Origin of the sequence: Paenibacillus sp. FSL H8-0259 (assembly GCF_037963255.1) — a bacterium.
GTDB classification, from domain to species: Bacteria; Bacillota; Bacilli; order Paenibacillales; family Paenibacillaceae; genus Paenibacillus_AQ; species Paenibacillus_AQ phytohabitans.
The window spans coordinates 3,344,209-3,401,879 of record NZ_CP150147.1 but is presented as its reverse complement, the minus strand read 5'-3'; the positions used below and the strand labels follow the sequence as shown (position 1 = coordinate 3,401,879).

At 50.6% G+C, this 57,671-nt stretch carries 60 protein-coding genes (1 of these 60 running past the window's edge); 13 read left to right on the top strand and 47 right to left on the bottom strand.

Going from position 1 to position 57,671, the window contains the following annotated elements:
• Positions 1–61: 61 nt before the first annotated feature.
• The 10 genes from NSU01_RS14210 to NSU01_RS14165 form a co-directional block, all read right to left on the bottom strand.
• Positions 62–328, bottom strand: coding sequence for a hypothetical protein (locus NSU01_RS14210; RefSeq protein ID WP_076245349.1), 267 nt, complete (start codon positions 326–328; stop codon positions 62–64).
• Between the two features lie 214 nt (positions 329–542).
• Complete coding sequence (locus tag NSU01_RS14205; protein ID WP_042136288.1) at positions 543–950, bottom strand: hypothetical protein; 408 nt, start codon at positions 948–950, stop codon at positions 543–545.
• 214 nt (positions 951–1,164) lie between these two features.
• A complete protein-coding gene (locus NSU01_RS14200) occupies positions 1,165–1,587 on the bottom strand; it encodes a VOC family protein (protein WP_256703935.1) in 423 nt (140 codons plus the stop codon).
• Positions 1,588–1,995: 408 nt separating this feature from the next.
• Positions 1,996–2,910 carry a glycoside hydrolase family 43 protein gene (locus NSU01_RS14195; protein ID WP_076245344.1) on the bottom strand — a complete coding sequence of 305 codons (915 nt, stop codon included), beginning with the start codon at positions 2,908–2,910 and terminating at the stop codon, positions 1,996–1,998.
• 133 nt (positions 2,911–3,043) lie between these two features.
• The gene (locus NSU01_RS14190) at positions 3,044–4,693 is read right to left on the bottom strand and encodes a hypothetical protein (RefSeq protein ID WP_076245341.1); all 1,650 of its coding nucleotides are present in this window, start codon (positions 4,691–4,693) and stop codon (positions 3,044–3,046) included.
• A 79-nt stretch (positions 4,694–4,772) separates the two neighbouring features.
• Entirely contained in the window at positions 4,773–6,089 is a 1,317-nt protein-coding gene (locus NSU01_RS14185; RefSeq protein WP_076245339.1) for an extracellular solute-binding protein, read from the bottom strand.
• A gap of 130 nt (positions 6,090–6,219) precedes the next feature.
• Positions 6,220–7,059, bottom strand: coding sequence for a carbohydrate ABC transporter permease (locus NSU01_RS14180; RefSeq protein ID WP_076245337.1), 840 nt, complete (start codon positions 7,057–7,059; stop codon positions 6,220–6,222).
• A 3-nt stretch (positions 7,060–7,062) separates the two neighbouring features.
• Positions 7,063–7,977, bottom strand: coding sequence for a sugar ABC transporter permease (locus NSU01_RS14175; protein WP_076245335.1), 915 nt, complete (start codon positions 7,975–7,977; stop codon positions 7,063–7,065).
• Positions 7,978–8,041: 64 nt separating this feature from the next.
• Complete coding sequence (locus NSU01_RS14170; RefSeq protein ID WP_076245333.1) at positions 8,042–9,649, bottom strand: response regulator; 1,608 nt, start codon at positions 9,647–9,649, stop codon at positions 8,042–8,044.
• Positions 9,624–11,402, bottom strand: a complete 1,779-nt coding sequence (locus tag NSU01_RS14165) for a sensor histidine kinase (RefSeq protein ID WP_305954215.1) — start codon at positions 11,400–11,402, stop codon at positions 9,624–9,626. Before NSU01_RS14165 ends, NSU01_RS14170 begins: the two co-directional genes overlap by 26 nt.
• A gap of 354 nt (positions 11,403–11,756) precedes the next feature.
• Between NSU01_RS14165 and NSU01_RS14160 the strand changes: the two genes are divergently transcribed.
• Together NSU01_RS14160 and NSU01_RS14155 are read left to right on the top strand one after the other, a co-directional pair.
• Positions 11,757–12,812 carry a LacI family DNA-binding transcriptional regulator gene (locus NSU01_RS14160; protein WP_042136273.1) on the top strand — a complete coding sequence of 352 codons (1,056 nt, stop codon included), beginning with the start codon at positions 11,757–11,759 and terminating at the stop codon, positions 12,810–12,812.
• Positions 12,813–12,901: 89 nt separating this feature from the next.
• Positions 12,902–15,337, top strand: a complete 2,436-nt coding sequence (locus NSU01_RS14155; RefSeq protein ID WP_042136271.1) for a glycosyl transferase — start codon at positions 12,902–12,904, stop codon at positions 15,335–15,337.
• A gap of 110 nt (positions 15,338–15,447) precedes the next feature.
• Here the strand turns inward: NSU01_RS14155 and NSU01_RS14150 are convergent, their stop codons facing one another.
• Both NSU01_RS14150 and NSU01_RS14145 read right to left on the bottom strand, forming a co-directional pair.
• Entirely contained in the window at positions 15,448–15,954 is a 507-nt protein-coding gene (locus NSU01_RS14150) for a hypothetical protein (protein ID WP_042136270.1), read from the bottom strand.
• A 74-nt stretch (positions 15,955–16,028) separates the two neighbouring features.
• Positions 16,029–17,993, bottom strand: coding sequence for a beta-L-arabinofuranosidase domain-containing protein (locus tag NSU01_RS14145; protein WP_083705602.1), 1,965 nt, complete (start codon positions 17,991–17,993; stop codon positions 16,029–16,031).
• A 167-nt stretch (positions 17,994–18,160) separates the two neighbouring features.
• Between NSU01_RS14145 and NSU01_RS14140 the strand changes: the two genes are divergently transcribed.
• Positions 18,161–19,033: an AraC family transcriptional regulator gene (locus NSU01_RS14140; RefSeq protein WP_076245329.1), complete on the top strand. Its 873-nt coding sequence runs from the start codon at positions 18,161–18,163 to the stop codon at positions 19,031–19,033.
• Between the two features lie 39 nt (positions 19,034–19,072).
• Here the strand turns inward: NSU01_RS14140 and NSU01_RS14135 are convergent, their stop codons facing one another.
• Positions 19,073–19,291, bottom strand: a complete 219-nt coding sequence (locus tag NSU01_RS14135) for a hypothetical protein (protein ID WP_042136267.1) — start codon at positions 19,289–19,291, stop codon at positions 19,073–19,075.
• 110 nt (positions 19,292–19,401) lie between these two features.
• Between NSU01_RS14135 and NSU01_RS14130 the strand changes: the two genes are divergently transcribed.
• The 4 genes from NSU01_RS14130 to NSU01_RS14115 all read left to right on the top strand — a co-directional run bounded on the left by NSU01_RS14130 (position 19,402) and on the right by NSU01_RS14115 (position 22,028).
• Entirely contained in the window at positions 19,402–19,920 is a 519-nt protein-coding gene (locus NSU01_RS14130; protein WP_076245327.1) for a DUF3231 family protein, read from the top strand.
• 108 nt (positions 19,921–20,028) lie between these two features.
• Positions 20,029–20,610 carry a YitT family protein gene (locus NSU01_RS14125; RefSeq protein ID WP_039297036.1) on the top strand — a complete coding sequence of 194 codons (582 nt, stop codon included), beginning with the start codon at positions 20,029–20,031 and terminating at the stop codon, positions 20,608–20,610.
• Positions 20,611–20,805: 195 nt separating this feature from the next.
• Positions 20,806–21,573, top strand: a complete 768-nt coding sequence (locus NSU01_RS14120) for a threonine/serine exporter family protein (RefSeq protein ID WP_042136262.1) — start codon at positions 20,806–20,808, stop codon at positions 21,571–21,573.
• A gap of 26 nt (positions 21,574–21,599) precedes the next feature.
• Entirely contained in the window at positions 21,600–22,028 is a 429-nt protein-coding gene (locus NSU01_RS14115) for a threonine/serine exporter family protein (protein WP_042136260.1), read from the top strand.
• A 516-nt stretch (positions 22,029–22,544) separates the two neighbouring features.
• Here NSU01_RS14115 and NSU01_RS14110 read toward each other — a convergent pair.
• From NSU01_RS14110 to NSU01_RS14020, 19 genes are all read right to left on the bottom strand, one after another.
• Positions 22,545–23,057, bottom strand: a complete 513-nt coding sequence (locus NSU01_RS14110; RefSeq protein WP_076245325.1) for a GNAT family N-acetyltransferase — start codon at positions 23,055–23,057, stop codon at positions 22,545–22,547.
• 6 nt (positions 23,058–23,063) lie between these two features.
• Entirely contained in the window at positions 23,064–25,088 is a 2,025-nt protein-coding gene (locus NSU01_RS14105) for a Na+/H+ antiporter (protein WP_042136256.1), read from the bottom strand.
• 171 nt (positions 25,089–25,259) lie between these two features.
• Positions 25,260–25,895 carry an NAD(P)-dependent oxidoreductase gene (locus tag NSU01_RS14100; protein ID WP_042136253.1) on the bottom strand — a complete coding sequence of 212 codons (636 nt, stop codon included), beginning with the start codon at positions 25,893–25,895 and terminating at the stop codon, positions 25,260–25,262.
• Between the two features lie 29 nt (positions 25,896–25,924).
• On the bottom strand, positions 25,925–26,800 hold the full coding sequence (locus NSU01_RS14095; RefSeq protein WP_052421824.1) for a beta-1,6-N-acetylglucosaminyltransferase: 876 nt from the start codon (positions 26,798–26,800) through the stop codon (positions 25,925–25,927).
• A 75-nt stretch (positions 26,801–26,875) separates the two neighbouring features.
• Positions 26,876–27,742, bottom strand: coding sequence for a VOC family protein (locus NSU01_RS14090; RefSeq protein WP_042136250.1), 867 nt, complete (start codon positions 27,740–27,742; stop codon positions 26,876–26,878).
• Positions 27,743–28,581: 839 nt separating this feature from the next.
• Complete coding sequence (locus tag NSU01_RS14085; RefSeq protein WP_076245323.1) at positions 28,582–29,256, bottom strand: DUF4085 family protein; 675 nt, start codon at positions 29,254–29,256, stop codon at positions 28,582–28,584.
• Positions 29,257–29,280: 24 nt separating this feature from the next.
• The gene (locus NSU01_RS14080) at positions 29,281–29,709 is read right to left on the bottom strand and encodes a helix-turn-helix domain-containing protein (RefSeq protein WP_076245320.1); all 429 of its coding nucleotides are present in this window, start codon (positions 29,707–29,709) and stop codon (positions 29,281–29,283) included.
• 58 nt (positions 29,710–29,767) lie between these two features.
• Complete coding sequence (locus tag NSU01_RS14075; RefSeq protein ID WP_042136244.1) at positions 29,768–29,947, bottom strand: hypothetical protein; 180 nt, start codon at positions 29,945–29,947, stop codon at positions 29,768–29,770.
• Positions 29,948–30,408: 461 nt separating this feature from the next.
• On the bottom strand, positions 30,409–30,693 hold the full coding sequence (locus NSU01_RS14070) for a hypothetical protein (protein ID WP_076245318.1): 285 nt from the start codon (positions 30,691–30,693) through the stop codon (positions 30,409–30,411).
• 31 nt (positions 30,694–30,724) lie between these two features.
• Positions 30,725–31,147 carry an Rrf2 family transcriptional regulator gene (locus tag NSU01_RS14065; RefSeq protein WP_039297077.1) on the bottom strand — a complete coding sequence of 141 codons (423 nt, stop codon included), beginning with the start codon at positions 31,145–31,147 and terminating at the stop codon, positions 30,725–30,727.
• A gap of 63 nt (positions 31,148–31,210) precedes the next feature.
• Positions 31,211–32,026: a hypothetical protein gene (locus NSU01_RS14060; RefSeq protein WP_197074356.1), complete on the bottom strand. Its 816-nt coding sequence runs from the start codon at positions 32,024–32,026 to the stop codon at positions 31,211–31,213.
• 16 nt (positions 32,027–32,042) lie between these two features.
• Positions 32,043–32,642: a DJ-1/PfpI family protein gene (locus NSU01_RS14055; RefSeq protein ID WP_076245316.1), complete on the bottom strand. Its 600-nt coding sequence runs from the start codon at positions 32,640–32,642 to the stop codon at positions 32,043–32,045.
• A 36-nt stretch (positions 32,643–32,678) separates the two neighbouring features.
• On the bottom strand, positions 32,679–32,999 hold the full coding sequence (locus NSU01_RS14050) for a carboxymuconolactone decarboxylase family protein (RefSeq protein WP_042136236.1): 321 nt from the start codon (positions 32,997–32,999) through the stop codon (positions 32,679–32,681).
• Positions 33,000–33,089: 90 nt separating this feature from the next.
• Positions 33,090–33,836: a type I methionyl aminopeptidase gene (gene map / locus NSU01_RS14045; RefSeq protein WP_042136234.1), complete on the bottom strand. Its 747-nt coding sequence runs from the start codon at positions 33,834–33,836 to the stop codon at positions 33,090–33,092.
• Between the two features lie 5 nt (positions 33,837–33,841).
• Entirely contained in the window at positions 33,842–34,882 is a 1,041-nt protein-coding gene (locus tag NSU01_RS14040; protein ID WP_076245314.1) for a hypothetical protein, read from the bottom strand.
• Between the two features lie 189 nt (positions 34,883–35,071).
• Positions 35,072–35,701, bottom strand: a complete 630-nt coding sequence (locus tag NSU01_RS14035) for an SGNH/GDSL hydrolase family protein (protein ID WP_042136230.1) — start codon at positions 35,699–35,701, stop codon at positions 35,072–35,074.
• A gap of 227 nt (positions 35,702–35,928) precedes the next feature.
• The gene (locus NSU01_RS14030) at positions 35,929–36,714 is read right to left on the bottom strand and encodes an alpha/beta hydrolase (protein ID WP_339303271.1); all 786 of its coding nucleotides are present in this window, start codon (positions 36,712–36,714) and stop codon (positions 35,929–35,931) included.
• A 214-nt stretch (positions 36,715–36,928) separates the two neighbouring features.
• Entirely contained in the window at positions 36,929–38,107 is a 1,179-nt protein-coding gene (locus NSU01_RS14025) for an NAD(P)/FAD-dependent oxidoreductase (RefSeq protein ID WP_042136228.1), read from the bottom strand.
• A gap of 40 nt (positions 38,108–38,147) precedes the next feature.
• On the bottom strand, positions 38,148–38,585 hold the full coding sequence (locus NSU01_RS14020; protein WP_042136226.1) for a DUF1641 domain-containing protein: 438 nt from the start codon (positions 38,583–38,585) through the stop codon (positions 38,148–38,150).
• 325 nt (positions 38,586–38,910) lie between these two features.
• Between NSU01_RS14020 and NSU01_RS14015 the strand changes: the two genes are divergently transcribed.
• Positions 38,911–39,528, top strand: a complete 618-nt coding sequence (locus NSU01_RS14015) for a nitroreductase family protein (RefSeq protein ID WP_076245312.1) — start codon at positions 38,911–38,913, stop codon at positions 39,526–39,528.
• 118 nt (positions 39,529–39,646) lie between these two features.
• Here NSU01_RS14015 and NSU01_RS14010 read toward each other — a convergent pair whose 3' ends face one another.
• The 4 genes from NSU01_RS14010 to NSU01_RS13995 form a co-directional block, all read right to left on the bottom strand.
• Positions 39,647–40,270 carry a hypothetical protein gene (locus NSU01_RS14010; protein WP_076245310.1) on the bottom strand — a complete coding sequence of 208 codons (624 nt, stop codon included), beginning with the start codon at positions 40,268–40,270 and terminating at the stop codon, positions 39,647–39,649.
• Positions 40,271–41,443: 1,173 nt separating this feature from the next.
• Positions 41,444–42,421 (bottom strand): hypothetical protein, encoded by a 978-nt coding sequence (locus NSU01_RS14005; RefSeq protein WP_076245308.1) that lies wholly within the window; start codon positions 42,419–42,421, stop codon positions 41,444–41,446.
• Positions 42,400–42,993, bottom strand: a complete 594-nt coding sequence (locus tag NSU01_RS14000; RefSeq protein WP_076245306.1) for a sigma-70 family RNA polymerase sigma factor — start codon at positions 42,991–42,993, stop codon at positions 42,400–42,402. The genes NSU01_RS14005 and NSU01_RS14000 overlap by 22 nt, the downstream gene beginning before the upstream one ends.
• A 183-nt stretch (positions 42,994–43,176) precedes the next feature.
• Positions 43,177–44,073 (bottom strand): LysR family transcriptional regulator, encoded by an 897-nt coding sequence (locus tag NSU01_RS13995; RefSeq protein ID WP_076245304.1) that lies wholly within the window; start codon positions 44,071–44,073, stop codon positions 43,177–43,179.
• A gap of 399 nt (positions 44,074–44,472) precedes the next feature.
• On the opposite strand from NSU01_RS13995, the gene NSU01_RS13990 reads away from it, so the two are divergent.
• Positions 44,473–45,213, top strand: coding sequence for an SDR family NAD(P)-dependent oxidoreductase (locus tag NSU01_RS13990; protein ID WP_076245302.1), 741 nt, complete (start codon positions 44,473–44,475; stop codon positions 45,211–45,213).
• 127 nt (positions 45,214–45,340) lie between these two features.
• Here the strand turns inward: NSU01_RS13990 and NSU01_RS13985 are convergent, their stop codons facing one another.
• Together NSU01_RS13985 and NSU01_RS13980 are read right to left on the bottom strand one after the other, a co-directional pair.
• Positions 45,341–48,958, bottom strand: a complete 3,618-nt coding sequence (locus NSU01_RS13985; protein ID WP_256703934.1) for a X2-like carbohydrate binding domain-containing protein — start codon at positions 48,956–48,958, stop codon at positions 45,341–45,343.
• 241 nt (positions 48,959–49,199) lie between these two features.
• Entirely contained in the window at positions 49,200–50,456 is a 1,257-nt protein-coding gene (locus tag NSU01_RS13980) for a metallophosphoesterase family protein (RefSeq protein WP_076245298.1), read from the bottom strand.
• A 270-nt stretch (positions 50,457–50,726) separates the two neighbouring features.
• On the opposite strand from NSU01_RS13980, the gene NSU01_RS13975 reads away from it, so the two are divergent.
• The 4 genes from NSU01_RS13975 to NSU01_RS13960 all read left to right on the top strand — a co-directional run bounded on the left by NSU01_RS13975 (position 50,727) and on the right by NSU01_RS13960 (position 52,605).
• Positions 50,727–51,440 carry a polyphosphate polymerase domain-containing protein gene (locus tag NSU01_RS13975; protein ID WP_076245296.1) on the top strand — a complete coding sequence of 238 codons (714 nt, stop codon included), beginning with the start codon at positions 50,727–50,729 and terminating at the stop codon, positions 51,438–51,440.
• Position 51,441: 1 nt separating this feature from the next.
• Complete coding sequence (locus NSU01_RS13970) at positions 51,442–51,594, top strand: hypothetical protein (protein WP_179093548.1); 153 nt, start codon at positions 51,442–51,444, stop codon at positions 51,592–51,594.
• Positions 51,595–51,634: 40 nt separating this feature from the next.
• The gene (locus tag NSU01_RS13965) at positions 51,635–51,934 is read left to right on the top strand and encodes a CotH kinase family protein (protein ID WP_339303266.1); all 300 of its coding nucleotides are present in this window, start codon (positions 51,635–51,637) and stop codon (positions 51,932–51,934) included.
• A 380-nt stretch (positions 51,935–52,314) separates the two neighbouring features.
• A complete protein-coding gene (locus tag NSU01_RS13960; RefSeq protein ID WP_179093545.1) occupies positions 52,315–52,605 on the top strand; it encodes a hypothetical protein in 291 nt (96 codons plus the stop codon).
• A 167-nt stretch (positions 52,606–52,772) separates the two neighbouring features.
• Here the strand turns inward: NSU01_RS13960 and tnpA are convergent, their stop codons facing one another.
• From tnpA to NSU01_RS13915, 9 genes are all read right to left on the bottom strand, one after another.
• A complete protein-coding gene (gene tnpA / locus NSU01_RS13955; RefSeq protein ID WP_054940740.1) occupies positions 52,773–53,246 on the bottom strand; it encodes an IS200/IS605 family transposase in 474 nt (157 codons plus the stop codon).
• A gap of 305 nt (positions 53,247–53,551) precedes the next feature.
• The gene (locus NSU01_RS13950; RefSeq protein ID WP_076245288.1) at positions 53,552–54,046 is read right to left on the bottom strand and encodes a hypothetical protein; all 495 of its coding nucleotides are present in this window, start codon (positions 54,044–54,046) and stop codon (positions 53,552–53,554) included.
• Positions 54,047–54,149: 103 nt separating this feature from the next.
• The gene (locus NSU01_RS13945) at positions 54,150–54,347 is read right to left on the bottom strand and encodes a hypothetical protein (RefSeq protein ID WP_339303262.1); all 198 of its coding nucleotides are present in this window, start codon (positions 54,345–54,347) and stop codon (positions 54,150–54,152) included.
• A 292-nt stretch (positions 54,348–54,639) separates the two neighbouring features.
• Complete coding sequence (locus NSU01_RS13940; protein ID WP_076245284.1) at positions 54,640–55,143, bottom strand: hypothetical protein; 504 nt, start codon at positions 55,141–55,143, stop codon at positions 54,640–54,642.
• A gap of 93 nt (positions 55,144–55,236) precedes the next feature.
• The gene (locus NSU01_RS13935; protein ID WP_076245282.1) at positions 55,237–55,569 is read right to left on the bottom strand and encodes a hypothetical protein; all 333 of its coding nucleotides are present in this window, start codon (positions 55,567–55,569) and stop codon (positions 55,237–55,239) included.
• Between the two features lie 184 nt (positions 55,570–55,753).
• Positions 55,754–55,957, bottom strand: a complete 204-nt coding sequence (locus NSU01_RS13930) for a hypothetical protein (RefSeq protein WP_076245280.1) — start codon at positions 55,955–55,957, stop codon at positions 55,754–55,756.
• A gap of 190 nt (positions 55,958–56,147) precedes the next feature.
• Positions 56,148–56,525: a hypothetical protein gene (locus NSU01_RS13925; protein WP_076245278.1), complete on the bottom strand. Its 378-nt coding sequence runs from the start codon at positions 56,523–56,525 to the stop codon at positions 56,148–56,150.
• Positions 56,526–56,767: 242 nt separating this feature from the next.
• A complete protein-coding gene (locus NSU01_RS13920; protein WP_339303260.1) occupies positions 56,768–57,019 on the bottom strand; it encodes a hypothetical protein in 252 nt (83 codons plus the stop codon).
• 4 nt (positions 57,020–57,023) lie between these two features.
• Positions 57,024–57,671 carry the 3' portion of a hypothetical protein gene (locus NSU01_RS13915; RefSeq protein WP_339303258.1) on the bottom strand. Its footprint extends 162 nt past the window's final position, so only the last 648 of its 810 coding nucleotides appear in the window; the start codon falls outside the window, past its right edge; its stop codon occupies positions 57,024–57,026.

Genomic DNA, 57,671 nt, shown 5'->3' with positions numbered 1-57,671 from the left:
ATGCTAGAGGAGTTTATGAGGTTGGACAAATCAGATTAAATTTCAAACTGTGCACGCATGATCAGCGGCCGTTATCTTTGGGCGGTACCTGAGATTGTCCGGTCAAAGGATCATACTGCGGACGTTCCCCGGCAATCTCCAGCTCGATGCGCTGCATGGAGTAGACAAGTTCACCAAAGCCAATAAAAAACATACCGGCTATGCAGGAAACGGCGAGGAAGATAGCAACACCAAGCACACCGCCCAAATGGAATCCCACTGGAATACAAGCAATTACCCCCAGCACGATGATCGCCACGCCAAAATACTTCAGGTAAGCCCCTTTCATCAGTTGCCCTCCTTGTGATTACACAGTATTAAATAAGGATAGCATATTTCTTGTGGAACTATTTGTAAATGAGTCATGTGACAAAGCTGCCGGGGGAGATGGGGTGATTTAAAGTTTAATTAACATTGAATAATCTCTTATAACCCTAAAAAGATTGCTACTCCGCAATGGAGTAGCAATCTTTTCTTTTGACGGATTATCGCCTGTTCTTATATTAGTTGCTTAAATTATAAAAGGTCACTTTCACCTGAATAGGAACCGTAGTATCCGTCGCATTCAGATAGAGCAGCGCATTTCCGGCACTGCCGTCCCAATAGCTGAAATACAGATCCTGTACAGCACTGGCACCGCTCATTGTACCCATTTGGATTTGGCCGCGGTTGCTCATGTTGAAATAATAAGGTCCCGTCACTTTACCCGTATCCGATTGCTTCTCTACAACGGCTTTAATCGTTTTGGCGGAGGCTGTACAGAGCAAATATGTGGTTTGTCCCGGCTGCAGAGTAAGAGTTACTGGCGAATTAAATCCCGGCGCCAGAGAAAGGGCATGCGCAGAAGGAGCGGAGACCCACAAGAAACTTGCTGCGAAGAGAAACACGATCAATGTTTTTAATTTTCGCATTTATTAATATCCTCCTCAATTCTTTGGGTATAGGGGAATCGGTCTGAACGAAACGCACAGCACTCGCTTGGCGTAGTCCGGCTCAACAGAGCAGCAGACTATTTGCACTTCACTCTCCCCGGCAGATTGGAGTCTATAAGCAAGTCTCCTTCCCTCTCAAAACGGTCTATATGAGCATTTTTAATATATCATCTATAATTTCCCATGTAAATATTTAGAATTTAATAGATTCTGTATGATAATCTCCTGTGATTTCGATTAGATTCCCATCCGGGTCTTCAATCATGAAGCAATGATAAGGCCGCACAACATTGATATAGAAAATCTCAGATACTACTCCGATATCCAGTGACTTCACCCGCTCATACTCTGCATTCAAATCAGTAACATTGAAGTTAAGGATCACATTATTCCCGTATCGAACCTCACTTTCTTGCTTATAATTCAAATACGCCTCATTAAAATGCTCCGACACATCGCTATTCGTGCGGATCAATTCCTTATCGAATTCCGGATTCCATAACGCGAGTGTGTTCCCGCAGTGGAATTGTGCCCAACGCTCCAGCTTGCGGGAATCTGCTTTCATATTCAGCAACGCTTCATAAAATGCAATGGAACTCTTCATATCACGGACGATTAGATACGTACAACCCAGCTGTATTGGAATACATCTCCTCTATAGTAAAATCATTAATCATGAGCCCACTATAGCAAAACGTACGTTCCCCTCGCAACGAGGTTTTATACTTACTACATAAGGAATAGTTGCATTTCGTGCAGCTAAAAGACGGCGAAAAACCGGATGAGCTAGGATAAGTGTACTCTGTACAACTAAAATTGAGAAAAGTGTTCGTTTGGGGCGTAGCTGTTATTTTTAGTTGTATGAAGTGCAGCTAAAACTCCCACGGGGCAAAAATCGCCCGTTTTAGTTGTACAAAATACAGTTAAACATGAAGCGAGTGTCTTTTAGCAGACAACCTGCCATTCGGGCACGGTGTCCGATGTAGAGCCGGTGGAATCAGATTGCTTAAAAGCGTTCCAACACCTATTCCTTCATTCTCATCACACCGCCGCTTTCTTCCAGCTCCAGAAATACCGGCCGTTCGTCGGGAGTCTGATTCGGTGTATGGATCGCCAGCAACAGCTTATCGCCGAAGGTCCGGAATACCATCGCGTGTCCGCCGTCCTTCTGATAGAGAGCCTCTTCCTGATGAATCCATGGTCCGGTTATCTCACCGCTCCCGGAACGGGCAATGCCCAGCGCATAGGTGTTATTAATGAAGCTTGCCCACAGCAGATACAACGTATCGTCGTCACTTGACCTGAACAGAAATGGCCCATCTGTTACGTAATTGAGCTGATCCGCATACCGCTTGGATACAAACGGGGTTGTCCATGGCGCGTCCGATGCCCGGAACAAAGTAACCGGCTCTCCTTCCGCTCTCCGCAGGTCCTCCGTTAACCGCATGGCGCAGACCTCCCCGTCTCCAGTCTGCTGCCACTCATGGCAGAAGACCATCCATGGCTGGTCCTGCTTATCTATATAGAGCGTTCCGTCCAGGGAGCTCCAGTCCTGCGGGGTCACCGGACCTTCGCTATGCGGGGTAAAAGGGCCAAGCGGATGTGGCGAAGCAAGCACACCCGTCCCCAGCAGATCATTGTCTTTGCGCCGGAAGGTGGCGAACATGATGTATCTCCGGCCGTAGGCATAGACTTCCGGAGCCCAGAAATTATGCTCGGCGTAGAAATCCGCCTCTGGACGGAATACCGGAAACGGTCCTTCCCAATGCTCCAGATCCTTGCTTGTGTAGGCGTCGAACCCGGTGCCCTTACCCCAGATATTGCTGTCGGTGCTGCCATACAAATAGTAGAGTTCCTGTTCCTGTTCCTGTCCCTGTACTTGTCCGGCAAGCGGCAGCACAAACGGATCTCTGATCTGTAAGCTGTTGTTTTCTATCATTTATAACTCTCCTTTCTACCACACACGCTGCAAGCAATATTTATATAAGGTGTACTTAGGAAAGTACACTAGGCCATAAGGAACAAAGGTTAATATTGAAACTGGAAGAGTGAATGCGTAAAGTTCAACTTAATTACCGGTATTCCGGCAGCACCACTCCAATATCGCTGATTCTGCTGAAGCCGCCATCCGCATACTCCAGCTGTTCATTGCCCTTAATCGTGAACGGGAGGCTCTGGCCCAGATAGCAGATGCAGCCCTCGATTTCACGGATACTCATCCCGATCAGCTTCAGCAGCTGCCCGTTCCGGTCCGTGATTACGCGGACTCCAAACGGAAAAGCCATGTACTCCTCCATGTCCCGGTAGATCACTGCCCCCTGGCGGGTAGTGATCAGCTCATAGACTGTTCCATCTACCGCCCGGCGGTATCCTGTCTCATGGGCTACCTCCTGGCCATGATCCATATCATAAGGAAGCAGTCCGGTGAACCATAGCTCTTCTCCGGCAACCGGCATAATTCCGCACAGCCGCTCCACATAGTCCAGCAGGCACAGAAGAGCCGGGGAATACGATTCTGTATATCCCTCTTCTCCTGTCCAAGGGCTTAACGTCTGGGCAAATCGTGTCATCCGGGACAGCGCAGCGAGAATAGGCAGCATCACCCAGGTCAGCTCGACATAACGCCCATGATGCTCAAAGGCATGCGCCGCGCGGATGATACTGAGGAAGTTGGATGAGCCGCCCCAGGTGTTGTAACTGGAGAACGGATCAAACCGGGGGTCGTCCATCGCTATGGAGGTGAAGGGATATTTGGCAAAGAACTTGCTGGTATTCAGCAAATAACGCCGGAGAGCAGCGTCAAAGAAATCGCGGTCTCCCACTTCGCAGGCCAACACACGCAGCAGCACATCCGACTGCACACGCACAAACCGGCCTCCGCGGTCACGGTCATAGAAGAACTCATCCTCCTCGTCATAGCAATGGCTGAAGAGGCTCTGCCTGCTGGCCGCAGCTTTGGCCTTCCACTCAGCTCCATCCTCTCCAAGTTCCTCTGCTATTCTGGACAGATACTGCCGCTGGCAGTAGACATTGGCCGTTAAATCAGGGGCCAGAAAAGGCAGCAGCGGTGAATCCGGGTTACATTGCGCCGCATCGTCCAGATGGGGTGTATCCGGAATATGCCAGAAACGCGGGGACAGATCATGTCCGGTATCAAAGGTGCAGAAGGCCTCCACGCAGCCTGTTCCTCGTGTATCGCGCCGGCTGGCCAGCCAGTCGTCGAATCTGCTCATCGCCTGGTACATCGAGCGGAGGAACATCTTGTTGCGTCCATTCTGCACGTAATGATTCCAGACACTCCGGGCCAGCGGGGTCACCATTTGGATCTGCCGGTAAGCCGGTCCTGCAGGGGTTACTTTGTAAGGAATCAGCCCATCCTCACGCTGATAATCGGCGAACAGGCGAAAGGTCGCTTCCGCCACCGCCGGCATGAAGCGTGACAGCAGCTCAGCGCTCATGGTTCCCGTACTCTCCAGCCAGCTGCCGAGATAGACACCTCCTTCGTGCAGAACATGGCCGTTGCCGTCCATCGGCACGATACAATCCATAAGCTTATGCAATCCGGAATAATAGACATTCTCCATCGCTTCCGATGAGGCGGCAAAAGCAACGCCCGACTGCCTCCATTGCTCCATAGCGCCACGGTCCGCCGCCTTCTTGAGCACTCCGATCCGGTCATCAGCCGTTACTTCGCGGAGCTGTTGTAATAAGTCCCTGGTCATGTACTTCCCTCCTGTATCTTCGCTCTCTTCCCCAAACAGAGAAGCAGACTGCCCGGGCAGTCTGCTTCCGGTAAACGACTTATTTGCTGCCAAAAATCTGCGTAGCGCCTTTATAGAAATCCTCCACTCCCTGTTTCACATCCTTCTGCTCGAAACCGATCTCCTGCACCGCGGTTTCAGCCAGCTTGGTGAACTCGGTGAAGCTTGGCGGATTGTAGCTGATGGCAAAAGGCTCTTTCTTCGTCGCCTCAGACACCCGGCTCGTGAAGTCGTATACGGTCTGCTCCAGCGGAGTGGCATCCTTCATCAGCAGGTCACGCATCTTGGAGGTAACAGGGACTCCGCGGTCACTGCCGAGAATCTGCGCGGCATCGGGGTCATTGATCCAGTAGTTCATCAGTGTAGCGACTTCCTTCGGATGCTCCGTCTTCGCATATCCGGACAAGCCTTGGCTGGATTCGAATACGACACCTGTGCCTTTAGGACCCCGCGGGACCTGAACCATCGTCAGCGTATCCTGGATCAGATTCTGATGGGCTGCGAACTGGTTGGACGGAATGAGGCTCATTGCCACTTTACCTGTGACCACCAGTGATTTACTTGTGTCTCCCGGAGGATTCGATACCTGCAGGGACGGTGTAACCATCCCGCCGTTTTTAGACATGTCGTTCCAGTAGTTGAACCAATCCTCGGCATCCTGCTGTTCGAAGCCAAGTGCGTCTTTCTCCATATCATAGACCTGCTTGCCGCGCTGCTTCATATAGATGTCCATGCCCTCAACTGTAAAGTTGTAGGTGCCGTAATAGCCCTTGCCCAGCTTCCCGGAGATCTCCTTGCTGATCCGGGCGTAATCTTCCCAGCTCCAGCCGTCCGCAGGAATGTCCATTCCGGCTTGTTTGAACAGCTCGGTGTTGATGACCATCCCTCTGGCATTCGCTCCGGCAGAGATATGAACCAGCTTGCCTCCCAGCGTTCCGTATTCCACCATCGTCTGATCCATATCTGTCAGATCGAGCTCTTTACCGACATACGGCTGAAGATCCAGCAGTACCCCTTTATCCGCGTAATCCGTTACGTTGCCTCCAAGGAAAAATACATCCGGTGCTGTCCCCGAAGCCAGCTGGGTGTTCAGCTTGTCAAAGTACCCGGAGTTTGGAGCGAACTCCCCGACCACTTTGATATTCGGATACTTCTCCTCAAATTTGCGCAGTGCCTCGTTTGTCTTGTCTGCCCGCTTCTGATCGCCCCACCACATAATCCGCAGCTCGACCTGATCCACAGACGGCTCTGCAGTGTCTGAACTGCCGGCTGCCGGTTTGCCATTGTTGCCACCCGAACAGGCGGTTGTTGCGGCCAGCAGCATTGCGGCCAGTGTAAGACCTAAGATTTTTCTCATCGAAATGTCCCCCCAAGAATTTTTGTAATCGCTTGCATTCCCATCCTAATCATTTCTTGACCGGAGTTGAATTTCATTTCTTCGGGTCTCCGCTAGTGGTTTTTTCGGGTCTGCATTTCAGTTGAGCCCGTCATTTCAAACCGGTCGTAGCGATGCCCTCCAGGAAATGCTTTTGGAAGAGAAGAAAGATCGTCATGATCGGCACAAGGGAGAGCACGGACATCGCCAGGAGCGCGCCCCAGTCGGATGATCCGGAGGGGTCATAGAGTGAACGTATGCCCAGCTGAACGGTGAACAGATTGATCCGGCTCAAATAGATCATCTGGCTGAAGAAATCATCCCAGGTCCAGATAAAAGTAAAGATAGCCGTTGTGATCAGCGCCGGAACCAGCAGCGGAATAATAATCCGGAAGTACAGCTGGCCTTGCCCGCAGCCGTCGATGGTAGCACTTTCGTCCAGCTCCTTCGGGATACCGCGTATAAACTGGATCATCAGCAGCACGAAGAACGAGTCATGCGCCAGCCATTTCGGTACGATCAGAGGCAAGTAGGTATTCACCCAGTCCAGCTTGCTGAAAATAATATATTGCGGAATCAGCAGCACATGGTAAGGAAGCATAATCGTCACCAGCATGCAGGCAAACAGCACACTCTTGAGACGGAACTCCAGCCGGGCGAACGCGTATGCCGCCAAAGAGCAGGTGAGAATATTGCCGATGACCGACAGCACGGAGATCGTTGCCGAGTTGAGGAAAAAGCGGCTGAACGAGATACCCTGAAGCCCCTTCCAGCCATTCACATAGTTCTCCAGTGTAAACCTCGCCGGCCACAGACCGGGATCAGAGAAGATCAGCTCATTCGGTTTAAAGGAACTCGACAGCAGCCACAGCACCGGATAGAGCATCAGCAGCCCAAACAGAATGATGAGACCATGCTTGCCGAGCTTAAAAATCGTCTTTTGATCAGCCATGATTTATCGCCCGTCCTTTCCGTCGCCGTAGAACACCCAGAACCTGGAGGTCACGAACACAATCGAGGTAAACAGGCCGATGATGATCAGCATGATCCACGCCAGAGCGGCGGCATAGCCCATATCGAAGAATGAGAAGCCTTTTAGATACAGATAGAGCGTATAGAACAGCGTTGAATTTACCGGACCGCCGCGTCCGTCCCCAATGACATACCCCGGGGTAAACACCTGGAAGGAGTTGATAATCCCCATGACCAGGTTGAAAAAGATTACCGGTGACAGCATGGGCAGCGTTATTTTGCCGAACTGCCGCAGCTTACCAGCCCCGTCCACCTGTGCCGCTTCGTACAGGTCCGCAGGAATCTGCTTGATTCCGGCCAGGAATATGACCATCGCAGAACCAAATTGCCAGACGGACAAGGTAACGATGGTGGAGAGAATGTAGCTCGGATGGGCGATCCAGGCCGGACCTTCAATCCCGAACCAGCTTAAAAAGTGGTTGATCAGGCCTTCCCCGTCAAAAATCTGCCGCCATACGATGGCGATCGCCACACTTCCTCCCAGCAGGGAAGGAATGTAGTACACCGTTCTGTAGATGCCCAGCGCCCGGATGCCTTTGTTCAACACGACAGCGACCAGAAGGGCGAAGGCCATTTTGAGCGGAACCGAAAAAAGCACGTATTTGAAAGTCACCGTAAGAGATTTGTAGAAGTATTCGTCTGCCGTGAAGATGTGCCTGTAATTGTCAAAGCCCAGCCATACCGGGGCATTGAGCAGGTTGTACTTGGTCAGGGACAGATAAAAGGATCCCAGCATGGGGCCAAGTGTCAGTCCGAAAAAGCCGATCAGCCAGGGAAGCAGGAACAGGTAAGCGGTGCCGCTCCTTCTCCATAAAGCCGATTTGTGTGCTGTCTTCATATGCGCCTTCTCCTTCTTAATGGATATAGGCTCATTATAGAAAGTAGCGCAGCCCGCTTGAATGCTATTTCTTCGGCTGCTCACTATTGAATTTTTCAGGTGGGTTCAGGCGGAAGTCCGAAGGGGCGATCCCGTACATCTTCTTGAATTTGGAGCTGAAATAGCTGGCATTCGAGAAACCGGTAAGCTCGGCAATGTCCCATAGACCCAGGGTTGTGCTTACCAGCAGATGGGTGGCCTGGGCCATCCGGATGTCGGTCAGATAGGCAATGAAGCTTCGGCCTACCTTGGCTTTGAACAGCTCCGAGAAATAGGACGAATTGTAATTGAACCGTTTGGCCAGCTGGGTCAAATTCAGATCATACATGTAATTGCCATCGATATACTGCGTCGCTGTGCGGATTACCGAATCATCGGGGTCACCTGCTTCCTGAAGTTGACGGTGTGCGCGTCCGGCCAGCTCCAGCAGGAAATGCTCCGCCTTGTCTACTGAGTCAAGCTTATGGACCATCTCCGGATGGAGCCACAGCTGCTGGGCATGACCGTTCCCATGTGCAGGCGCCCCATCCGCTCCGTCCACGAGCAGATAGAGCTGAAAGATCAGCTTCACGAAACGGGAACGTGACTGGGAGAAGGCCTGCTGAAGCTCCTGCCGGACCGTCTGGCCGAAGCAGCTCCACTCCCCCTGAATCAGCAGGCGGCGCAGAGTCCGAGTCAGCTCCTCAGTAAGCACTGCTCCGGGCTCGGACTTTCCTTCAGCCGGAGGATAAGCGGCATTCTCCGAGAGATTCCAGGCCAGAAGCGACTCCATGTAGCCTTCCTTCCACTGGTGGAATCCGAGCTTGACGCCGCAATAGCCGATGACCGGCTCAAAGCCCAGATGTGCAGAGATACAAGCAGCCAAATCTGCACAGAACTGCGGCATATCCGTCAGACCCTCCCGCAGAATATAGTGAACCAGTCCGGGGTAGTTCGGATCGCGGAACACCAGGCAGCCACTGCCGTACCTGCCCGCGAATTCCCTGCCCAGCAGCTCAAACGGCAGGCGCAGCTTGCCGGGAGTGCGCTCCGGCAGCTGCGGAGCCTCCCCCGTCCGTTCTCTGAGTCCAGCTGTCGCAACATGAATTCCCGTCAAATCCCATTCACCCAGCTCAAAGAGTGCGGCCCGCTCTTTCAGCGCATCCACCTGCTCTACGTCCTCCTTGACAAGCTGAACAAGGAAATGCTCTTTCATCTCCATGTAATACCGGGATAGCCGCCACTGGATTACGGCCTGCTGATCACGGTCATTACGCTCCCGGTCAAGCTCCTCCTTCACCTTCTGCAATACGGCCATCAGCTCATCGGCAGCTACCGGCTTCAGCAGATAATCACGCGCCTGATTACGGACAGCAGCTCTGGCGTAATGAAAATCCTCGTAGCCGGTAATTACAATCAGCTTCAGCTCCGGATAGAGTCTGCGGCAATCCTCAAGGAAAGACACGCCGTTCATCACAGGCATGTTCATATCTGTAATTACAATGTCTACCGCCTCACAGGCCAGCCGCTCCATTGCCTCCATTCCATTCCCTGCCTCACCGATCACTGACAGATTCAGGTCTGCCCAATCTGCCTTCAGCCGTAAGCCTTGGCGGATTTCCGGCTCATCATCCACGATCAATACGCGATACATCTTCATTCCTCCTCTGAATGGGCAGACTCAGCTCGATGCTGGTGCCCTGCTGTTCGCTTGAATCTATCCTGAAGCTGAATAAATCGCCATAATACAGCCAGCATCTGGCCAGCACATTGCGCAGTCCAATCTGATGGGTCTTGCTCTGCAGCAGCTGCTCCAGCTGCTGGCGCATGGCCTGATCATTCAGCTCACGGAGTAGCTCCGGGGCCATTCCGATGCCGTTATCAGCGACAGCAAGATACAGCCTGTCCTTATCCTGTCTTACCGTGATCAGTACCCTGGCATTCGCCTGGTGAATGAAGCTGTACTTCACCGCATTCTCGATCAGCGGCTGGAGCAGGAACTTGACGATTTCCAGATCGTCAAGCTCGCCCTGCTCTTCGATCCGCAGATCGAGACCCGGGCCAAAGCGGATGTCCAGAATGGACATATAATAGCGGACATACTTCAGCTCCTCGCGCAGCGGGATCAGATCCTCGCTAATGCGCAGTGAGAACCTGAGCATTTTGCCGAGTGACTCAATGACCGTAACCGTCTCCTTCGTCCGCTGCTGGATAGCCAGACTACTCATCAGCTCCAGGGTATTGAACAGGAAGTGGGGATTGATCTGCATCAGCAGCGCTTTATATTCTGCCTGCTGGCGCAGCAGCTTCTGTTCAAACTCGGTTCGTATCAAATACCTCAGCTGCTTGACCATACTCCGGAAGGTGTCGGTAGCGTAGTCAACCTCGTTCCGTATCCTGCGTTCCGGCGGAGTGAGCCGCTCGGCCTGGGCGAAATCCCCTTTCTGGACATGCCGCATGGCTGACACCAGACGGGACAGGGGCTTGGTAATACCGTAAGAAATCCAGTAAGCCAGCACAAAGGCGGCAATCAGCATCAGGGAAGCAAATACAATAATGCTGTTGCGGAGCTTGAACAGCTTGGCATACAGATCCTGTTCAGAGACAAAGCCGACCAGCAGCCAGTTGGTGATTGCCAGCTTTTTGTAGACCAGAATATGTGAGGCTCCCTTCTGATCCTTCAGGTAGACAACGCCTTGCGCGGCTTTGCCTGCACGGACCCGCTGGACTTCCGCCGCCGCTTCCGGATAAGCACTGTACTCCTGCTGGGACAGAATAGGATTACCCTGCTGGTTGAGCAGAAAGATGGTACCGCTTTCACCAAGATGTATACGATTGAGCGGCTCCAGCAGGAAGTCCGCCTTAATGTTGACCTTCATCACATTTTTGGCCAGTGACGGTTCAAAAATCCCGATCGGCAGCAGCAGGCTTACCACCTCATACGGCTTGGCCCCCTTAATCTCCACCTGATCCGTATGGGCCGGAACCCAGTGATTGCTGTGCTCAATGAAATTGCGGTACCACGTCTCCTGCTTGAACGAAGCATCCGTAACCACCTGGTTATCGGCACCGATCCGCATCCCTTCCTGACGGTAGATGGTCACTGAGGAGACAATCGAGTAATTGTTGGTAGTCTGGGTCAGGAACTTGCTCATGGTGATATTGGAGAGCATCTTCTGCCCTTCGGTTGAAGCCGGATTGGACAGCTGGGCATCCCACCTCTGGGTGATATCGCTGTTGTAGACCAGAGAGGACAAGTCATAGCTCTGCTGCAGGGCCATGTTAATAAATGAGCCGTACTCGTCCATTTTCTCCAGTGCCGAGGATTCGATATAAGAGCGGATGATGGAGCGTGACTGGTTGAACAGCAGCAGCGACATCGTGCCGAAGGATAGTACCAGCAGCACAACGAAGAACGCGATCAGGCGGTTTTTTAACGAGTAAAAGATAGTAATCCCTCCTTCTCCCTGCGTATCTGCGAATCTATTTCCTGTATAATCATTGATTTCGTCCTCTCCAGTCCCTCTTATTTACTGATGCATTTATTTGTAACGCAGATCGGAGAATCCGGCAAGTGGAAACGGTTATTACGTCCATAAGGGATGGGATTACTTTCAGCGAGCAATTGAAGGATAAAGTTTGGCGTAAAATAATCTTTCTTATATTTCAAGGCAAAATTATTTGGGCGGACGATTGATTTTCGCGCCGGTTTATTTTACAATGAGTTCATAAACGCGCGTTTACAATAGAGGGGGTACACCATGCGAAGCGAAGATATTGCCAAGCTAGCCGGGGTTTCGCGAAGCACAGTATCCCGTGTGATCAACAATTATTCCAATGTCCCTGAGGAGACCCGGGCCAAGGTGCTGAAGATCATTGAACAGCATCAGTACGAGCCTAACAGCTTCGCCCGGGCTCTGGCCGGCAAGAAGACCGATACGATCGGGCTTTTTGCAATCAGCATGAACGAGAAAGAGAACGCGACACGGATCTATCAGAATAACTACTTCGCACCGTTCGTTGATGCCGTTGTCGACACAGCGAATGCCCGCGGCTGTTATGTTCTGATTCATACCGTATATTCTCCCGACGACTTCCTGAAGGTGAAGCAGGCTTTCCTGCAGAAACGGATTGACGGCGGCATTATAGTCGGCACCCAGAAGGATATCGAGATTGTCCGGGAAATGGTCGGTCTCGACTCACCGCTTGTGCTGATTGATTATGACATTTCGGAGATTATGTCGGAGCATCTGGACCGCAATCATCTGGCTATAGTGAATTCCAAGGACTATGAGGGTACGGTTGAAGCCATTGAGTACCTGATCGGTCTCGGCCATGAAGAAATTGGCATGATCTGCGGACGGATGAACACGTACTCCGGACGGGAACGCTATATGGCATACGAGGATACGCTGAAGCGTCATGGGCTTGCGCTGAATGAGAATTTCATCCTACAGGGTGATTTCCTCAAGGAAACCGCCTATGAAGAGGTGAAGAAGCTGCTGAATTCCGGCGGCCCGCTGCCGACTGCATTCTTCTCTTCCAATGATGATATGGCTATTTCGGCCATGGAAGCGTTCTCCGAGCATGGCATTTCCGTGCCGGAGGATATGTCAATCGCGGGGTTTGATGATGTGCAGCTCGCTTCCCGGATTCATCCCAAGCTGACCTCCGTCCGTCTGCCGATTTACGAAATGTCCAAGGCCGCTGTAGAGAAGGTCATCGAGCTCTGCGATTCACAGCAGCCGACCTTCAGCACGATCAGTTTCCCTGCGCGTCTGGTGGCAAGAGATTCTTGCCAGCCGCCGAAGCAGTAAATTCTAATACAGAAAAATCCCTTACCCCGAGGGGATTTTTTCTCAGCTTTGTAAACGCGCGTTCACAATTGAAAGGAGACTTGTCTCTAATGAAATTCGGAACTTTTGACGACACTCGCAAAGAGTATGTAATCAACACCCCAAAAACACCTTATCCATGGATTAACTACCTCGGCAACGAGCAATTTTTCGGCCTCATCTCTAATACTGCCGGTGGTTACACCTTCTACCGCGATGCGCGCATGAGAAGACTTACCCGTTACCGGTATAACAATATTCCGCTGGATACAGGCGGCCGCTACTACTATCTGTATGATGACGGTGATTTCTGGACCCCGGGCTGGATGCCGGTAAAACGCGATCTGGACTTCTACGAATGCCGCCATGGTCTTGGCTACACTTCCATCACTGGCGAACGCAATGGAATTTCCGTTAATCAGCTTGCTTTTGTACCGATGGGCCACAATGCTGAAGTACACCGCCTTGTCGTTAAGAACACAGGCGACGCGAAGAAAACTGTTAAGCTGTTCTCTTTTGCCGAATTCTGTCTGTGGAATGCCAATGATGATATGACAAACTTCCAGCGTAACCTCAGCACCGGTGAAGTTGAAGTGAAGGATTCCGTCATTTATCACAAAACCGAATACCGTGAGCGCAGAAACCACTACGCTTTCTATTCAGTAAACAAGGAAATCGCCGGCTTCGATACTGACCGCGAATCCTTCGTGGGTATGTACAATGGTCTGGACGCTCCGCAGGCAGTTGCTGCCGGTGAAGCTACCAACTCGGTGGCCAGCGGCTGGTCGCCAATCGGCTCCCACGCACTGGAAATCACCCTGGAACCAGGTGAAGAGCAAAGCTTCATCTTCGTACTCGGCTATATCGAGAACCCTGAAGATGAGAAATGGGAATCCCTGAACGTTATCAACAAAAAGCCTGCACAGGCTGTAATCGATCAGTTCGCTACAGATGCCCAGGTTGATGCTGCCCTGGCTACCCTGGCTGCACACTGGGATAACCTGCTGTCCAAATATCAGATCCAGAGCGGTGACGACAAGCTGAACCGGATGGTTAACATCTGGAATCCGTACCAGTGTATGGTTACCTTCAACATGTCCCGTTCCGCTTCGTACTTCGAATCCGGAATCGGCCGCGGTATGGGCTTCCGCGACTCCAACCAGGACTTGCTCGGCTTCGTCCACCAGATTCCGGAGCGTGCCAGAGAGCGTATTCTCGATATCGCTGCTACCCAGTTCCCTGACGGCAGCGCGTATCACCAGTACCAGCCGCTTACCAAGAAGGGCAACAACGAAGTCGGCTCGGGCTTCAACGATGATCCGCTTTGGCTGATCTCCGGTACGGCTGCTTATATTAAGGAAACCGGCGACTACTCGATCCTTGATGAGCAGGTTCCTTTTGACAGCAATCCGGATCACACGGCTACCCTGTTCGAGCACTTGAAGCTGAGCTTCGAGCATGTAACGAATAACCTCGGACCTCACGGCCTGCCGCTGATCGGACGCGCGGACTGGAATGACTGTCTGAACCTGAACTGCTTCTCCACAGAGCCGGGCGAATCATTCCAGACTACTGAGAATATCGCAGGCGGCGTTGCGGAATCCGTGTTCATCGCAGGTCTGTTCGTCTTCGTTGGACCGGACTATGCTGAAATCTGCCGCATGCGCGGACTGGATGATGTAGCTGCTGATGCGGTTGCGAAGATCGAGAACATGAGTGCCATTACGCTGTCCCACGGCTTCGACGGCGACTGGTTCCTGCGCGCTTATGACCACTACGGCGACAAGATCGGCAGCAAGGAGAACGAAGAAGGCCAGATCTTCATCGAGCCGCAGGGGATGTGCGTAATGGCGGGTATCGGTGTGGAGAACGGCGAAGCAGCCCGTGCGTTGACTTCCGTTCAGGAACGTCTGGATACGGATTACGGTATCGTATTGCAGCAGCCTCCTTACTCCAAGTACTATGTGAACCTGGGTGAAATTTCTACGTATCCTCCGGGCTATAAAGAAAATGCCGGTATTTTCTGCCACAACAACCCATGGATCATGATCGCTGAAACGGTGCTTGGACACGGCGACAGAGCCTTTGATATCTACAAAAAAATCGCTCCGGCTTACCTGGAGGACATCAGCGAAGTTCACCGTATGGAACCTTACGTGTACTCGCAGATGATCGCCGGTAAAGACGCTGTACGTCACGGTGAAGCGAAAAACTCCTGGCTGACAGGTACAGCGGCATGGAACTATGTAGCGATTACACAGTCCATCCTCGGTATCCAGGCTGACTTTGCCGGTCTGAAGGTTGATCCTTGTATTCCTACGGAGTGGGACAGCTTCGAGATTACCCGCGTCTTCCGCGGCGACACTTATGTCATCTCGATCCAGAACCCGAACCATGTCTCCAAAGGCGTGGCCAGCCTGACTCTCGACGGCACTGCTGTTGAAGGCAACATCATTGCTCCTGTGGGCGACGGTGCGGTTCACCAGGTTGTAGTTGTATTGGGTTAATTAGCGAGTTTTAAACTTTGAGTATAAAAAAGGAACCCGGTTGTCCGCCTAGGCGGTGCGACCGGGTTCCTTTTTTGTGATGCAGGTAAAACGTCTAAACGGGCAGGTCCTCAGTCAATCGTGACCAGCTTCCAGTTGCCGTCCTTATCCGGCATGAACCAGTAATTCCAGCTGTGCTTCACTTCCCCATCCGCTGTTGTACGGACATCATGCACGTTTATGACAACTCTGCTGCTGCTTTGCTCCGAAATCTCATCGACTCCGGTGAAAGTGATGCTGCCGGGAGTGAAGGCGAATTCATTCGCCTTTGCCAGACTTATACTGGCAAAAGCCCGGTTAAACTGTTCAAGGTCCTCATTCACAATTCCCTCAAGTGCATCTCTCAGGCTCGCCTTGATCTCTTCATTAACGAGCGGATCATGAATGCCATCGATGTCAAAAGCAATCCTGCTCGGATTATCCGGAGAGACTTCTCCAGACTTAAGAGTTGATTCCGGCCTGCTGGTAGTTTCGGCATCCGCAGACCCGTTGTCTCTAGCCGGATTCACGAGCCCGCCGCAGGCGGCAAGCAGCAGCGGTACTGCCAGGACCGGCAGCCAAAACCATGTCCGCTTCATACGCATCCTCCCTGTATCAGATGCTTGTTAGACGCCGAACTCGCTCCAAAGTTGCTGTCTGTTACGCTTGCGGCTCACTCCCAAATCCATACCTTCATTTCGCCGCTGCCGCGGTTGCCCCACAGATAGTACGGGATAGCCGTTACTTCCACCGGCTGCACATCGGCTCTGGTCCGGCTGTAAAGACCGCCGTTCCAGCTCAGCCCGTCTACCCTGTAGCCCGCTTCCCTCACCACCACAGCTCCGCCAAGCAATTCCTTGTCGTAGACCTCCATGAGCTTACTGTCTCTACTCAAGGAAATCGAGCTTAGCGGTTCACTGTTATCAGCCGCTTCCAGGCAGTAGACCAGCGGTCCGCGCTGAATGGCAGTCTTCCCGGCATCGGCACGCAGATTCGGGTGGGCGTATACGCGGTGCGCTTCCATTGGAAGCTTCAGCTCAATCACGTCGCCAGCCTTCCATTCCCTGCGGATCACAGCATAACCCTGATGCAGGCTTGCAGCAGCATCGCCTAACGCCTCTCCGTTCACTCTGATCTCCGCGTTCCCGCTCCAGGAAGGAATACGCAGCGCCATACCGAACTCTCCGGCTTCCGCAGGATCAACTTTCAGGGTCACGGTTCCATCCCAAGGGAAACGGCTCTGCTGGCGGATTGCAACCTCTGTGCCGCCCAGTGTGGTCTTCAGCTCACTGCCGATATACAGGTTAGTATAAAGCGTGTCGCCATGCTCAGTGTAAATATACTGATTCAGCGAGGTCAGCAGGCGTGCCACGTTCGGTGGACAGCAGGCACAGCCGAACCAGCCCTGGCGCTCTGCTTTGACATGATGTTTGCCGGGGTTGCAGCTGCAGGCTTGCGGCCATACTTCAAGCGGATTCACGTAGAAATAGTGTTTGCCGTCCTGTGCCATGGAGCCGAGCACATTATTATAAAGCGCCCGCTCCATCACGTCGGCATACCGGGCGTCCGGGGTCAATTCCAGCATCCGCTTGGCAAAAAAGATCAGCCCGATCGAAGCGCAGGTCTCCGCATAGACCGTATCATTCGGCAGATCATAATCAAAGGTGAACGCTTCACCATGATGTGTTGACCCGATTCCGCCAGTGATATACATCTGTTTCTCCGTCATATTGTTCCACAGGCGCACGCAGGCTTCGCGCAGCGCTTCATCTCCGGTAAGCCGGGCCAGATCGGCCATGGCTGTATACATATAGACTGCACGGACGGAATGTCCCAGGGCCACGCTCTGCTCACGGACCGGGATATGGGCCTGATTATAACTGACATCCACACTGCTTGTAGCCGTACCTGTCCAGTGCGTAACCCGTCCTCTTTGTTCCCACTCCTGATGCAGGAAGTTCGGTTCCTGTCCACGCTGATCGATGAAAAAGCTGCTGAGCTTCAGATATTTCTCTTCACCGGTCAGCCGGTACAGCTTCACAAGGGCCAGCTCAATTTCCTGATGACCGTCGTAGCCCTTCAGCTTCCCCTCTTCCGGTCCGAAGACGGTTTCAATGTGGTCAACGAACCGCCGCACAATGACCAGCAGCTTGTCTTTGCCGGTCGCTTCATAATAGGCCACTGCCGCTTCAATGAAATGTCCCGCACAATACAGCTCATGGCAGTCCAGCAGGTTCGTCCACCGTTTGCCCGGCTCTTTGAGTGTAAAATAGGTATTCAGGTATCCGTCTTCATGCTGTGCTTCGCCGACCAGCTCTATCATCTCATCCGCCTGACGCTCCAGTTCAGGATCACGCTTGATGCTAAGCGAATACCCCACTGCCTCCAGCCATTTCGCTACATCACTATCCTGAAAGACCCAGCCGTTGAACTCGCCTTCCCTCCTGCCGGCAGCGATTTCAAAATTGGCAATGGCATGGCTGGGTTCTGCTCCGGCCACCCGGTCATGCAGCGCCTCATACTGGTACGGAATAACGGTATCCTGCACCAGCCGGATATAACGCCCCCAGAATTCATCCTGAATAGCTACCTGCCGGCTTGTGTCCGCAGCTTGCTGAATATCTGCAAATTTACTCAAGTGTTTTCTCCCCTTTTCATTTCATCCTCGCTATTTGCAATTATAGACGGTAAAATGAATAAAAAACAGAATCATAAGCAACCCTGTTTTTGTACTATTTCACACTCGGATTACCAACCTTCCACGGAAGTCCGGCTAATAGAAAAGAGCTTGCGAAAGGAGCAGATATGCCACCCAGTCCTGCCTATATTCATCTGTCAGCACCGCCGTTCCCCTATATCCTGGAATGCGGCCATACCGTATATTTGCCCGGCGAGCAGCATCCAAACCGCAGCCGTATGGGGAAATTCGATCTTATTATTGTAGAACAAGGCTGCCTGTTCATCGGTGAGGATGATAAGGAGTGGACGGTAACCTCCGGGCACACCCTCCTTCTGCTGCCGGACCGCTATCATTATTCAGTTAAACCCTGCGAGGAGATCACCTCCTTCACGTGGGTTCATTTTCACACGGTCGGTGAGTGGATGGAAGCGGAAGGTGATCCTGTATATGCTGAGCGGGAGAAGCATTTCCGGCAATTCCTGATTCATCCTTATACGATCCGCATACCCCAGTTCGGACCTCTCCCGGACCCCTTCGCACGGAGCGGACAGGCAGAGCAATTACTGCAGCTTAGTCAGGGACGGCGCTCCAGCTCCGTATGGCAGCAGCAGCGCATCTTTGAAGAGATGCTGCGGATGATGGATCTGGCCCAGCAGGATACTGCGGGCAGCCAGGCGGCAGAGATCGCTGAACAGACGGAAGCCTACCTGCGCAATCATTTTACGGAGGATCTCACGAATGCATCCCTGGCGGATGCGCTGCATTTTCACTACAATTATCTGGCCCGCTGCATGAAACGTGTCTATGGGCTGACCCCTATGGAATACTTGACGGATTACCGGCTGGAGCAGGCCAAGCTGCTGCTGCTCAAGACAGAAATCCCTATATCCGGGATTGCAGAACGCACCGGCTTCGAGAGCACAGCCTACTTCTCCCGGCGCTTCAGCCGGAAGGTTGGCATCTCTCCCCTGCGCTTCCGCAAGCGTTACTCCCGCTGAATCTGCTGCAGAAGCGCTTCTATCCACGGAGCGGGGAGTCTACATAGGCTCTGCCGGAAGAATTCGGAATTCATGTACCTCCCGGCAATACGATAATCCCCGGATCCGGACAGATTTCGCGGTGTATGCTCTGATCTGTCCCCCCGGTTCCAGCACCTCCTCTGTACCCTCCTTCAGCACAACCGTTACCTGAACCTCCGATAGTGCCGCAGCCAGCAGCTCCATGTCGCTCTCCAGCACTTTATAGATATAATCCATCGGGCTACACCTGCTTTACTGTGACTTTATTTAGTGCACTTGAATAACGCTGATTGCACTGGACAACCTAATTTACGTTCATAACCTATTTGTAGAGGAGTTCTGTAATTATGGGAGTTCTAAACGGCAACCCCAAAGATGAACCGCTTCACTATGGTGAAATCTTCAATCTGTGGCAGGTCTCGGCAACAGCCAAAATGTCCTTATCTACCTATCAGGCATTTCACTTTCATGCCGGGGACCAGGATTTGAAGAAGATTATCGATGATCTTATGGATCAGGCACAGCAGGAAATTAAGGACTGTGACAAAATCCTCAAGGTGAACGGCTTCGCGCCTCCGCCTGCACTGCCGGACCGTCCCTCCGTCAAGCTCGAGGATATCCCGGCAGGCGCAAGGTTCTCCGACCCTGAGATTGCTGCGGCCCTCTCCGGGGCAGTATCGCTAAGTCTAGTGGTCTGCAGCCAGATCATGGGCATGTCGGTCTGCGAGGATATCGGCGCAATGTTCATGAAGATCCACGCGCAAATGGCCGCCTTCGGCATGGCACTGCTCAAAATGAACAAGCAGAAAGGCTGGCTGATCCCGCCTCCGCTGCAGCTAAAGAAACCAGAGCCGGTTCACGCCTGAGCAATTCACCCCTAATCCTGCGCAAGCAGGATTTTTTGTTTTATAGCTATTTTTTTCCAGACCGGTGCATATTTATTAAGACATGCCTTAAGTCTGGAGATGCTGAAGATGCGCTCATATCCCAAGTATGTCATTATTCTGCTGGCCAGCCTGCTGATTGCAGCGGGAACCAACTTTTTTCTAGTGCCCTATAAAATACTCGATGGGGGAATTATCGGCATTGCCCTCATCATTAATTACATCTCCGGCATCAAAATCGGACTGGCCATCATTGTCTGCAGTCTTCCGATCTTCCTGCTGGCCTGGTTCCGGGAGCGGGATATCTTCTATAACAGCATCCTGGGGCTGATGACCTCATCCTTCCTGATCGAACTGCTCGGGCCGCTGCAATATTACTTTCTGTATTATATCGAACTCGGTTCCATATCCAGCGCTATTATCGGCGGCTTCCTGATGGGCAGCGGGCTCGGCCTGATGCTGCGGTTCAAAGCCAGTACGGGCGGAACAGATCTGCTGGCCAAGTTCATGAAACGTTACATTCCGCTCAATGTCGGAGTGATTATTTTCCTGACGGATTTCGTAATTATCGGCGCCGGCGGTGTACTGATCTCCAAAGAGACTTTTTTTCATTCCATACTGACTATTGTCTCCGGCGGTGTTGCCACCGGTCTATGTACGCTGGAAGACTAGACTGGACTGCAAAGAACGCGTCCTTAGGCTGTCCGGTTGCCAGAGCTTCTATGCTTCTGTGTTAAAAAATGTATATTCCTTTTATCTTCTTGATAAAATTTTATTATTCGTCAGAATATATGGAATAAAGGTTGAAATTTTCACACATTGCGGCGACAATCGAATAGATAACATTCCCGGGGAGGATCGACGAAGTTGGATAGCACAAGCAACAATAGCAATACTACCGCGCATGATATCATAGACCTGTGCCTGCTGGCCGGCAAAATCATGCTGCAAAGCGGCGCCGAAACCTACCGCGTGGAGGATACCATGAGCCGTATGGCCGCATCGCTCGGATTCCCTGGAGCGCATAGCTACGTTACGCCGACAGTCATTATGTTCACCACCAGCCGAACCGAACCGGTGAAGCTGTTCCGGATAGCTGAACGGACGACCGATCTGCAAAAAGTGTCAGAGGTCAATGACATCTCGCGGCGGCTGAGCGAACGCCAGCTTACCGCAGCCGAAGCCCGCGAGCGTCTGGGGATTGTCGACGACGCGGCGCATGCTTATCCGGTCTGGCTGCAGACTGTAGCTGCCGCCCTGACCGGCGCCTGCTTCACCGTAATGTTCAAGGGCAGCCTGTGGGATGCCCTGCCGTCGCTGCTGATCTCCGGGGTCGGCTTCGCCGCCGTCACCTATCTGCACCGCCTGGTCCAGATCCGTTTCTTCGCGGAGTTCATCGCCTCCTTTATCATCGGCCTGCTGGCTTTCTTCTCTGTCAGGCTTAGCATTGGACAAGAGATGGACAAGATCATCATCGGCTGCGTAATGCCGCTTGTACCGGGGCTGCTCATCACGAATGCCGTCCGTGACCTTATGGCCGGCCATCTGGTCTCCGGCCTGTCTAAGGGAGCCGATGCCTTCCTGACCGCCTTTGCCATTGGAACCGGCATCGGACTCGTGCTGTCCCTTTTCTAATTACCACTTGAAAGAGGTAGTCCTACATGATTTTGCAACTCATAACCAGTTTCATCGCTGCCTCAGCCTTCTGCGTTCTGTTTAATGCGCCGGTGCGCGCACTGCTTCAATGCGGTTTCGCCGGAATGATCGGCTGGATACTGTATCTGCAGCTGGATGACAGATGGGATACCGTTGTTGCCACCTTTGGAGCCACCGTGGTTGTCGGAGTGATCAGCCAATTTTTTGCGCGTTCCTTCAAAATGCCGGTGATTATATTCAGCGTCGGCGGAATTATCCCGCTGGTTCCGGGCGGCCTGGCTTATGATGCCATGCGCCAGTTCGTGGAGAGTGACAACAACCAGGGGATTCAGTTTGCGGTACAGGCGCTGCTGCTGTCCGGGGCCATCGCCGCCGGCCTTGTGCTGAGCGAGGTACTGGGACAGATGTTCCGGAGGAAGCACGTATCCGGATAGTTGTTCCCCCGGGGCTCCGCCCACCGGTGCGCCTTAACGTACAATAAGCCCGCTTGCCTGCAGGGACCTGGTCCTTGCAAGGCAAGCGGGCTTATTGCGTTGTACGGGGGCACACCGATGTCTGCTTCCCTATTAGGTTCACCAAACCGTCCGTATTAAATGCAATATTAACAGTAACTATACTGTGTCTATACATTTGGCAATCGGTACGTGGAATTCGCAGCACAGAACTCTCAACTCTCTAAGTCGACGCCCTGTAGCCAAGTGAGCTAATTATTGTTTGAACTGTATACATACACAAGCCTAATTGTTGTACGTATTGCAACTTGTACCTATAGATACTGGGTGATTTGTAAGAGTTGTTGTATGAAATACAATAATTTCTGTTCGTAACCGCTCAGATAAGGGGAAATGCTGCATTTCATACAACATTTACCAATTACTCTCGATATCATGGATGGAATGTTGTATTTCGTGCAGGATTCTGGTTAAGCGGCTCCAGGGTTCGGCTCACTATTAGCCGATAATTTTCTGATAGCTGACAATATCCAGCCACCGGCCGAACTTGCGGCCGATCTCCTTGAATAAAGCGCTCTGCTCGTAGCCGTGCTTCGCGAACAGGCGGCGGCTGGGCTCATTGTCTGCACATACGGTAGCTACCAGTACATGGAACCCAAGCTCATTAGCCCGCTCTTCAATGAACCGCAGCGATTGCCCGCCCAGACCTTGTCCTCCGCTACCGGGCTTCAGGTAAATGCTGACTTCACCGGAGGTATCGTAGGCTTCTTTGTTCTTGTGCCGGGTAATTAGCACGTAGCCCTGCAGCTCCCCGTCCTGCAGAAGGACGTATGACTTAAACCGCGGGTCCCCGTTCAGCACAGACTGGCGCATTTGCATCAAGGTCTGCGGATCGGTATGAAACGATACGGTAGTGTTAAGTACATAATAGTTATAGATATCCAGCACACCGGCCAGATGTTCCTCAGTAATTTCTGCAAAATGCAGCCCGCTAGCAAGCAATTCCCCCATAATTCATTAATCCTCCCATATAGATGTTTCCAGCTGATCTACGAACCGCCGCAGCTTACCCGCGATCTTGAGATTAATAGCCCCGTTCTGATACATCTCCTGCACGGTATTCCGCTGCTCCTGAATGGCCTGCAGCTTCAGCTCCAGCTTCTCGTCATCGACAACGCCGTCTTTACTCCAGCCTTCGCCCTGCACCAGCCGGGATTCCAGCCGCTCATACTTGTCGATGACCTTCTGCGAGGCAAGCCGGTTCTCGTCGCTTATCCCGGCGCTGACGGCTGACACGGCCGCCTGACACATCGCTATCTTCGCCGTCCGGGCACTTTCGGCATTCTGCACCGCCCGCCGGCCCTCTTCCCCATTGAAGCGGCCCGAGAACAGGCCGGAGAACAGACGCTGAATTTCAGTTACGGTGAACTTAATTTGCGTATCCAGCCGTCTGCAGAGCAGCGATTCCGTATGATCCAGCAGCTCCTCCATCTTAACGGCAACAGGGGCGGGCACCGCTCCGTTCTCCAGCATCCGCCGCAGTGCTGTGCGCTCTGCCTCCAGGCCGCTCAGCCGGGCTTCAACGCCCAGCCGCCGGAACTGCTCCGTTGCCGGATCACTGTCCGGCTTGGCGGTGCACAGCCGGTCGATCTTGTCTGTGAACTCCAGTAACACCGGCTGTTTCGTCTGCTCCGGGCTCTCCGTAACCAGGCTGCGCAGCATCGACATCCCGGCGTCGATCACTACATTCCTGGCTGCCAGTTCCGTATTTCCGTAGCCAATCGTCTGCACCACGGTCTCCTCTTTGTCGGCCAGCAGCGGCAGGAAGATACTGGCAATGACCAGCGACATCAGAATGACACCTGCGGCCAGCGCAATTATCAGATCCCGTTCAGGGAACGGCGTGATACCGTCCCCGAGCACGAGCGGAATGGAGAAGGCACCGGCAAGCGTAACCGCTCCGCGCACGCCGGAGATTGAAGTAATGACCTGTGACTTAAGCGGCGCCTTCTCTACCCGGCGGAACCGGCTCTCCCATAGGGAATAGGCATAGACCCATAGGAACCGCAGCACAATGAGCAGTGCGGTAATCGCCATCACATACCCTGCAACCATGAAGTTGTTAAGCGTCTGATCACGGTAGATGACCTCCACTACATCCGGTACGGACACTCCGAGGATCAGGAATACCAGTCCGTTCAACACCAGCAGCAGCACCGACCAGGTACTGGCTGATACAAGCTGCAGCTTATACTGCGGCGATACGGCCCGGTCCTTCTCAATGGCGTACATTACACCACCGGCCACAACAGCGAGGATGCCAGATACGCCAATCTCTTCACTGATCAGATAAATGATAAACGGCGTAAGAATCTGCAGCAGAACATGGATCGTCACATCCTCCATACCGAATCTGCGGATGAATACACTGAGGCGGATCAGCAGAAAGGAGAGCGCCGCACCCAGCAGCAGACCGCCTGCGGCAATCATTACAAAGCTGAGCGATGCCTTAGGAAGCGAGAAAACTCCCGTAACCATGGCCGCGATCGCAAATTTGAAGGCAACCAGACCGGAGGCGTCATTCATCAGCGATTCACCTTCAAGGATACGGTGTATACTCTTCGGCAGATGTACCCTTCCGGCCAGCGCACCGACCGCTACAGCATCCGTAGGGGACAGAATCGCCGCCAGTGCAAAAGATGCCGCCAGCGGAATTGAAGGAATCATCCAGTTAATGGCATACCCTGCGACAAAAACCGTTACAAATACAAGCCCCAGCGCCAGCAGCAAGATCGGTGCTCTAAGGTTCCACAGCTCATCACGCGGTGTCCGTCTCCCGTCATTGAACAGCAGGGGGGCAATGAACAACACAAAAAACAGTTCAGGCTCAAAGGACATATGTATTCCGGTCGGCACAAGTGCGGCGATGATCCCGAGTCCGATCTGAATCAGAGGAACCGGCACAAACGGAATGAAACGGTTCACGATATTCGATACCGCGATTAGCCCGAGCATCAGCAGCACAGCAAGAAAAGTCTCCAAGCCCCATCATCTCCCGAATATCTTTTTTCAAAATATTATATCCTATATTTGCAGCAACTGCATAAACGCCAATAAACGGAAGACACAGCGGAATTTCCGCTTGTGCCTCCCGCTATATTCTCTATCCAGCGTCCATCCTGCCGCCTCACTGCAGAAGCAGCAGCTTTAGGATCAGGATTCGGACACCACCGTGAACCGTTCGCCGATATGCTGCGGCTGTTCAAGCTCATCTACAATCGCAATCGCATAGTCGGCATAACTTACGTAGCTCTCGCCTTTGGAATTAACGAGCAGATGATCCTTGCCCTTCACATATGCACCTGTTCTCTCCCCGACGGCAAAATTAGCTGACGGACTGACAAACGTCCAGCGGAGTCCCTCCGTGGTTTGAAGAATCTCCAGATTCTTACCTTGGTTCAGGGCTGTCGGCTTCACAAAATCCGGGAACCCCGGTGTGTCCACAACCTTCACCGTCCGGGCTTCATCCACGTACAAGCTTCCCGCACCGCCGACGACAATCAACCGGGTATCCGGCACATTCTTAAGAGCCTCAATCAGAACATTTCCGGCCTCCACATGCAGATGCTCCTGTCCAAACGGCGCTCCGAACGCATTTATGACGGCATCATAAATCCGCAAATCTTCAGCCGTCAAGGACAGGATATCCTTTTCCAGCACCGATGCTCTACTGTCCGTTACCTTCGCAGGGTTCCGCACTATAGCGGTAACCTCATGTCCCCTGTCCAGCGCTTCCTTCACAATCTCACTGCCTGCTTTGCCGCCTGCTCCAATGACTGCTATTTTCATGATAAATGCCTCCTAAGATAGTTAGAGCCTCAAGCCAGCCGCAGAATATCGCTGATGATCTCCTTGTCGACATCCAGATCGAACTTCCGGCCCCAGAAGCAGCCTGCACCCTGTTCGCGAATCCGTTCATAATCCTCGGCCCGCAGTGTTCTGGGGAATTCCGGTCCGGTATTCCAATCCGTGTAACGTTTGATCTCATTGATTACATTATCCTTATATTTACTGTTCAAAATAATTGAATGGAAGAAGATCTCATCGCCGCAGAACGAATTCCGGAACAACCGGACGTATCCGGGATGCTCCGCGATGAATTCGAGGATATACTGCATGCATCCCCCGGTAAGTGACATCCAGTTCGAGCCCTTATACAGCGCCTCCGGCAGATCCTTCAGGCTGCGCTTAAGCCAGGGTACAGACATCACCAGATTGATATAACGGTTGCGGATCTCTGAGACAGCTTTGGCCCGGGAGACCAGGAACCGCGGATAATACACAGACACCCGGTACAGGCAGCCCCACATTTCCGCCTCATTCGGAAGCTGCAGATGCTTGACGAACTCCTGCCCTTCATGCTCCTTGAAGAAATCAGCAATCACCTTATTGGAGGCAAGAGGCAAATCCTGTCCGCTGATGATATGAACATAGTTATAATTCCCGCTTGCCCGGATCAGTTCGAAGCACTTCAGGATGCATTCAATCTGGCCGTAATGGCCCCACTGTACGTCTACCGGCTGCTCTACGAAATGAATATCTTCGCGATGGATAATTTGCTCTTCGATGCCGCTTTTTTTATCCACATGAAGGAAAAACTCCACATGCTCATCCGTTAAACGATCGATCAGCAAATTAATCTGCTGAGGGCTCTTGTGACAGAGGACAACATAAGCCATTTTGAAATTGTGCAAAAGATTCATCCTTTCGCTCATTTATTTCCACATATTATAGGGGAATGAGCGAAGATGGACAAGTTTTCATTCCTCTCAGCCTTTGACAAGCAGCCGGATTCCAATATTCCACGGGTCTCTCAAGGTAGTGATGCCGCCTTCTACTTCTACACGGTACCCCGCTTGCTTCACACGTTCCGCCACTTCAGATACATCCCCGCTGCCCGGAAGCAGCAGAGTGAAATAATCGATGCCCGCCGCATTGGCCGGAGCCGCTTTAGCTCCTTGTCCCGCCCAGACATTAAGCCCCATATGGTGATGATATCCGCCCGCCGAGATGAATAGTGCAGCGTCCCCGTAATGAGCCGTGATTGCAAAACCAAGCGCATCCACATAGAATTTCTTGGCCTCCGCCAGATCGCCTACATGAAAGTGCACATGCCCGATCACCGTGCCCGCAGGCAGTCCGGTCCAGTTCAGCCCTTCGGAAGCCGCCAGCAAGCCGTCCACATCAACCGGGTCTGTAGTCATCACCACATTGCCAGTAGGCTCATACTTCCAGGTGTCGCGCGGCCGGTCGCGGTATATCTCAATGCCGTTATTGTCCGGGTCCTGAAGATACAGCGCTTCGCTGACCAGATGATCACCCTGGCCGATCTCGATGCCCGCATCAATCAGATTACGCAGCACCAGTCCGAGACTCGGACGGTCGGGCACCAGAATCGCGAAATGATACAGTCCGGCTGCCGAATTACGGCGCAGAATCTGAGCCTGTTCAATCTCCCGCAGCACCAGCAGCACATGCACGCCGTCCGCCGTCAGTTCAACCTCACGCCCCTGCTGGCGCAGGATCTTCAGTCCGATTACATTCTGATAAAAGGTGAGCGAACGCTCCAAATTGCTTACTCTAATCTGTACAAGTCCAATTTCCAGTTCTTGCGGCAGTGCTGCTGTTGTTGTCATATAAACCCCTCCTGAATAAAAACATATGGATAATATAAAAGGCTAAACCCTCCGGTGCCGTTCGTGCTCAGTGCTGCTTAGTCTTGACTGTTTATAGAATCATCATTCAAGCTTGTAACTGTTTCCGTTACACATTAACTAACTTTAGTATAGTTGCACTCTATATGTTTGTCAATTACTTTTAAAAATCGTCCGGAGAGGCGAATCAGGCGGTAATCCAATAGTTATATCCGGTGAGATCAAAGGAATATATCCCTTAAATTCCCCATTCAGCCGACTTCCGGCGCAATCAGAGGAATTCATAACTCATTTGGTTGGTCTACCTAATCAATCAATGGCACATTGTATTCGGTTTTTCGTATACATTGGCTCATCTGTCCTATCAGTGGCACATTGTATTCGGTTTTTCGCATACATTCGGCTCATCTACCCTATCAATGGCACATTGTATTCGGTTTTTCGCACACATTCAGCTCATCTGTCCTATCAGTGGCACATTGTATTCGGTTTTTCGCATACATTAAGCTCATCTGTCCTATCAGTGGCACATTGTATTCGGTTTTTCGCATACATTCGGCTCATTTGTCCTATCAGTGGCACATTGTATTCGGTTTTTCGCATACATTCAGCTCATCTGTCCTATCAGTGGCACATTGTATTCGGTTTTTCGCATACATTCGGCTCATCTGTCCTATCAGTGGCACATTGTATTCGGTTTTTCGCATACATTGGCTCATCTCTACGGATAAACTCCAAATTTCAATGAAATTTATCTACAACAGACGAATATCATAACTTCTTATAAAAAAGCCCGGCCAATTGGCCAGGCTGCGAAGCAGTCATCCGTTGTATTTGGGTTCACTAAGCATTTCAAATGATACATCCTGTGCAGTAATCCTAAGCTCACTCAGCGGCGGGTCCAGCAGAACCCGTAATTCAAACCCTTGTTCCACCGCATAGATCTCGGTATACAACCAGACCATTCTGTTCAGGCGTTCAGGCAGAACCAACCCGGTCACCCCGGTAAAGGTTAGTCTGATATCACACTGATAATGCATGGCTCCGCCGCAGTCCAGAATGATCTCCACAACCTCCTCCCACGTCACAGCATACGAAATCACCCTGGAATCATGGAGAGATTTCTCGACTAACTGAACAGCATTTAATGGGAGATTATCCTTAATCGAAAGATAACCGCTGTAGTATTCATCATCCAGCACCTTCATCCTGGCTTCGTATTCATTACGCCACTGCTGCGCCTGTTCTTTGAACTCAGGTTCTGGATAAGTAGAATTGATTGTTCCGTCATGAATGGATGGATGGAAGTATTCCGGAAGGTACTTCAGCAAATCCGCTTTGAGGTATTCCAGGAAATCCCTCGTCCTCTCCTTATAGCTGAGCCCATCCGCAGCATGCCACGCTACATCCTCCAGCCAATCCTGCTCCGTCTCAGGGAACACCATAAAGCCGCGCACCTGCATTTCTTCATACCATGAATATGTATAAAATTTCATTTGGCGCTCCTTTACTCCCCAAGTCTATCTATTGGTAATCTTCGTGCCCATATATACCCTTTTTTCAAGCGTCGCCTGCTGAACCCAGTTCTGTAGTTCCGCCCGGTTAATCATGAACTGCTCATCGACTTTAATATAGGGAATTCCCGTAAGTGAACCATTATACTTTAGAACCTCGTGCTCTGCCTTGATAATATTCAGCACCTCATTCTCAGTTAAATGCAGAAATTCCGCTGCCTCCGACATTGTCATTAATGGGCTGTCAGCGGCAGTAGATACAGTCTGCTCTAACAGTTCCGCTTGCTCTTTGGCCTCCGTCTGCAACTGGGCAATCTGTGTTTCCATCGCCTTTTCATTGCTGGATGCACGTTCGTTGCTGATCATCAGACTGCTTGCGATTAAAGAAAGACCCAGAATCAGTGCTGCTCCCAGGATTGTAATTTGATTCTTCATGTACAATATCCCCTTACTCCTTTGTAAAATCAAGGTGCAGACAGTCCCCTATCTGCCGCTACAGCCGCTTGTCTATAATATGCTTGTTCTCCTTGATCTCCTTGCGGAGCAGCCGGATTTCCTGAATCAATTCGTCCAGTTTGTAGGTAGCCCTAGATCCATCAATGGCCTTGCGGATAATCAGCATAAAGACCAGCAACGACAGGAACCATATAATCAGTGCCAAAAATACCATCATATCAATGCTCTTCCCCCTTATTCCAGTAAGCCACACATGGTGTCAGTCTAAACCATCTGGAATAATGTGTAAAGCATAGATCCGCTCATGAAATAGCCTCACAAAGTGGGGCTTTGGCTTCGATTATGACTCAGTTACATTGCGGGGACCCCAAAACATATAAATTCTTATCAATCAAAAAAGGGGCCCTGCCGGGATCCGGCAGGGCCAAAGTCTATTATAAGGGGGTCATGTGATTAATATACAGGCTGAAGCTTAATGCCTGATGAAAATCACATAAAGGTTTGATGAATTTATAAGTCCTAAACAAAGAGATAGACCCTGCCGAGGCACGGCGGGGTCTAGCATAAATGTATCCACTGGGGGGTGGAGACCTTTAATATACTCCCCGAACCTTAAAAGTACATAAATCTCTGCTGAAAGTTTCCTTAAGTTTCTGTGGCAGTCTACAAAATCTTACATCACGGGCCGGTGCCGCTTGAGGTTACATTCCAGCCCAGTCTGCTTTTCTTCACATAGATGTAGCTTCGCTCTGTTTGTTCAGCATAGTACAGATTACCGTACCTTGGATCATCCTTAATCCGTCCTTCTGTAACCCTGCCCGCCAATGCAGCCGCCGGATCACGAATCAGCAGGCTCTTGCGTACAGCGAGCTCAGGGGTAGGAGAAGGACAAATGAGCAGATACAATAACCCGAGCCCGAGCAATACCGTTATATAAAAAGCAGCGCCTTTTCGCTTGCGCATAGAGTTTCGAATACCATATTCCTCCTCTGCCTCACGAAACAGGAATTTGATGTACGATCTGATCCAGTGTAACCTCCTGCAGCACATTCTCCATCGCTTTCTGCGCAAGAGAGAACACGGGAATAATTGCCCCGGCAATGTTCTTGCCGACCGGGCACTCCGGGTTCGGATGCTCGTGGACAGAGAAGAGTGAATCCTCTTCCACTGCATTGACCGCCTTGTAAATCTGCAGAAGCGTGATATCCGCGCTACTCCGGGTAAGCTTCGCACCGGCTACCCCGGGGCGTACCTCCACCAGACCGGCCTTGTTCAGCATGCCTGTAAGGCGGCGGATGACAACCGGATTCGTATTGACGCTGCCGGCGATCCACTCCGAGGTGCTTTTACCGTCTTTGTTGCTGTCTATTAAAGTTAGAATATGAATAGCGACCGCAAACCGGGTGCTGATGTTCATGGGAATCTCTCCTTCATACTGACCAGAATGCTTCCCGGCAGATGTAACAATAATAGTTACATTCTAGATAATTGTCAATCCTGCAAGGAGCTCCGTGACCTCCTCGGGGTACTTCTGACTCAGACGTTTCTTCCCCAGATTACTCTTCACGATCCGGATCATCAGCTTATCGCCGCTCCCGGCCAGTCTGCGCAGCAAGGCAAAGCCCGCATCCGGCTGGCTGGCAACAAACAGGCTAAGCGCATACTCCATCCCTTTGGATAATACGCGGAGATGCTCAGGATCGGCTTGTCTGTATTTGCCCGACAGCAGCTCGTTCAGGATTTGCTCTGACAGCTCCAGACTGTAGTCGGCACAGGCTTGTTCCTTAAGCAAGGGAGGATGCGCCAGCGCGGCAATAAAAGCACGCAGTTCCAGCACGGTCGCTTCCATTCTCCAGCCTTCAAGCAGCCTGTGCAGCAGCCCGAAGCCGAACTCTCCAATCTGCTGCAATGCCATGGCCGCCGCCTCACGAACGCGCCATCTTGAATCATTCATTGCCCTGCGCAGCCTGACTTCTATCCCGGATCTTTCTCCCTGCTCCGCATATCCGTAATACGCACCGTAAGCCAGTAAAGCACAGAATGGAAGAAATTCCTCCGGGTCATTAGCCTCCGCCTCCGCTGCAGAAATATCCGTCCAGGAAGTGAGCAGCGACAACGACTGTGCTGAAAGCCCAGTACGGGCGTAATATCGGGAGAACTCCCCGGCAAGGCTCAGGTTCGCCCGCGGACCCGGCAGCCCGCTCCGGTTCATGTAATCCTCTGCGAGCAGCGGCCATTGTTCACTGTTCTCTATCTGCTGCTGAAACGGCAATGCGGCAAGCTTGCCACTATTCACCTTCATCCCTCCGGTTTCAATGGTTTCCTTCATTGGAGTACATTACAACGCCTTGCGCATCATACGGATAGTCGATCTGCTGCTTCACGGCAGCCATAGCCTCCCGGCCGGCAAATAAGGATACCAGATATAATCCCAGATCAATTGAGGTTGAGACCCCGCCTCCGGTAATAACATTCCCGTCCTGCACAATCCGGGCCTGAACCACTTCCCGGCAATACGGCTCAAGCAGCTCATATGCCGATGCATGCGTTGTGGCCCTTCGTCCCTCCAGTAATCCGGCAGCACCCAGCAGCAGGGCACCGGTGCATACGGATACCAGATATGGAACCCCGCTTGCTCCCTGAAGCCAGGAGATAAAGCTCCCGTCATGACGCAATGCCCTCGTCCCGGACCCGCCGGGCACAAATACCAGATCATACACTGATAAATCCGGCAGCACTTTACCGGTTTTGACCGTAAGCCCCATTTCATCTGTGATTTCCCCGGCCGGACCGCAGATATCCCACTCCAGCCCTTCCCCTGCTGGGAACTGGCGCAGCCTGTAGATTACATCATAAAAACCCGCGAAATCCAGAAACGTAATGCCGTCAAACAGAATAAAAGCAATTTTCACGCTACCCGCTCCTTCAATATCCGTCGTGCTGTAATTTTACTCGCTGTCGTAAGCCTGCAAAGCAACGGGCAAGGCCTGAATGACCACATTGCCTACAGCCGGAAGAGGCAGCAGGACTGCGCTTATAATCTCCTCACGGGTAGCGCCGAGTGATTTGGCATGCTTGACATGAAAGGCCAGCCCGCTTTCCAGCCTGACCGCCGCGAGTACGGAGATATAGGCAATTTCTTCTGTTTTGGCGTCAAGCGCACTTGCTGCATCCAGCTTCTGCACGACTTCCCCCCAGGCCTTCTGCTGCTCCGGTGCTTCCTTCATAAACGTCATGAATGCATTGCTGACTTGCGGTAGATTGTCCATTCTTTGTCCCTCCATTGGTAGAATACAATAATAAAGAAGTCCACCCTCTTCAGGGCAGACCGTATCTGTTCGTTCTTAGGTGCTAAGCTCTTAGGCGCTTGTCAGAATAATCGGTTTGCCTTTGGTGACCACAATCGTATGTTCGTACTGGGCAACACGGCTGTTGTCCGCCACACTGAGCGTCCATCCATCCGACTGCTGCTCTACAAAATCCGCACCCGTAGACAGGAATGGCTCTATCGTGATGACCTGTCCTTCCTTCAGCACCGTCGTTACCCGCGGATTATAGAACGGCAGGATTTCATAGGGCTTCTCATGCAACGATTTGCCGATGCCGTGGCTGCACAGATTGCGCACAACCTTATAGCCGCGCTTGTGTGCCTCCGACTCCATAACCCTGCCGATCTCGTTCACCTTCATTCCCGCTCTGAGGTGATTAATCACGCTCATCATGGTTTCCTCCGTACTCCGGCAGAGATGGACCAGCTTCTCATTATAAGGAGGCAGTTGAAAAGATACTCCGGCGTCCCCGTAGTACCCGTTCAGCTCGGCCGAGACATCAATATTGATTAAATCGCCGGCCTGGATCACCCGTTGACCCGGGATTCCGTGTGCCACCTCTTCATTGACGCTAATGCAGGTGGTTCCGGGAAAGTTATAGGTTACCTTAGGGGCAGATTTCGCGCCAAAATGGTTCAGAATCCTCGCGCCCACTTCGTCCAGCTCTGCAGTCGTCATTCCGGGAACTACACTTTTCCTCATCTCGGCGATGGTGTGGCCTACCACTTTACCGGCTGCCTTCAGTCCTTGCAAATCCTGCAGTGTCTCGCTCGTCATCCTGTTCACATTCCTCTCGTATCTGTTGATTCTCCGGCAACTTCCTGAAAAGCGGCTCCGTCCCAGAGGTATGAAGTCTCAACCTGCCTGCCAACAGAGTTGTCATAATGATCCGCCCGGAAACCGCCTTCGATCACGTCCAGCTTAACCGAATACCGGTCAGGACTGCTGATGAACAGCCCGGAAGCCGCTCCTTTAATCTGCAGCTCCTGGATCGAATGATCCGGCTTCACTGTAAACAGCTTGAACAATGATCCGTTCGAAGAACCATATTGGCCAACCGTAAAATCGGGATTACCGTCTCCGTTGTAATCAGCGAACTGAATCTGGAACAAATCGCCGAAGCTCAATTCTTCGGTGAAATGCCGGCTCAGCGCGAACGTGCCCAGTGCTGCGCCCTGTTCATCCGTAATGGCCAGCCGGAATTGCCCGCTCCAGCTCCGTCCAGCCAGCGGGGATGGGCTGGACCAATCCTCGCTGTACCTGCCTTTCAGCAGCTGCAGGTTCAGAAATTCCTTGTTTCCTGTGACCGGGAATAAATCATTGCGTGAGACCGTTACCGGACCTTGAGTTACCACCGATGCCTCATCCGCTTCGGACTTCGCCGCTGCAGGACTTCCGCCGCTGAAGATCAGCCTGCGCAGCTTATCGGCATTCTTGGCGGAGACTGTATAGCATGTCCCGCTGCGCTCAGCGGACAGCAGCAGACCAGTGTTCCCCTCCTGCTCGCCCAGACCCAGAATAAATTCTTCTGTATAGCCGTCCCCGTACACCAGCTTCATGCGGAAATCCGCATCGTAATCCAGCTCTCCCGCAATACGCTTGCTTGTATTCATGGCAGAAGCCATCGTCTTAATGAACTCGCCGTCTTTGAAAATCCTGGACTCAAAGGGAGCCGTCTCCGCTTGGCTCTCTATAGAGTTATAGGTCAAATCAATTTCAGAAATCCATCTTGAATTAATGTAGCCGAAAGCATTCTGGCAGCCGCTTAATAGAACAACCAGAAGAACAGGCAGAATCAGCAGTAGCCGCCTTATGGGTTCCACCTCCACATCCTTATGTATGATACAAGTATAACAGCCTTCTTAAGCAGAGTGAAATTCACGGATCTCCCGCTTCCGTTCAGAAGGCAACCTATCCGCCCCGGCGTATGCCAAAAACCGGTCCGCTTGATACGCAGGAACCGGTCTGAGCAGCAAACTCAATATGTTGGGAGTAGTCTGCTATATTCCGCTTTAGCTTATAGCCCCTACAGCCTTCATCCAGGCTTCTGCAATCAGCGCATGGCCGGCAGGTGAAGGATGTACGCCATCCCCGGCCCAGAAGGCAGGCTCGGCCTTAACCGATGCGGCGGCGAACAGTCCGTCCAGCGGGACCAATACAGCGCCATATTCACGGGCCAGCTCACGGACCACATGAATTTTCGGGTCCAGGTCCTTACGCCAGCCCTTACGGTCTTCCGGCACCGGCAGTACGAACGGCTCAACCAGCACCAGCTTGGCATCCAGGCTCTGCTTGGTGCGTTCAATCAGATCACGGTAGGAAGCCTCAAACTCAGCTGCAGTAGTCTCCTGCCCGGAATCGAACCAGCGCCAGGTATCATTAACACCGATATAAATCGACACCCAGGTCGGCTTAAGCTCCAGACAATCCCGGTCCCAGCGCTCCTGCAGATCCACGGCACGGTTGCCGCTGATGCCGCGGTTGATGAAGGTAAGGTTCTTCTCCGGATACTGCAGCCCAAGACGAGCGCCCGCCATCAGCGCGTAACCTACACCAAGTGATGAAGCGTCTGCGTAATTGCGGCCGCAATCCGTGATACTATCACCCTGGAACAGGATGATATCGTTCTTTTGAAATGGCATGCCTGAAATCCTCCTATGAAAACATCTGTAATGGTATAAACATCAACATTATAACAAATAGATTTTCCTGCGAATACGTTTTCATTACATATTTACGGAGTAAATCTGTTCACAGCTCTAAGCGCTTCATGCAGGGCAGTATTCAGGTTGCCTTCTGCGGCTTCTCGGTTGATTGCTGATAATCTCCAGTACTGTGAAGGTTCTTGTGAAGACGCTGATATCAGTTTTTAAGCCCGATTGGAATGAGCTTGTATCATCCCAATAATTTCTTCAATGACGAGCCCGGGCTGGTCATGATGGATATAATGACCGCTACCCGGCGCAATCAGCTGTCTGCTGGCCGCAGATAATTCCAGGAACTCCGCCTGGCTCTTCTGCTCAATCTCCAGTATCGCGTGTGCCGGCCAGTCTGATCCATCCTCATCCGCAAGCCCCCTGGTTATCACCGACAGCGGAACCTGGCTTGGCATGGAACCCCGGGCAGCAGAGATCTGCTTATAGCTCTGCATCTTATCGATCTGCTCCCTATTGAGCGAAGGGTTCAGCAGGTACGCCCGGTTCGCAGCGATATGCTGCGGGGGCAGCACCTGCTCATAAGTAAGCTCCTTATATTCGCCTGCAGCATCTATCAGTACAATTCCCGCAGTCCGCTCAGGATAGCAGCAAGCGAAGAGTCTGGCTACCAGACCGCCAAAGGAATGACCGACCAGAATGTAAGGGGCTTTAATATCCAGCAGTGCAAGCAGCCGGTACAGCTCCTCCACCAGATCCTGGCAGGAGCGCGGCCCCGGCACTCCCGGGCTGGTCCCGGTACCGGGTCTGTCATAAGCGAGGGTTGAGGCATGCTGCGCAATATTCTCCTGGACACCGCTCCAGGAATCGCAACCATCCCCTAATCCGGAAATAAAGATGACAGCAGGCGCATGGTATGCAGAATATTTATAATACAATCCGCGGCCCTGCCCGTCCGTTTGAACCTCCATCCAATTGCAGATAAACCCGTTCTGAATCATCTTCTCCTCCTAGTGCTGCGCAAAAAGTTCATATAAAGGATGTATGCCTCATTCAGGATAAAGGTCCTTCCAGTAATTTACTATGTAATTTCACACAGCTCTCCTTTCACCGTCTGAATTCATGAAAAATCCCCTTCAACTGCCTGCCGGCGGTTAAAGGGGATGATCTGCCGCATGGAAGCGGCCTGCTATAGGATAGATGGTTAGGAGAGAATTAATAGGCCAGACTGAACAACCCGTGAATATGGGTCAAATACCGGATATTGCTTGCTTCCTTCATCAGCGTTGCCGGCAGACCCTTCAGCGGTGTGGAATTGCCGCCGACAATCGCTACTCCGTCTCTGCGTCCCAGACTGGCAAGTGTCCCGGAATTCACCGGACTGAAGGTCTCGGAGGCTTTATCATTCAGGTAAGCGTAAAGGTTATAACCGATCAGTTCACCCATCTGCCAGGCGATTTGTGCCGTTGGCGGATACGGACGGCCGTCCGGTGCGAACACAACCGCACTGTCACCGGCTACAAATACATTCTGGTGTGAAGTGGATTGCAGGAACTCATTCACGGTTGCGCGGCCGCGGTTCACTTCAAGCCCGGACTCACCGATCAGCGGGTTGCCCTGCACGCCGCCGGTCCAGACGAAGGTATTCGCCACAATCTGGCGGCCGTCCTTCAGATCAATGGTATTGCCTGCTACATTAGTAACAGGAAGACCTGTCAGGAACTGAACTCCCCGTTTCTCGAGGCTGGTTGTAGCGCGCTCAATCAGATGATCCGGCAGAACCGGAAGAATCTTCGGGCCGGCTTCTACGAGCAGCAGCTGGATCTCAGCCGGATTCACTCCATATTTCTTAGTCAGCTTGGGCAGTACATCGGCAATTTCACCTACAAGCTCAACACCTGTCAAGCCGCCCCCGCCGATCAGGATGGTTGCATCGGCCGCATTGCCGCTTTTGGCATATTCACGAATCCGGTCTTCAATATGTCCGTGAATCCGCAGTGCATCCGCCGCCGATTTCAGCACCATGCTGTACTGTTCAAGTCCCGGAATGCCGAAATAAGCCGTCGTGCTGCCCAGACCGACAACAAGAGCATCATAAGTCAGCATTACACCATCCGAGAGGATGATTTGCTTGTTCTCCACCGAGAACGAATTAACCTTGGCAATCTTGAGATCGATATCCTTACCGGCGAACAGCTTGGCAAGCGGCATGGCAACCGCCTGTTCAGAAGCACTTCCTGCTGCAAGGCGGTGTAGTTCGGTAATGATCTGGTGTGTCGGATACTGATTAACCACTGTAACTCTGGCTTCAGCTTTGCTCATATATTTGCGCACGGTTAGCGCACTCAATAAGCCGCCGTAACCTGCACCTAGAATAACTATGTGTTTTGACATCATATTTCCTCCATCCCTACGATTAAGAATTGAACAATAATTACTTACCGGATTGGCGTTCGCCGCTGACCTGCAGGTATGCATTCATGAAACGGAGCACGTTTTGTACCTGCGGGTCCTTGATCATTTTCATCATGCCAAACAGGCTGATGGTTTCACTGCTTGCATCCGCGCGGTCTTTCGCTTCAATAACCGTAGCCGCCAGATTCTTGACAGAGCCTACCACAGGACCCGCCATCTCTTTGATTGCGCCTACCGTATCATTTTTCAATACTTCATCCGTTGCAACCGACTGTACGAAATCGACCGATTTGGTTAATACATTCACCAGTTGGGTAATCTGCGGCAGCTGCTCCACCAGAAGAATCAGGGATTCCTGAACTTCCGGCTTCAGAAGCTGATTCAGCAAATCCTCTTGGGGAAGGCCTGCTGCGGGTATTTCTTGTTCCAAAGGGGTTTGGGTAATGGTTTCTGACATATCGAAGTCTCCTTTACAATGGCATTGCTGCTTAAAAGTATTCATCCACTGAAACTATGTGACTATTATATCATTCCGGTTGTAATAAATGTCACAATGTTTTTGGCTTTATAGCCTTATTTTGTGATTAAAATCACTTCTTTTCTCGCTTTTTCAAAATTTATCGACTATTTGAACTAAAATTCACAATTTACTGTTGTTTAATCATTGACGTACGCTTGTAGTTGTGATATTTTAAGCAAGTAACTTATTGTAAGCTTATTTATTAATATCAGCTATTGATTTTTACTAACCAACATACATATCCCAATGGAGGTCATTATTTATGAGTACTTTTTCAGAATTGGTTCAGTCCCGCAGATCGGCTATGAATTTCGTTGAAGGGGTGCAAATCCCACAGAATGAGCTGGAGGAGATGTTCTCACTGGCCCGCCTGGCTCCATCGGCCTTCAACCTGCAGCACGCCCACTACAAAGTCATCAGCGATGACACTGTGAAGGAAGAAATCCGTAAAGGTGCTTACGGTCAATACAAAATCCACACCGCCTCGGCTGTCATCGTTGTGCTGGGTGACAAAAACGCCTACCAGCAGGCTCCAGAAATCTATAGCGGACTTAAAATGCTGGGAGCCATGAGCGAAGAGGATTATGACCGCACCATTCAGTCTATTAATGATTCTTACACCGGAAAAGACGCTTTCCAGCGGGATGAAGCAATCCGCAATGCTTCCTTGTCAGCTATGCAGTTCATGCTGATTGCCAAAGACAAGGGCTGGGATACCTGCCCGATGATCGGTTTTGATCCGGAGGCGGTGAAAGCTACTCTCGGGCTCAGCGACAACTTCGTTCCGGTAATGCTGATTACGATCGGCAAAGACAACAAGCACAAAATTAGACCGCGCGGCTACCGCAAGCCGGTTAATGAGTTCGTTGAATTTATCTGAGCCTACCCCCGGTCCAGCGAAGTCCCTGTTTAATAGTTGACAGCAAAAAGGTCTTCCGGCAGCTTAACCGGAAGACCTTTTTGCTGTGATTTTATAAGATAAAGCTTCAGTCTGATGTTCATTTGGCATAATGCAATATAGCCGCTGCCGCGCGTTCCCGCCGCTCCGCATCGGGACTGTGCAGGGCAGCCTTCAGAACAGCCAGCGCCTCAGCTATTGTGGCTTCATCCACACGGGCCGGGGAATGAGCAGTCTCCATATCGCCAGGTGAAGAATCTGCAAGCCACAAATCCATTCTTGCTGCAGGCAGCACCCCTGAATAGCGGGTAACCTCCTGATCCGAAGCAAGCAGTGCTTGTACTGCAGAATTCACAGCTGTACGGGGCAGACTCTTCAGCCAGGTTACTCCGCGCCGGTGCGCAGTTCCGCCCTCCACACTCTCCTGCCGGGCATCATAGAAATAATCACCCAGATCGCCAAGGTATACCCATTCCTCATCCGCAATCAGCACATAATCCCCGTCCTGCATCACGTTGACGAACGTGTCTAAACTGCTGAGAGCTTCTTCCAGCACCTGCTCCTGATAAGCTCCGGATGCAACCAGCGTGCTGCGGATATCCTCTCTCCCGCTGGACTCCAGATTTCCAATAACGGGATCTCCCGCACATACATAATTATCCTCCAGAAAAGACTTGATTAACCTGCTGCGGGTTCCGTCAAGCCTCACTCCAAACAAACTCATCCTTTTCTTCCTCCTTCAAATGCCCGGATAGCTGAACCGCAACATAACAATCAGTAAATTATACAGCAAACGGCAACGCTTTTGCCGTCCATTTTATAAGACAGCACTGTTCCAGGGCACCAAATTTGCCCTGCAGGTGAATCAAGCTAGAGATTGTGAAGCTACCTGCGGACAAATCATGCTGAGCTAAGAAGCTTGGCAATTGCACTGTTCCTCACCTGAGCTTGGCTGGAGATTAGCAGGAGATTGCCTGAAGCATCACGGGCTCATGAACTCATCAGCTGGTGAGGAGGACTGAGATTCCGTTATTGGCGAAGAAATGGCGAATTCGCAGGACATTCGGACTTAGATTCCGTTAATGTCCTGAAACGCCTTGTTGTAGCGCTTAAAAGAACAGGATAAAGGATTCACTCAGTCCGCATCCTCCTGATCATGAGGCTTTTTGGAGAAATAAGGGCTTCTCAGTCCACTTCAGCAAGAAATCTGCTTCGATATACCAGCAGCCAGTCAGCGGATTGACACAGCCGATAGCCGTTCAGAGTATTTAGCCCTCCTCGCAGCGACTGGGTTACATTGGATCAAGTTTAGAGTGAATGACTATTGTTCGGAATCCTCCTAAAAAACTAAGGATAAGGAAGCATAATAGCGCTTACATGATCTTACAGTGAAAAATAACCGCAAATTTAAAGTATTCGCCTTTTTACGGCTGCGGCATGTCACGGTATAATACAGGTATCAACTCAAGGAACCATACACTGCGGTAAGAACGCATGCGGGGGCAGAATCTCCGGCAGTCCTCTTAAGCAGCTGTACTCCCTGAGCTTGAGACTATATCTTTGATCCTGGCGTTATAGCTTTCAATCCATCCCTACACGAAATGGTATGAGCTTCTTAAAGCTCAAAAGCCCACAATCAATCCTATCGTGGTCAGCGGATGAATTAGAGAAGATTTAACGGGCAGGATAGGCAAATTGACTGCCGCCTCGGACGATTTCTACCCGGCTGAGTACAAAGGATAGGATAAGGAGTCTGAGAAGAACATGGGTATAGTGGTTATTATATAAACCTCTATTGTTGATGAAGCTATCAATAATAGAGGTTTATATGTGTTATAGGGGGATTTATTTTAGTTATAGCGGGACAAGCATGCAGCTGACCTTGGCATAGGCCGCTTTAGCGCAGGCCTTCGGCAACTTTAAGCAGAGTCTCTTTGGATACATCCGGTGATTCTGTGCTTACTTCATGCAAAATGTTCCATTCGTTATTCTCCCCTAGCTCGATCCACTGGATATAAGCATAATAGTTGTTTTGGTTCCCATAAGCTTCTTTATTCACAATATATAAAGCATCTAAAGCTCCAACCTTCATCTCCTCAACCGTAGTAGCCGCTGCAAAATTTGCTGTGAGCTGCGCTTCCGGTCCGCTAGGCGTATACTTAACCACAATTGCATCACTTTTCCCTCTTGGACCCTCATATATGAGCTGCGGGCTTACAGTCTTAGCTATTCTATTAGGAGTGTTGAAGCTCTTGATCCAGGCATAATCCTCACCGGGCTTGACCCTTTTCGAGAGGACATTGGTGTATTTCTTTACCCAGGATTCGTCTATAATCCCAAGCTGACTGTCAGACCTCGCTTCGGCAAAATAATATCCTTCCGGCAGACTGCTTGGCACAGCCAGCTTTCCGGTAATTGGCTCGATGACCTCCTTCCAGCTCTCTATATCGGAGAACAGCTGCGGACAGTTCACCTTAAGCAGGTCATATCCCCCATTGGGCAGTGACACGTACAGGAAGGCGGATTCATTCACAGCCAGTTTAGTCTGAATGTCTTCAACAAGCAGCTTCACGTGCTCACCGTGTTCATCGGATTCAGTATAGTCTGAATGAACGATCACCTTTATTCCAGTAGAACCATATGTAACGGCCCATAACCTTTCCGCACCATAAACCACGCCTCCGAACAGCATCAGGCCGCAGAGAACAACCGCTATCCTTGCAGTGCCACGCATATGTCTTTTGGTTTTCCGTTCGTTTTGGAATTTGAAGTACTGATCAAAGCTTGCGGAAATCTGTGTCTCCAGCTGTTCCGGCATTACTGTATTCTGCTTAAAGCTGGCAAACTCCCGTTTCAATTGACTTTCGACAGGCATGTGTAGTCCCCCTTCATCTCATCTTCCTCTGTGAATACGGCATGCTGCCGCAGCTTGCGCATTGCCTTGTGATGCCTGGATTTAGCGGTACCCAGCGGTATCTCCAGGGCAGAGGCTATCTCGTCAAAGCTGCATTCCCCATAGTAGCGAAGGACAACAACACTGCGCAGTTTAGGGGGAAGCCCAGCCACCAGCTGAAGCAGCTCTCCCCGCTGTTCCTGCTCAAGGAGCGGTGTATCCGCCCCCGGCAGCAACAACTCTGATGCATTCTCCCTGCTGCGGATCTGGATGCGCAGCCTGCGCCAGCTTCTCCGGCTCCAGTTGCTGCATTGCCGTACAATCATTCCGTTCAGCCATGCCCCAAAAGGCCGATTCCTGTCATACTGCGGCAGACTACGGAACAATTCTATGTAGATTTCATTCACTACATCAGCCACATCGCCCTGCCGGTCAACAAGCAGACAGACTGTCCCGTACACCTGGTGCCTGATGCTGTCATGCAGCGCAGTGAAAGCATCCTTGTCTCCTTCTTTCAGCCTTTGCAGACAGCCATGCAGCTCTTCCTCAGTCATCCGTCTCTCTCCTCTCTGTCTTGGTTTTCACTCTATATTGGTCCGCTGCGGGACAATGGTTCCCTTTGAGTACAATAAATTCAATCCTTACACAAAAAAAGCCGGCCGCCCATGAGTTTCGTCATGAATTGCCGGATGTGGAAGTAAAGTATAGTTGTCAAAAACGGTTCTTATCAGCTCTATTTACATATGCACAGGTATCCCCAATTCCCGCTTCAGGAATTGATAGACTTGTAAGTTCGCCCCCCTCAGCGGGTAATCAGCTATTCTGCAGGCGATTCCGCAGCTCATATCAACTGCCGGCCCTGATAGTCTTCTGACCACTGTACCAGGCGGAAGAGTCTGTAAGGTAATCTCAGGTACAAAAGCCATCCCAATACCGTTCTCCACATAGAATTTCAAGGCGGACATACTGCCGATTTCCATGGTGTTCAGCGGGGGACCGGCTGCTTCCTGCAAAATACTCTCCAGCTTCTTGCGGTAAGGACAATCCGCAGCCGTAATGAGCAGACGGTGTCCGCGAAGCAGGTCCGCAGTAATCTCCTTCTCCGTCTCCAGAGGATGACCTTCGGGCAGCAGCAGCACGAATCCCTCGGAGAAAAGCGGCTCGAAATACAGCTCCGTCCCAAGCTGCGGGGCTGAACACAGGATCATGTCGAGTTCTCCCCGGAGCAGCCGCCCGCTGAGAGCCGCTGTTCCGGCAATCTCTACTGAAAGTACGATCCGGGGAAACTGTTCCATGAATATGCGCAAAAGCTGCGGCAGCCGGTAACTCGCACTCGGATCGGTTGCACCGATCCGGACGCTCCCTGCTCCGCCCGACTGCAGATCAGCCAGACTGCTCTGCAGCCGCTCCATGTCTTTCACAATCTGCAGGCTCTGCTCATGGAACAGCCTCCCGGCCTCCGTCAGGATCACCTGCTGTTTGCCGCGCTCCAGGAGCTGAACGCCCAGCTGAGCCTCAAGCTTCTGGATCTGCATTGTTACCGTAGACTGGGCATAGCTAAGCTCTTCGGCTGCACGGTTAAAGCTTCCTGTGCTCACAATGGCCTGAAAGGTTTTTAAAGTTTTGAAATCCATTTGCGCTAACCTCTTTCCAGTAAGACTCCCGGCAAAATACATTTATTTTATCCCTACACTTATCCCGTTTTTCGCCGTCCTATCGTTCTTCATTGCATTTTCTACAAGTCCTTCATACAATTGATTTCCTCATTTCTGCTCACATTCACCGATTTCACAGAATTCTACTGTACAGAGTGCAATAGGGAATGGCGAATAGCATTCAGCCTCCCTGAGCTTGAGGATGTTTCATTTCAGAGTCCATTGACCATCTTCTGTTGAAGTCCCTCTAGTTCGCTCGATATAGTTCAATATTATTGAACCAATCCTTCATTTCAATCAATTATACAAAACCAGGCAAACTGAATACAATTGTACTCAGGATATTCCATAACAATAAGAAGTCGGGAGCGGATAAGGATGGATCTGAGGGGTAAAGTTGCAATAGTGACAGGCGGAGGCACCGGTATCGGGCGGGCAACCAGCCTTCAGCTTGCCGGGCAAGGCGTAAAGGTTGCCGTGAATTATTCCCGTTCGGAAGCGGAAGCCCGGGAGACGGTTGACATGATCATAGCGCAGGGCGGGCAGGCCATTGCTGTACAAGCTGATGTGTCCGCAGATGCCGAGGTACGGGCAATGGTAGAACAAGTAGTACAGACCTACGGCACTGTAAATCTGCTGGTGAATAATGCCAGTATTACGCAGCATATTCCTATGAATGATCTGGAGGCAGTCACCTCCGAGGTGTGGGATGAATTATACGGCGTGAATGTCAAAGGCATGTTCTTCTGTGCCCGGGCAGCCGCCCCGTATATGAAAAGCAGCGGGCAAGGGGCCATCGTCAATCTCGGCAGTATTGCCGGAAATACGGGTGCCGGTTCGTCACTTCCTTACGCGGTGTCCAAAGCGGCTGTTCACGGTCTGACCCGGTCGCTGGCCAAGGCTCTCGCCCCTGACATCCGGGTCAACTGCGTTGCCCCTGGAGCCGTAGCGACACGCTGGTGGGCGGGCCGGGAAGCGCAGATGCACAAGCTCGCACCGAACCTGCTGCTGCAGAGCATTGCCGCGCCGGAAGATATCGCCCGTTTCATCTGCTCCGCGCTCGCTCAGGAAGCCATGACCGGGCAGATTATTACCGTCGACAGCGGGCAGACTTTATAGCCGCTAGAGCGCTGGCAGATTCATTCTACACGCAGCAAGCAGCCCCCTTCTCCGCAATAATGCGGAGAGGGGGCTGTCTGTTCAAAGCTGTTCAAGACTCTGCTACTCTACTCACTTGAAACCCTAATCAAGAAGGTTCATTCCCCCATACCAGGCTGCCGGAGATATAGGCCGGAATATTGGCCCAGTCGGCATAAGCCGTACCTGCTGCGTTAAAGGAATAATCTCCGGTCTGGGTATAATTGCTCCAATCCGACTTGGACGCCCGCAGCTGAATATCTATGCTCTCCCCGGCCGCAAGGGAGCCTGCAGCACTTGTAAATCCAAGCTCCAAGTAATAATCGGCTCCGGTCTTGGCAGCCGGAAGCTTCACAAACGTCCCGGTCACATTCGCGCTTCCCACCTGTGACCAGTCGCAGAAGAAGCTCTGGGTCTGCTCACCGTCAATAGTGTAGAAGTATCTGAGCTTCACATCGACCAGTGAAACTGCGGTGGTGCCGGTATTCATCAGCTTAATCTTCGGGCTCAGCGTATTGGCCGCAGCCGCTGTGCTGCTGTTGTACATCTGAACTTTAAAGCCGCCGGCGGACGGTGCCGTTGTATCCACTACTGCAACAGCCAAGGTCTGCGCCGCTCCGGCGCTGAAATTGAAGCTCAGCGTTGTCGTACCCACAGCCTGCGCTGCCAGATATGCTTTGCTGATCGTCACTGCCGAACCGCTCACAGTGTAATCCGTTCCGGCGGTCAACGTTGCCTCGCCGTTCTTAATGCTGCTTAACGTGTTCCCGTTCAGCGTCATCGTCACGGCGATATCCGCCTGATTCGCCGTCTTCTTATCGAAGCCGGCGCTGACCGGTGTGATCGCAGAATTGCTGGCCGGAGTTGTTGTGTCCACTACCGCAACAGCCAAGGTCTGCGCCGCTCCGGCGCTGAAATTGAAGCTCAGCGTTGTCGTACCCGCCGCCTGCGCGGCCAGATATGCCTTGCTGATCGTGACAACTGAGCCGCTTACACTATAATCCGTTCCCGCGGTCAATGTTGCCGCGCCATTCTTGATCGTGCTTAACGTGTTCCCGTTCAGCGTCATCGTCACGGCGATATCCGCCTGATTCGCCGTCTTCTTGTCGAAGCTGGCGCTCACCGGCGCGATCGCAGAATTACTGGCCGGAGTTGTTGTATCCACTACCGCAACAGCCAAGGTCTGCGCCGCTCCGGCGCTGAAATTGAAGCTCAGCGTTGTCGTGCCCACCGCCTGCACTGCCAGGTATGCTTTCTTGATCGTGACTGCCGATCCGCTCACACTATAATCCGTTCCGGCGGTCAACGTAGCCGAACCGTTCTTAATCGTGCTTAACGTGTTCCCGTTCAGCGTCATCGTCACGGCGATATCCGCCTGATTCGCCGTCTTCTTATCGAAGCTGGCACTGACCGGTGTAATTGTTGAGCCTGCCGCCGGCGGGTTCACCGGATCAGCGTATAAAGTGCCCCGGCCATTGGTTCCCAGATATACGCGTCCGTAGATGCGCGGATCTCCAGTGATGGCCATGTTGATTTTGGCATACTGATGGGCATTGTCATTGATCCGTACCCAGCTGGCCCCGGCATTATCAGACCGGAAGACCCCTCTCACACCGTCGATCTGAGCTACTGTATAGAGTGCCATGTAGCTCTGGCCCGGCGCTGCCTTGCCGAACCCGATGAGGTCAGCTTCATCAACATTGGCCAGCTTGGTGAAGCTTGCGCCTGAATTGACAGAGTGCCATAAGCCATATTTGTTCTCAACCGTATTGCCGCCGGCAAACCAGATATCGCCTTCGATGCCCGGCATGGCTTTGATGCTGATCTGGGCCTGATTCGGCTGAAGATTACCGACATTATTGGTCGGGAAGCCTGTTGCTCCCGTAGCCGTGAACGTTGCTCCGCCATCCGTACTGACGTAGAAGGTTCCCGCATAGAAGGCATAGAACTTATTCGCATTCACCCGGTCCGAAGCAATCTTGGCCCCGGCAGGCACACCGCTGCTGGCTGTCCAGGAATTGCCGGTCGACTTGGAATAGTACACGCCAATATCCGAGGTGCTCCACAGAATAGAGTTGCCGCTCGCGGATACAGCTACCTGGCCTTGCCCGGCAGTCGTCTTAGTCCCGTTCGAGGGCTCTGCATTCGGCATATACCAGTTCGTGCCGCCGTCATTGGAGATCCCGACTGACTTCATGCTTGGGGACTTCTCCTTGTCCGCACCGCCAACACGTACTACAAAGGCTGGGCTTAACTCAGCATAATCGATGCCGGTTGTGGTTGCCCAGGAAGGACTTGTCTGGAACTTCACCGGAGCTGCAGTGACATCATCATACCGGAAGCCGGACACATCCCCGAGTGCAGTAATCAGGCGTGCTCCTGCTGGAGGGCTGATCAGCCCCAGCACTGCAGTCTCTTCCACTCCCTTCGCCATCACGGAAATATTGACTTTCCCGCCGGTATCCCAGGCGCCTAAATTATTTGAACCATAGATGGTCGCACCCGTACCGTACATCATCCGGTTGGAGTTGAACGGATCAATCTCCAGATCCCCCATCATCCAGCCCAGCTTCGGCGAGGGATCAAGGGAGGTGGACGTTACTCCATGGTCAAGCCATGGGGCAGCTGTGATATCCATTGCGAACTTATAGGTACGTTCCGGATAATTACCCCAATCCCAAATCCGGCTCCAGGTTGCCCCGCCGTTAGTGCTGCGGAAGATGACTTCATCCGGCCACCAGGCATTCAGACTGGAGACCATCACGGTGTCAGGATGCTGCGCATCAACGGCAAGTCCGCCGAATCCGTACCAGTTATCGGTTCCCGTAGACGGACTGATATTCGTCCACACCCCGCTTGTTTTGTTCCATTTCCAGACCTCGCCTTTACTGCCGTCATACGGCCCAACGCCATTGCTGTAGGTAATATACAGATCACCTGTAGAAGACAGAACACCATGATGCGGCAGATAACCTACAGGCTGGCCGGGCAGTGCACTCCAGGTTGCTCCCCCGTCCGTGCTGCGGTAGACACTGCTTGCCGTATCCGCTACTCCCACATAAATCGTCTGGGTGGCATTCCCGGAGGTGCCTGTGCTTTTATCAAAAGTAATCCAGGATAATCCTACAAGATCATTGCCGTAATCAAGCGTCGGATTCTGAATGTACGTCCCCACATTAGGGAAGGAGCTGACCTTGGACCAAGTGACCCCGGAGTCGGTGCTCTTCCACAGACCGTTCCCGCTCCGCGCCCCGAAGAACAGGATGCTGTTCTTATTCGGGTCAATCACAAGCCGTTCGCCTGCCGAACGTCCGGGCATGTTACCGCCAACCTTGAACGGCAGCGGCGTTGTCTGCCACGTATTTCCCCGGTCGCTGGAGCGCATGATTTGTCCATTATCGTCCCATGAGTTCGTATAGGTGCCGGTAGCCATATACACCTTGTCCGGATTCACCGGATCGGTTGCCAGCGCATCTACGCCATTCTTGTTCCAGTCCACCCAGCCGACAGCATCGCTGATCGATGTCCAGCTGCCGGATGTCTGATTCCAGCGGTAGGCACCGCCGATATCCGTCCGCGCATAGATCAGATTCGGCTCAGTCTGGTTAAAAATAATACCCGGAACAAACCCTCCGCCTGCACCGGTAACCACGCTGTTCCAGTTGTAGGCTTCACTTGCTGCGGCATGAGTTACTGCGGGAGAAACGGTAAACAATGAGCAGGGCATTGCAGCCAGCAGGACAACCATTCCCATTCTTCGGATACGTTTTCGAATCACGGTTCTAACCTCCCAGGTTCTTTCTTTGATAACGCTTTCATTATAGAGCGCTGACAACCTGTACAGTGAGGGAAAATGGTCGAATCCATAAGAAAACTGTCATCAATCATCGTACCATTTTCACACTTTTTATTACTATTTTAACAATAAAAGGTTCTAATGGAATGCCATCCAAAAGAACCCCCTCTTACTAATGCTTCAGAACAAACTCATCCAGCTTGTTGCCGTCTGTATCAAACGCCTGATAGGTCAGGGTATCTCCGCTAACCGTGATTCCGGCGAACATCGGCTTATTATTCTGAAAATGAACCTTATGGTAGAACAGGTCTTCCTTCTTCCCGTTGAATTTGGCCCCGGAAGCGTTGGTCACCACATAGACCGTTCCGCCTGTCGCACCTTTGGACCCATCACTCTCGGGCACAATTTGACCGGCGCGCAGCGGATAAGAACGGGAATACTCATGATTATGTCCCTGCAGCACAAGATCAACGTTGTATTTGTCAAAAATCTCCGTCCAGTCCTCCACCTTACTGTACATGTTCCCTCCGTAAGCCGGACGGTGCATCGCTACGATTGTCCACGGCTTATCCGTACCTGCCAGATCCTTCTTCAGCCAGTCAGCCTGCTTCTTCAGATTGCTCTCCGTATTCAGCACAGTCACATGGACCGGGCCGTAATCGAATGAATAGGAAGTGCCGGCGATCGAACCCTTGGCCCCGTTATCCGGCAGATTGAAATGCGAGGTAAACAGATCCGCCTCTTCATCAATCTCATCATGGTTACCGGTCACAGGCATGAGGGGCACACTAGCCACCCTGTTCTGAACATAGCCAAAAAAGCTGTTCCATGCCACACTATCTTCAGGCTCTTCTGTAAAATCCCCGTTATGCAGGATAAACTGCGCCGCCGGGAAGGTCTTGAATGCCCGCTCCAGCGTATTGCCCCAGACCGCGAAATCCGCATCTGTCACTCCCTGGGAATCCGTAACGTTAATAAACGTCACCTGGCCGCTGGCCGCTTCCGCAGTGCTGAACCCGTATACGGGGCTCCACTCCTCTTCCTCTCCGCTGCCTACCCGGTAAGTGTAGCGTGTTCCCGGCTCAAGTCCGGTAATCTCGGCTTTGTGCACGCCTGCTGTACCCTGATCCGTCTTGATCACAGTATTGGCCGCCTGAACCCTAATGACCCCATCTCCGGTAAAATCAGCCGTCCCGCCTTTCACTGCCTCAAGCCAGCCGTCTGCTCCGGGGTCTCCGGTGTACCAGGTGAATGCGCGGCTGCTGACCGGGTCGCTTTTAAACGTACTGACCAGATCGTAGAGTGCACCTGAGAGTTCAGCTCCTCCCCCTGCGGCCCGCTCCGATTTGAGCCTTTCCACGCCAAGCGCCAGTATGATCAATACAACGACTATAATTCCGATGATAATGAATGTTTTCAAGTCTTTCATGTACTCCCTCCGCCCGCAGCTTCAAGCTTGCAATCTCTCTGAACCCGCCGGTCGATCTGTTCTGTTTATGTATTCTAGGGTAGCCCCAGTGGCAGCAGGAAGTCAAATTCCCGGCCCGGAATAACCTTACATTTCGTGACATTTGTAAACGCAGTGTAAAAATATTCAGCTGACGTTCAGTTCAATTTAAGAAAATCATAAGGTCGGTCCCTTAGAATTGGGTCAGCGGCCAGATCACGCAAGAACTTAGAGAGAGAAATGAGGTGTGAGATGAACAAGAAGCTGCAATTCCGGCACGAGCTGAAATTCTTCATTTGCTATCATCAATATCTTATCATCCGGCTGCGGCTCCAGAGCCTAATGGATACAGACCAGAATGCTGACGAGAGCGGGGAATACCATATCCGCAGCCTGTATTTTGATGATGTGAACAATACGGCGTTGTCCGACAAGCTCGGAGGCCTGCGTGAACGTGCCAAATACCGCATACGTATCTACAATGTGCAGGACGATGTCATTCATTTTGAGAAAAAAATCAAGATGGACGATTATATCGCCAAAATCAAAGAACCGCTGACGCGGGACATGTACGATGAGATTATGGCCGGCAACTATGAGGTGCTGAATGTACCGGATAAACCGCTGTTTATGGAGCTCTACCATCAGATGCGGCACAACCTGCTGCGCCCGAAGGTGATCGTCGATTATGTCCGCGAGCCTTATGTATGCCATAACGGCAACGTGCGGATTACTTTTGACAAGGAATTGCGCACGGGACTGCATGCGGTGGATATATTCAGCAAGGAGCTACAGCCGATCCGGGCGCTTGACGGGAGCTTTATTATTTTCGAGGTCAAATTCGATGAATACCTGCCCGATTATATCCGGATTGCCCTGCAGCTTGAGGGTCTGAACCGGCAGTCCGCTTCTAAATACATCATTTGCCGGAAGTTTCTAAAAACCAACACTTGGGAGGATTATTGATATGAGCATCACAGCAAGTCTGGCTGCAGCCGCAGCACAGGGCGCGAACGACACGGCAACTACCTTTTCCGATATGATCAAAAGCTCGGTGACCGACAACTTCGTTTCCGACATCCGCATTTCCAAAATACTGATTACGCCTCGATGTCGATGACGCTCTTGGCTATATTGCCCTGAACGCAGTGACCGGCAATATGGACAGTTATCTCGGCAGCAACAAGCAGAATTACTACCTGTATGAAGATGACGGCATCTTCTCCATCCTGCCGTGGGACTACAACATGGCCTTCGGCGGCATGGGCGGCTCGGATGTGCTGATTGACGAGCCTACCCAGGGCACACTCGCCGAGCGGCCGTTGGTTGCGAAGCTGCTGGCAAATGAGACCTACTTAGCGAAGTATCACGAGATCGTCCGCAGCATGCTGAGCGGCTACCTGAAGGATGAAACCTTCCAGACCCGGATCAACGAGCTGGACGCCATGATCGCAAGTTAAGTGAAGGCCGATCCTTCTGCCTTCTATACGTTCGAGCAGTATGAGAGCGGCATCGAGTCCGTGAAGACGTTCATGTCGACCATGGCGAGCACCGTCACGCAGCAGCTCGACGGCACTATTCCCGCTACCAATGACGGCAACGGCAGTGGTGGCGGGATTGGCGGCGGCGCTGGCGGCGGGCGCGGCGGTGGATTTGGCGCGGCGGCTGGCGGCGCGGCGCAGGGGCGCGGCGCAGGGGCAGGCCGGCGCAGCGGCTGGCGGCGCGGCGCAAGGGCAGGCCGGCGCAGCGGCTGGCGGCGGCGGCTGGCGGCGCGGCGCAAGGGCAGGCTGGTGCGGCGGCCGGTGAAGCCGCGCAGGGCGGTGCGCCGCAGGGCCAAGCGGTGCAAGGTGGGCAGACCGGCCAAGGCGTTCCCGGCGGTGAGCCGGGCGCTATGGGCGGTCCAGCCATGCCCGGGGGCGGCTACGGCCCCGGTGGCGGTGGTATGGGCTTCGCCGGCGGCATAGGCGGCGGAGGTTTCGGCGGTGGCGGCATGGGCGGCGACTTCGGCGGCCAGGGCAATACACCGCAGCAGCAAGGTAGTACCAGCGAAGCTGTTACTACCGGCGTAGCTATTGTTTTGCTTTTACTGGCCGCGGTATTTGTTAGCTTATATAAGCGGAAGCGGCTATAGACTCTAATCTCTCATAATTCTGCTTAATCAGGACCACCCGTCCAACGGGTGGTTTGCTCTAGGGGTATAACCCCTTGTTGCCAAACTGCGCCTAAAGACGCTAGCCTGACCACACATTTGTTCAGGCTCAGTGTAATTTGTCATCTTCACTCACCCGTTAAACGGGCTTATTTCTTTTTGTTCCTTTTGTCACTGAATGGATCTTCGTATTCTTTTACGCTCAATTTATCTATGGCTTGGTCATGTGCTTCTTGTTCACGGATGTATTTGGCTACCGTGGCTTCATTTAAACCCACCGTGCTCACATAGTACCCTTCCGCCCAAAATTTTCGATTCCCATACTTATACTTTAACCCCGCATGCTTTTCAAAGATCATGAGCGAACTTTTTCCCTTCAGATATCCCATGAACGTGGACACGGCGATCTTCGGCGGTATCGCTACTAACATGTGCACGTGATCTGGCATCATGTGTCCCTCTATGATCTCGACCCCTTTGTATTTACATAAACGCTTGAAGATTTCGATTAAATCTTTCCTCACTTGATTATATATTTCTTTCCGTCTATACTTCGGGGTGAACACGATATGGTATTTGCACATCCACTTCGTGTGAGCTAGACTATAGCTCTTGTTTGCCATCTTTGACCATTCCTTTCCTTTGAGCCTGAACATCTCAATTCTATCGGAATGGTCTTGGTGGTCAAACCCTCGTCCCCTCCACCCGCATAGCGGGTGGTTTTTTGTTTCGCGCGTTTCACGCACTCAACTGGCTAAAGCCATAAAATTAAACTGGCCCGGACGTTAACCGTCCAGGCCAGTTTCTTTTTCTGCATTTATTTTATTAATACTCTCTCGAATGAAACTACCGTTTCCCGTTAACAAAATATATATCTCCATTATGATAAAATTCAATAACGTAATAGGAAGGTGCATAAATAAAAGTATCAGGGCTGACTGCAAGTACGTGAAAATTTCTTATGTATCCCTTCACACAACACAGCGCTTAAATGCCAAAAATCGCTATAAATCTTTTCGAATATTTTGGAAACTACGGCCTTTTCCATAAACATTGAACTTGGATGAGGTTCCCATTTAGTACGACTAATGCAAGTGACCTTAACAAGATTTGTATCCTCCTTGAATAGGAGCCGTCTTTCAATTCCCTGTTCGTAGAAATCTAATTCAAAGGAGTATATACCCGCTCTTGTTTTCCCTAATATATCAGGAACTTGTTCAATAACAGTACATAGATCCGTTCTACAATCAACAGGCCAATTATCTTGCCCAAAACCACCAACAACGAAAGATACAGATTGTGAAATTTCAAATGCTTTGCATATACACATTAGAATAGCCACTTCATCATCAAGTTCTAAATCAGATATTAAGTATTCTGTTTCAGGTATACTTTCCAACTGCTTCTCAAATGTTAACTCCATCTTAAAGATATTATATCAGCCCTTCATATTGAATTAATTTATATGGAATCGTATAATTATCGCCTCTAAGCACCTCAATCAGAACCATAATAAAAACACCTTATTACAATTGTTCACAGCTTATTTGTTCCACTTGTAAATTCATCACAACCGGCAAAATACGTTCCAAATACCAACTAAAATCAGTAATATTTATATCATCTTTTGCATTAATTTTCTTTCTTGCTATTGATAAACTAAACATCATTTGATTTGTATTAAAGATAAGTAACTCACATCCAACTTCAGAATCTACCCGCATTAACTCAATTCCAATAATCTCTTTTTGATCCTGCTTTTTTTCAAGATATCGAAGAAGCTGTCTCTATTAAGTACACTAGATGTCCAATTATAATCGTCATCATCACCCAATGGCAGTATAGTCTCACCATTACTTTTTACGCATGTCCAACCTTTATTTTCAAAATTCTGAAACAAATCCGGTAGCGATAAGCTTTCACGACTATGATTGCTTAAACTTATATTTATAGAGGCTGAGATTGACATGAATCCCCTATCCTTTCCCGTTTCTCGATCGCATTTTTGTTTATTATTTATATGCTTCTTCTAATTTCAGCTATTTTCGAATGATAAAACGCATTATCATGACTATTGAAATACTCTTTGTATCTTCTATAAAAATGCTCTGCTCCATTTAATAGAGCATGAATAAATTCTTCACTGGGGAGTTTGAAGTGTCCGTACTTCCCTTCTCCAATTTTCAATTCCGTATAATAAGAATTCACTTTTATCATTTCAAATTTTATGGGCTGATCAGGAAAAAGAAAGTCCCCTTTTCCCATTTGCAAATATTCTTCTAACGCATTCATTAAATAGTCCCACAAACAATTTACCGAGTCCCACAAGTTATAATCCAGAACGATTTTGTAGTTCCATTCGATCACAATAGCACCATCCAGATATCTAAGATCAAATTTGTGGATGTACTTTTCAATTTCAATTTCATTGTCCATATGAATAAAATATTTGTTGGGTTCATCCATAAAGTTGCCGGGCAATATTAAATCGGGTTTCTTTAAATACGTTTCAACTTTCATAACTTCCTCCCACGAACTATTAATAGGGGTAACTTAGATATATAAAAAAGAAACCATAAGCAGCAATTACCACCTGTAGTTCTGAGTGTTTCATTATTGAAAATATTCTACGAGCTTATCATCATCAACAGTCTTAATCGACTCGAAATACTTCTGCTCATATAACTTCTTCACAACAAATTCTATAGCTTCTTTAGTTACTTCCTTTACTATAATCAAATTAGGTTCGACTGAGTAATACCCGTAACTCTCTGACTCCAATTCAAAATCTTGTTTAAGACGCACGATATCATAAACCTTTATATTAAATAAATCGTTCAATATCTTAACATAAACATCATTTCGATAACCTTTGTTAGAAGCCTCAAATTCTGCAAGTTCCGTATCCTCTAAATAAAACACTCTAATACTATTCGCACTAGTCATCCTCTTCAACCCCACCAAAGGAAAGAATATGTATATTAAGCCCTAATCATCATTTCCGTCGTAAGCTGCAAGCCCATTTGACCATAATCCGATCTCAAGTAACAATCAATTCCAACATTTTTATAAAGACCTGTTAACTCATTAATTTCTTTAACGTTAGGAGTTAGATCATTCAGTAAAAGTTCTAGTGCTTCTTCCGGTCAACTTCTTCAGATATTATTAATTCGTATCGCCAAATATCAAAGGGAGCCTGAGTCACCGCTTCTTTTCTGATGGCCTGCCCCTTTTTCAGGATTGTAGTTGGTCTAATTGCTAATCTTCTAGTAATGTAATCAAAATCTAAAGCTTCATTAAGTATTATGAAAGAACAACTACCGTTCATCTTCAAAATAAGGAACTCCTTTTAAAATCCGATAATTTCCCATAATCTCTATAGAGATCATTTTATTGGTTCTTAAAGACCCATTGATTCCGGATAAACTGTGCTAAAAACTTACTCTAACAAATTGTCCATATCATCACTACTACCCTGAAAAATGTTTTCTAAAAAATAAACAGACAATTCATTTCACCTCGCCTTATTCAGCATTTAAAATCTCATCATTTATTCCCTTAATTTCTGCTAACATCTTATTCATTCTATCCATGTCAAAAGCACCTGTTCTTTTACCTGATAGAAAATAAAGTTTCATCCAATAAGCATCATCCTCTGCAAAGGCCTCAATAGCTTTCCGGATATTATCTTCCGTTAGGCTTCTTACAATAATATCTGGGGGAGACGGTGGCACATAATCAAGCCCTTCCTTGTCCATATACCAATAATAATTTTGGGGTGTAGCCACAACCATAGTGTATGTAACATCATCCTCTAGCTCTACGAAGACATCAATATTGTCGTTTTCTATATTTTCTATACTTGAAAGATAAGTTGGAAATGTTATGTTAACTATTTTCATAATGAACCTCCTACTTAAATATTCAACAGATGCTTGCATTATCTTTCAATTCGGTATTATCATTAGACTTTTCTTCTCATTTTCACAGTACGGAGCATAGTAATCTTATGTATGTAATGTAATTAATTAGCGGTTGCTTCATCATTAATAAGTTATATTTTTATCTTTACTGTCCAAAGTCATTTCTATATACTCCTCGTACCAATCTATACGCTGCGCTTTAATTAGTGAGAGTGCTTCATTTAAAGCACTCCCTTTAAGCCAGAATAGCTTTTCAAAGTTGATTCTCTTTTCCTCAGCCAGATTTGCCCAAGTGATTCTCCGCAACTTGCAGCAATCATTCCATCGAACTCCATATTATTTGACACTTGTATTAGAAGATCAATCGTTCTTTCATCCTCGAAATTATTTCCAAGATGAATCACTGCATCGTCTTTTTCTGAATCACTTGAATTAGGGTCCAGCAGTATTTCAATTAACAAAGTTTTATTCACCTTTTCACCCCCTGATGGAATCCCACAGTCTATTCTCCTTAATATTTCCGCCCAATTTCTCATAACCGATCTCCATTTCAAGATGGTCTCCCAACGCATGAGGAATTGAAAGACTTATCCCCAGTGAATCTTGAGTGAGATAACTAAATATACCTGAATTATTTGCCCCGTCCGCTTCATCTGCATATTTCAAATCATTAAGTAAATCCTGGTCTTTAGTCCCGCTCCAAAAATCCCTCATAACTCCTTCCTCTCGCAAATTCAAATTGTCATCATAGCTTTTGTAGATTCCATTTTTCAATTCTTGTACGAATGCCTCATCGATCTCCAGAAAGTCTGTTAATTTCACTTTAATTTCTTTATCCATATCTATATTTGTTGTATAAAAAACATTTAACGGATATGCTCCTCCCTTATTAAAAGCTGAACCAATATATTGAATGCTTAGGAACTTATCACTTTTATATGTAATCTGATAGTCTAACTCCAAACTATTTTGACTATCTAAACCTACCGAATAATATTCAAGAATACTTATCGCCTCTGCCTGAATCAGTGCATTTATAACTTCTTCCTTTGTATCATTCGGTAAATCAACCAGCTTTGGATATGTAATGTTAATATTGTTTTGAGCATAAATGTCACTTTCAAC

Excerpts from the sequence above, each read along its gene's own strand:
- NSU01_RS14005 (WP_076245308.1), bottom strand. The coding sequence starts at position 42,421 with ATGCCTGTCGAAAGTCAATTGAAACGGGAGTTTGCCAGCTTTAAGCAG.
- NSU01_RS14015 (WP_076245312.1), top strand. The coding sequence starts at position 38,911 with ATGAGTACTTTTTCAGAATTGGTTCAGTCCCGCAGATCGGCTATGAAT.
- NSU01_RS13925 (WP_076245278.1), bottom strand. The coding sequence starts at position 56,525 with ATGAAAATAGTTAACATAACATTTCCAACTTATCTTTCAAGTATAGAA.
- NSU01_RS14205 (WP_042136288.1), bottom strand. The coding sequence starts at position 950 with ATGCGAAAATTAAAAACATTGATCGTGTTTCTCTTCGCAGCAAGTTTC.
- NSU01_RS14110 (WP_076245325.1), bottom strand. The coding sequence starts at position 23,057 with ATGGGGGAATTGCTTGCTAGCGGGCTGCATTTTGCAGAAATTACTGAG.
- NSU01_RS14140 (WP_076245329.1), top strand. The coding sequence starts at position 18,161 with ATGCCACCCAGTCCTGCCTATATTCATCTGTCAGCACCGCCGTTCCCC.
- NSU01_RS13950 (WP_076245288.1), bottom strand. The coding sequence starts at position 54,046 with ATGGAGTTAACATTTGAGAAGCAGTTGGAAAGTATACCTGAAACAGAA.
- NSU01_RS13935 (WP_076245282.1), bottom strand. The coding sequence starts at position 55,569 with ATGACTAGTGCGAATAGTATTAGAGTGTTTTATTTAGAGGATACGGAA.
- NSU01_RS13970 (WP_179093548.1), top strand. The coding sequence starts at position 51,442 with ATGAGCATCACAGCAAGTCTGGCTGCAGCCGCAGCACAGGGCGCGAAC.
- NSU01_RS14130 (WP_076245327.1), top strand. The coding sequence starts at position 19,402 with ATGGGAGTTCTAAACGGCAACCCCAAAGATGAACCGCTTCACTATGGT.
- NSU01_RS14020 (WP_042136226.1), bottom strand. The coding sequence starts at position 38,585 with ATGTCAGAAACCATTACCCAAACCCCTTTGGAACAAGAAATACCCGCA.
- NSU01_RS14080 (WP_076245320.1), bottom strand. The coding sequence starts at position 29,709 with ATGAAGAATCAAATTACAATCCTGGGAGCAGCACTGATTCTGGGTCTT.
- NSU01_RS14185 (WP_076245339.1), bottom strand. The coding sequence starts at position 6,089 with ATGAGAAAAATCTTAGGTCTTACACTGGCCGCAATGCTGCTGGCCGCA.
- NSU01_RS14190 (WP_076245341.1), bottom strand. The coding sequence starts at position 4,693 with ATGACCAGGGACTTATTACAACAGCTCCGCGAAGTAACGGCTGATGAC.
- NSU01_RS14210 (WP_076245349.1), bottom strand. The coding sequence starts at position 328 with ATGAAAGGGGCTTACCTGAAGTATTTTGGCGTGGCGATCATCGTGCTG.
- NSU01_RS14170 (WP_076245333.1), bottom strand. The coding sequence starts at position 9,649 with ATGTATCGCGTATTGATCGTGGATGATGAGCCGGAAATCCGCCAAGGC.
- NSU01_RS14160 (WP_042136273.1), top strand. The coding sequence starts at position 11,757 with ATGCGAAGCGAAGATATTGCCAAGCTAGCCGGGGTTTCGCGAAGCACA.
- NSU01_RS14180 (WP_076245337.1), bottom strand. The coding sequence starts at position 7,059 with ATGGCTGATCAAAAGACGATTTTTAAGCTCGGCAAGCATGGTCTCATC.
- NSU01_RS13995 (WP_076245304.1), bottom strand. The coding sequence starts at position 44,073 with ATGGATTTCAAAACTTTAAAAACCTTTCAGGCCATTGTGAGCACAGGA.
- NSU01_RS14000 (WP_076245306.1), bottom strand. The coding sequence starts at position 42,993 with ATGACTGAGGAAGAGCTGCATGGCTGTCTGCAAAGGCTGAAAGAAGGA.
- NSU01_RS14100 (WP_042136253.1), bottom strand. The coding sequence starts at position 25,895 with ATGAAAATAGCAGTCATTGGAGCAGGCGGCAAAGCAGGCAGTGAGATT.
- NSU01_RS14035 (WP_042136230.1), bottom strand. The coding sequence starts at position 35,701 with ATGCCATTTCAAAAGAACGATATCATCCTGTTCCAGGGTGATAGTATC.
- NSU01_RS13965 (WP_339303266.1), top strand. The coding sequence starts at position 51,635 with ATGGACAGTTATCTCGGCAGCAACAAGCAGAATTACTACCTGTATGAA.
- NSU01_RS14050 (WP_042136236.1), bottom strand. The coding sequence starts at position 32,999 with ATGGACAATCTACCGCAAGTCAGCAATGCATTCATGACGTTTATGAAG.
- NSU01_RS14135 (WP_042136267.1), bottom strand. The coding sequence starts at position 19,291 with ATGGATTATATCTATAAAGTGCTGGAGAGCGACATGGAGCTGCTGGCT.
- NSU01_RS14075 (WP_042136244.1), bottom strand. The coding sequence starts at position 29,947 with ATGATGGTATTTTTGGCACTGATTATATGGTTCCTGTCGTTGCTGGTC.
- NSU01_RS13975 (WP_076245296.1), top strand. The coding sequence starts at position 50,727 with ATGAACAAGAAGCTGCAATTCCGGCACGAGCTGAAATTCTTCATTTGC.
- NSU01_RS14115 (WP_042136260.1), top strand. The coding sequence starts at position 21,600 with ATGATTTTGCAACTCATAACCAGTTTCATCGCTGCCTCAGCCTTCTGC.
- NSU01_RS14090 (WP_042136250.1), bottom strand. The coding sequence starts at position 27,742 with ATGACAACAACAGCAGCACTGCCGCAAGAACTGGAAATTGGACTTGTA.
- NSU01_RS14175 (WP_076245335.1), bottom strand. The coding sequence starts at position 7,977 with ATGAAGACAGCACACAAATCGGCTTTATGGAGAAGGAGCGGCACCGCT.
- tnpA (WP_054940740.1), bottom strand. The coding sequence starts at position 53,246 with ATGGCAAACAAGAGCTATAGTCTAGCTCACACGAAGTGGATGTGCAAA.
- NSU01_RS14125 (WP_039297036.1), top strand. The coding sequence starts at position 20,029 with ATGCGCTCATATCCCAAGTATGTCATTATTCTGCTGGCCAGCCTGCTG.
- NSU01_RS13985 (WP_256703934.1), bottom strand. The coding sequence starts at position 48,958 with ATGCCCTGCTCATTGTTTACCGTTTCTCCCGCAGTAACTCATGCCGCA.
- NSU01_RS14155 (WP_042136271.1), top strand. The coding sequence starts at position 12,902 with ATGAAATTCGGAACTTTTGACGACACTCGCAAAGAGTATGTAATCAAC.
- NSU01_RS13945 (WP_339303262.1), bottom strand. The coding sequence starts at position 54,347 with ATGCGGGTAGATTCTGAAGTTGGATGTGAGTTACTTATCTTTAATACA.
- NSU01_RS13990 (WP_076245302.1), top strand. The coding sequence starts at position 44,473 with ATGGATCTGAGGGGTAAAGTTGCAATAGTGACAGGCGGAGGCACCGGT.
- NSU01_RS14070 (WP_076245318.1), bottom strand. The coding sequence starts at position 30,693 with ATGCGCAAGCGAAAAGGCGCTGCTTTTTATATAACGGTATTGCTCGGG.
- NSU01_RS14010 (WP_076245310.1), bottom strand. The coding sequence starts at position 40,270 with ATGAGTTTGTTTGGAGTGAGGCTTGACGGAACCCGCAGCAGGTTAATC.
- NSU01_RS14065 (WP_039297077.1), bottom strand. The coding sequence starts at position 31,147 with ATGAACATCAGCACCCGGTTTGCGGTCGCTATTCATATTCTAACTTTA.
- NSU01_RS14150 (WP_042136270.1), bottom strand. The coding sequence starts at position 15,954 with ATGAAGCGGACATGGTTTTGGCTGCCGGTCCTGGCAGTACCGCTGCTG.
- NSU01_RS14025 (WP_042136228.1), bottom strand. The coding sequence starts at position 38,107 with ATGTCAAAACACATAGTTATTCTAGGTGCAGGTTACGGCGGCTTATTG.
- NSU01_RS14085 (WP_076245323.1), bottom strand. The coding sequence starts at position 29,256 with ATGAAATTTTATACATATTCATGGTATGAAGAAATGCAGGTGCGCGGC.
- map (WP_042136234.1), bottom strand. The coding sequence starts at position 33,836 with ATGACGAGCGAGACACTGCAGGATTTGCAAGGACTGAAGGCAGCCGGT.
- NSU01_RS14195 (WP_076245344.1), bottom strand. The coding sequence starts at position 2,910 with ATGATAGAAAACAACAGCTTACAGATCAGAGATCCGTTTGTGCTGCCG.
- NSU01_RS14030 (WP_339303271.1), bottom strand. The coding sequence starts at position 36,714 with ATGATTCAGAACGGGTTTATCTGCAATTGGATGGAGGTTCAAACGGAC.
- NSU01_RS13980 (WP_076245298.1), bottom strand. The coding sequence starts at position 50,456 with ATGAAAGACTTGAAAACATTCATTATCATCGGAATTATAGTCGTTGTA.
- NSU01_RS13940 (WP_076245284.1), bottom strand. The coding sequence starts at position 55,143 with ATGAAAGTTGAAACGTATTTAAAGAAACCCGATTTAATATTGCCCGGC.